General features: G+C 37.5%; 50 protein-coding genes and 1 other annotated feature (1 of these 51 running past the window's edge). Of the genes, 11 read left to right on the plus strand and 39 right to left on the minus strand.

Annotation, left to right across the window (positions count from 1 at the left end; all coding sequences use genetic code 11):
- Positions 1-382 precede the first annotated feature (382 nt).
- Positions 383-1519: a M20 family metallopeptidase gene (locus tag D569_RS0118700; protein ID WP_018933962.1), complete on the minus strand. Its 1137-nt coding sequence runs from the start codon at positions 1517-1519 to the stop codon at positions 383-385.
- A 106-nt stretch (positions 1520-1625) separates the two neighbouring features.
- On the opposite strand from D569_RS0118700, the gene D569_RS0118705 reads away from it, so the two are divergent.
- Entirely contained in the window at positions 1626-2069 is a 444-nt protein-coding gene (locus D569_RS0118705; protein ID WP_018933963.1) for a YaiI/YqxD family protein, read from the plus strand.
- On the opposite strand, the gene D569_RS24660 is transcribed toward D569_RS0118705, so the two are convergent.
- Positions 2066-2215, minus strand: coding sequence for a hypothetical protein (locus tag D569_RS24660; protein ID WP_018933964.1), 150 nt, complete (start codon positions 2213-2215; stop codon positions 2066-2068). The genes D569_RS0118705 and D569_RS24660 overlap by 4 nt on opposite strands.
- Positions 2215-2994, minus strand: a complete 780-nt coding sequence (locus tag D569_RS0118715) for an alpha/beta hydrolase (RefSeq protein WP_018933965.1) — start codon at positions 2992-2994, stop codon at positions 2215-2217. The genes D569_RS24660 and D569_RS0118715 overlap by 1 nt, the downstream gene beginning before the upstream one ends.
- A gap of 122 nt (positions 2995-3116) precedes the next feature.
- Here D569_RS0118715 and D569_RS0118720 point away from each other — a divergent pair, with 122 nt between their 5' ends.
- Positions 3117-3386: a hypothetical protein gene (locus D569_RS0118720; RefSeq protein WP_018933966.1), complete on the plus strand. Its 270-nt coding sequence runs from the start codon at positions 3117-3119 to the stop codon at positions 3384-3386.
- Positions 3387-3625: 239 nt separating this feature from the next.
- Here D569_RS0118720 and cysK read toward each other — a convergent pair whose 3' ends face one another.
- The 11 genes from cysK to D569_RS0118780 all read right to left on the minus strand — a co-directional run bounded on the left by cysK (position 3626) and on the right by D569_RS0118780 (position 18558).
- Positions 3626-4540, minus strand: coding sequence for a cysteine synthase A (gene cysK, locus D569_RS0118725; RefSeq protein WP_018933967.1), 915 nt, complete (start codon positions 4538-4540; stop codon positions 3626-3628).
- A gap of 177 nt (positions 4541-4717) precedes the next feature.
- On the minus strand, positions 4718-5422 hold the full coding sequence (locus D569_RS0118730; protein WP_018933968.1) for a LutC/YkgG family protein: 705 nt from the start codon (positions 5420-5422) through the stop codon (positions 4718-4720).
- Complete coding sequence (locus tag D569_RS0118735; RefSeq protein WP_018933969.1) at positions 5415-6848, minus strand: LutB/LldF family L-lactate oxidation iron-sulfur protein; 1434 nt, start codon at positions 6846-6848, stop codon at positions 5415-5417. Before D569_RS0118735 ends, D569_RS0118730 begins: the two co-directional genes overlap by 8 nt.
- Positions 6848-7573 (minus strand): (Fe-S)-binding protein, encoded by a 726-nt coding sequence (locus tag D569_RS0118740; RefSeq protein ID WP_018933970.1) that lies wholly within the window; start codon positions 7571-7573, stop codon positions 6848-6850. Before D569_RS0118740 ends, D569_RS0118735 begins: the two co-directional genes overlap by 1 nt.
- 115 nt (positions 7574-7688) lie before the next feature.
- Positions 7689-9755 (minus strand): bifunctional rhamnulose-1-phosphate aldolase/short-chain dehydrogenase, encoded by a 2067-nt coding sequence (locus D569_RS0118745; RefSeq protein ID WP_018933971.1) that lies wholly within the window; start codon positions 9753-9755, stop codon positions 7689-7691.
- A 97-nt stretch (positions 9756-9852) separates the two neighbouring features.
- Entirely contained in the window at positions 9853-11115 is a 1263-nt protein-coding gene (gene rhaA, locus D569_RS0118750) for an L-rhamnose isomerase (RefSeq protein ID WP_018933972.1), read from the minus strand.
- Entirely contained in the window at positions 11112-12524 is a 1413-nt protein-coding gene (gene rhaB, locus D569_RS0118755) for a rhamnulokinase (RefSeq protein WP_018933973.1), read from the minus strand. Before rhaB ends, rhaA begins: the two co-directional genes overlap by 4 nt.
- 195 nt (positions 12525-12719) lie before the next feature.
- The gene (locus tag D569_RS0118760) at positions 12720-13577 is read right to left on the minus strand and encodes an MBL fold metallo-hydrolase (protein WP_018933974.1); all 858 of its coding nucleotides are present in this window, start codon (positions 13575-13577) and stop codon (positions 12720-12722) included.
- 528 nt (positions 13578-14105) lie between these two features.
- Positions 14106-15086 carry an AraC family transcriptional regulator gene (locus D569_RS0118770; RefSeq protein WP_018933975.1) on the minus strand — a complete coding sequence of 327 codons (981 nt, stop codon included), beginning with the start codon at positions 15084-15086 and terminating at the stop codon, positions 14106-14108.
- Between the two features lie 112 nt (positions 15087-15198).
- The gene (gene ilvA, locus D569_RS0118775; RefSeq protein WP_018933976.1) at positions 15199-16458 is read right to left on the minus strand and encodes a threonine ammonia-lyase IlvA; all 1260 of its coding nucleotides are present in this window, start codon (positions 16456-16458) and stop codon (positions 15199-15201) included.
- 90 nt (positions 16459-16548) lie between these two features.
- Complete coding sequence (locus D569_RS0118780) at positions 16549-18558, minus strand: beta-galactosidase (RefSeq protein WP_018933977.1); 2010 nt, start codon at positions 18556-18558, stop codon at positions 16549-16551.
- 170 nt (positions 18559-18728) lie between these two features.
- Here D569_RS0118780 and D569_RS23170 point away from each other — a divergent pair, with 170 nt between their 5' ends.
- Complete coding sequence (locus D569_RS23170) at positions 18729-19253, plus strand: DUF6944 family repetitive protein (RefSeq protein ID WP_156823008.1); 525 nt, start codon at positions 18729-18731, stop codon at positions 19251-19253.
- A 67-nt stretch (positions 19254-19320) separates the two neighbouring features.
- Here D569_RS23170 and D569_RS0118790 read toward each other — a convergent pair whose 3' ends face one another.
- The 3 genes from D569_RS0118790 to D569_RS0118800 all read right to left on the minus strand — a co-directional run bounded on the left by D569_RS0118790 (position 19321) and on the right by D569_RS0118800 (position 20912).
- Positions 19321-19665 (minus strand): VOC family protein, encoded by a 345-nt coding sequence (locus D569_RS0118790; RefSeq protein WP_018933979.1) that lies wholly within the window; start codon positions 19663-19665, stop codon positions 19321-19323.
- A complete protein-coding gene (locus D569_RS0118795; RefSeq protein ID WP_018933980.1) occupies positions 19655-20056 on the minus strand; it encodes a VOC family protein in 402 nt (133 codons plus the stop codon). Before D569_RS0118795 ends, D569_RS0118790 begins: the two co-directional genes overlap by 11 nt.
- Positions 20057-20135: 79 nt before the next feature.
- A complete protein-coding gene (locus D569_RS0118800; RefSeq protein WP_018933981.1) occupies positions 20136-20912 on the minus strand; it encodes a class I SAM-dependent methyltransferase in 777 nt (258 codons plus the stop codon).
- Positions 20913-21109: 197 nt separating this feature from the next.
- Here D569_RS0118800 and xylE point away from each other — a divergent pair, with 197 nt between their 5' ends.
- Complete coding sequence (gene xylE / locus D569_RS0118805) at positions 21110-22489, plus strand: D-xylose transporter XylE (protein ID WP_018933982.1); 1380 nt, start codon at positions 21110-21112, stop codon at positions 22487-22489.
- Between the two features lie 162 nt (positions 22490-22651).
- Here the strand turns inward: xylE and D569_RS0118810 are convergent, their stop codons facing one another.
- From D569_RS0118810 to D569_RS0118830, 5 genes are all read right to left on the minus strand, one after another.
- Positions 22652-23047 carry a GyrI-like domain-containing protein gene (locus D569_RS0118810; protein ID WP_018933983.1) on the minus strand — a complete coding sequence of 132 codons (396 nt, stop codon included), beginning with the start codon at positions 23045-23047 and terminating at the stop codon, positions 22652-22654.
- 334 nt (positions 23048-23381) lie between these two features.
- Positions 23382-24305, minus strand: a complete 924-nt coding sequence (locus tag D569_RS0118815) for a manganese-dependent inorganic pyrophosphatase (RefSeq protein ID WP_018933984.1) — start codon at positions 24303-24305, stop codon at positions 23382-23384.
- Positions 24306-24380: 75 nt separating this feature from the next.
- Positions 24381-25625, minus strand: a complete 1245-nt coding sequence (locus D569_RS0118820) for a glutamate-5-semialdehyde dehydrogenase (RefSeq protein WP_018933985.1) — start codon at positions 25623-25625, stop codon at positions 24381-24383.
- Positions 25618-26745, minus strand: a complete 1128-nt coding sequence (proB, locus tag D569_RS0118825; protein WP_018933986.1) for a glutamate 5-kinase — start codon at positions 26743-26745, stop codon at positions 25618-25620. Before proB ends, D569_RS0118820 begins: the two co-directional genes overlap by 8 nt.
- 112 nt (positions 26746-26857) lie before the next feature.
- Positions 26858-27076 (minus strand) — a binding site (T-box leader).
- Positions 27077-27121: 45 nt separating this feature from the next.
- A complete protein-coding gene (locus D569_RS0118830) occupies positions 27122-28198 on the minus strand; it encodes a branched-chain amino acid aminotransferase (RefSeq protein WP_018933987.1) in 1077 nt (358 codons plus the stop codon).
- A 135-nt stretch (positions 28199-28333) separates the two neighbouring features.
- Here D569_RS0118830 and D569_RS0118835 point away from each other — a divergent pair, with 135 nt between their 5' ends.
- Complete coding sequence (locus D569_RS0118835; protein ID WP_018933988.1) at positions 28334-29065, plus strand: CBS domain-containing protein; 732 nt, start codon at positions 28334-28336, stop codon at positions 29063-29065.
- Positions 29066-29730: 665 nt separating this feature from the next.
- Here the strand turns inward: D569_RS0118835 and D569_RS0118840 are convergent.
- Both D569_RS0118840 and gltB read right to left on the minus strand, forming a co-directional pair.
- On the minus strand, positions 29731-31227 hold the full coding sequence (locus D569_RS0118840; RefSeq protein WP_018933989.1) for a glutamate synthase subunit beta: 1497 nt from the start codon (positions 31225-31227) through the stop codon (positions 29731-29733).
- A 16-nt stretch (positions 31228-31243) separates the two neighbouring features.
- Positions 31244-35797 carry a glutamate synthase large subunit gene (gene gltB, locus D569_RS0118845; RefSeq protein ID WP_018933990.1) on the minus strand — a complete coding sequence of 1518 codons (4554 nt, stop codon included), beginning with the start codon at positions 35795-35797 and terminating at the stop codon, positions 31244-31246.
- A gap of 127 nt (positions 35798-35924) precedes the next feature.
- Here gltB and gltC point away from each other — a divergent pair, with 127 nt between their 5' ends.
- A complete protein-coding gene (gene gltC / locus D569_RS0118850) occupies positions 35925-36827 on the plus strand; it encodes a glutamate biosynthesis transcriptional regulator GltC (RefSeq protein ID WP_018933991.1) in 903 nt (300 codons plus the stop codon).
- Between the two features lie 64 nt (positions 36828-36891).
- Here gltC and D569_RS0118855 read toward each other — a convergent pair whose 3' ends face one another.
- On the minus strand, positions 36892-37788 hold the full coding sequence (locus tag D569_RS0118855) for a 5'-3' exonuclease (RefSeq protein ID WP_018933992.1): 897 nt from the start codon (positions 37786-37788) through the stop codon (positions 36892-36894).
- 97 nt (positions 37789-37885) lie between these two features.
- On the opposite strand from D569_RS0118855, the gene msrA reads away from it, so the two are divergent.
- Positions 37886-38413, plus strand: a complete 528-nt coding sequence (gene msrA, locus D569_RS0118860) for a peptide-methionine (S)-S-oxide reductase MsrA (RefSeq protein WP_018933993.1) — start codon at positions 37886-37888, stop codon at positions 38411-38413.
- Positions 38414-38428: 15 nt separating this feature from the next.
- Here the strand turns inward: msrA and D569_RS0118865 are convergent, their stop codons facing one another.
- From D569_RS0118865 to D569_RS0118905, 9 genes are all read right to left on the minus strand, one after another.
- On the minus strand, positions 38429-38749 hold the full coding sequence (locus D569_RS0118865) for a hypothetical protein (protein WP_018933994.1): 321 nt from the start codon (positions 38747-38749) through the stop codon (positions 38429-38431).
- A gap of 82 nt (positions 38750-38831) precedes the next feature.
- On the minus strand, positions 38832-39044 hold the full coding sequence (locus D569_RS0118870; protein WP_018933995.1) for a hypothetical protein: 213 nt from the start codon (positions 39042-39044) through the stop codon (positions 38832-38834).
- A 245-nt stretch (positions 39045-39289) separates the two neighbouring features.
- Entirely contained in the window at positions 39290-39937 is a 648-nt protein-coding gene (gene hisIE, locus D569_RS0118875; RefSeq protein WP_018933996.1) for a bifunctional phosphoribosyl-AMP cyclohydrolase/phosphoribosyl-ATP diphosphatase HisIE, read from the minus strand.
- A complete protein-coding gene (gene hisF, locus D569_RS0118880) occupies positions 39927-40685 on the minus strand; it encodes an imidazole glycerol phosphate synthase subunit HisF (RefSeq protein WP_018933997.1) in 759 nt (252 codons plus the stop codon). Before hisF ends, hisIE begins: the two co-directional genes overlap by 11 nt.
- On the minus strand, positions 40682-41299 hold the full coding sequence (gene hisH / locus D569_RS0118885) for an imidazole glycerol phosphate synthase subunit HisH (protein ID WP_018933998.1): 618 nt from the start codon (positions 41297-41299) through the stop codon (positions 40682-40684). The genes hisF and hisH overlap by 4 nt, the downstream gene beginning before the upstream one ends.
- Positions 41296-41883, minus strand: a complete 588-nt coding sequence (hisB, locus tag D569_RS0118890) for an imidazoleglycerol-phosphate dehydratase HisB (RefSeq protein ID WP_018933999.1) — start codon at positions 41881-41883, stop codon at positions 41296-41298. The genes hisH and hisB overlap by 4 nt, the downstream gene beginning before the upstream one ends.
- Positions 41883-43166 (minus strand): histidinol dehydrogenase, encoded by a 1284-nt coding sequence (gene hisD, locus D569_RS0118895; protein WP_018934000.1) that lies wholly within the window; start codon positions 43164-43166, stop codon positions 41883-41885. The genes hisB and hisD overlap by 1 nt, the downstream gene beginning before the upstream one ends.
- Complete coding sequence (gene hisG / locus D569_RS0118900) at positions 43163-43783, minus strand: ATP phosphoribosyltransferase (RefSeq protein WP_018934001.1); 621 nt, start codon at positions 43781-43783, stop codon at positions 43163-43165. The genes hisD and hisG overlap by 4 nt, the downstream gene beginning before the upstream one ends.
- Positions 43780-44904, minus strand: coding sequence for an ATP phosphoribosyltransferase regulatory subunit (locus tag D569_RS0118905; RefSeq protein WP_018934002.1), 1125 nt, complete (start codon positions 44902-44904; stop codon positions 43780-43782). The genes hisG and D569_RS0118905 overlap by 4 nt, the downstream gene beginning before the upstream one ends.
- Positions 44905-45077: 173 nt before the next feature.
- Between D569_RS0118905 and hisJ the strand changes: the two genes are divergently transcribed.
- Positions 45078-45881 (plus strand): histidinol-phosphatase HisJ, encoded by an 804-nt coding sequence (gene hisJ / locus D569_RS0118910; protein WP_018934003.1) that lies wholly within the window; start codon positions 45078-45080, stop codon positions 45879-45881.
- A 62-nt stretch (positions 45882-45943) separates the two neighbouring features.
- Here the strand turns inward: hisJ and D569_RS0118915 are convergent, their stop codons facing one another.
- From D569_RS0118915 to D569_RS0118930, 4 genes are all read right to left on the minus strand, one after another.
- A complete protein-coding gene (locus D569_RS0118915; RefSeq protein WP_018934004.1) occupies positions 45944-49546 on the minus strand; it encodes a dynamin family protein in 3603 nt (1200 codons plus the stop codon).
- Between the two features lie 666 nt (positions 49547-50212).
- Positions 50213-52666, minus strand: coding sequence for a DNA topoisomerase IV subunit A (gene parC, locus D569_RS0118920; RefSeq protein ID WP_018934005.1), 2454 nt, complete (start codon positions 52664-52666; stop codon positions 50213-50215).
- 140 nt (positions 52667-52806) lie between these two features.
- Positions 52807-54759: a DNA topoisomerase IV subunit B gene (gene parE / locus D569_RS0118925; protein ID WP_018934006.1), complete on the minus strand. Its 1953-nt coding sequence runs from the start codon at positions 54757-54759 to the stop codon at positions 52807-52809.
- 71 nt (positions 54760-54830) lie between these two features.
- Positions 54831-55244: a CoA-binding protein gene (locus D569_RS0118930; protein WP_018934007.1), complete on the minus strand. Its 414-nt coding sequence runs from the start codon at positions 55242-55244 to the stop codon at positions 54831-54833.
- 220 nt (positions 55245-55464) lie between these two features.
- On the opposite strand from D569_RS0118930, the gene plsY reads away from it, so the two are divergent.
- The 3 genes from plsY (at position 55465) to yidD (ending at position 57317) form a co-directional block, all read left to right on the plus strand.
- Positions 55465-56049: a glycerol-3-phosphate 1-O-acyltransferase PlsY gene (plsY, locus tag D569_RS0118935; RefSeq protein WP_018934008.1), complete on the plus strand. Its 585-nt coding sequence runs from the start codon at positions 55465-55467 to the stop codon at positions 56047-56049.
- 106 nt (positions 56050-56155) lie between these two features.
- Complete coding sequence (gene folE2, locus D569_RS0118940; RefSeq protein WP_018934009.1) at positions 56156-57079, plus strand: GTP cyclohydrolase FolE2; 924 nt, start codon at positions 56156-56158, stop codon at positions 57077-57079.
- 10 nt (positions 57080-57089) lie between these two features.
- Positions 57090-57317 (plus strand): membrane protein insertion efficiency factor YidD, encoded by a 228-nt coding sequence (yidD, locus tag D569_RS24145; protein ID WP_083939080.1) that lies wholly within the window; start codon positions 57090-57092, stop codon positions 57315-57317.
- A 101-nt stretch (positions 57318-57418) separates the two neighbouring features.
- On the opposite strand, the gene D569_RS0118945 is transcribed toward yidD, so the two are convergent.
- Positions 57419-57671, minus strand: the 3' portion of a protein-coding gene (locus D569_RS0118945; protein ID WP_018934010.1) for a hypothetical protein. It continues 47 nt past the right edge of the window; only the last 253 of its 300 coding nucleotides appear in the window; its start codon lies off the right edge, out of view; it ends in the stop codon at positions 57419-57421.

A 57671-nucleotide genomic window follows, 5' to 3' on the forward strand; every position in this document is an offset into this window, starting at 1 on the left:
AATCCCTAAGTAGTACATGTAAACACCACCCGTGTGATAGATTAATCAGAAAAGAGGAATCCTCCGCATCTTTATAGCTATCCATCCTCGTTCGATATTCGACAACGTCTGTGTCATCCAGCTGATACGAATCATTCTATAAAGAAGGAGGCATCAGACTTTCCGACGAAGACTAAGCTTCAAGGGAAGTAACGATACCTCCATCTGATTACCCCCATTATACAATTTCATGGGGATACCTTAAAATTAAGGTTGCCTATATCATACGAGGGAAGTGGGCAGCCGGAGTGGCGGTTAATGCTGTTCAAGTATTTCATAATGGAAGCTAGAGAAATGGTAAATCTTTAGCTTTTAGGACTGAGCGTTTGTTACTCAGTTTTTCTTATGCTAATTCGGCAATTACGTGTGCTAAAAGTGTTGTTCTTGGAACAAATGATTCTAATTCTAAATATTCACTTTCTCGATGGGCTCGTCCCCCGATTGGTCCTAGTCCATCAACAGTTGGTATACCTAAAGCTGATGTGAACGAAGCATCAGATCCACCACCTGTTTCTGTATCTTTAATAAAAATATCTAGTTCGTCCCCGACTCGTTTAATAATCCGAAGTAGTTTTTCTGTTTGTTCCGTTTTTTCCATCGGGGGACGATTAATATCACCTTCGATTTTTACTTTTGTTCCATCTACTTCTGTATTAGCCATAATTGCAGCAATTTGTTCTTTAATTTCTTCAGCTTGTTCTTGTGTTCGAAAGCGCACATCTATCTGTGCTGTTGCATGATCGGAAACAGTATTTACAGAGGTTCCGCCTTCTATTAATCCGACATTGACATGAATCCCTTCTTCTTCATCGGTAATATCGTATAATTGAATTATTTTATACGCTAACTCTTCGATAGCGCTTCTCCCCTTTTCCGGTTCAATACCAGAATGAGCTGCTTTTCCGATCACTTCTAATTTATAAAGCCCTTTTCCTCTTCTTGCCGAGACGATTGCTCCGTTTTTTCGAGCAGGTTCCATTACTAAAGCAAATTTTTTATTTTGCGCATGTTTCTCGATTAATGCTCTGGAGGTTGGTGATCCGATTTCTTCATCACTAGTAAGTAATATTTCCACCTGTTCGACAGCCGCTTTCTTATGTTTTAGTAATGCCTTCATCGCATAATATACAGAAACAAGGCTTGCTTTCATATCGATTACTCCAGGTCCGTATGCTCGATTCCCATTGATATGAAATGGTCTTTCCCTAGCTGTTCCCTTTTCAAAAACGGTATCCATGTGTGTAAGGATTAATATTGTTGGTTTTGAAGGATCCACATTCTTTTTTCGAATAATTAAATGATTGCCTGCTTCTTCTTGTTTCACTTCTTCCACTTCAAAATCAATTTGTTGATATAATTGTTTCATGACTGCCCCTACTTTATCGACACCAGCTTTATCATAAGAGCCACTATCGATATTGACTAACTGTTCTAACATGTTCAGCATATGCTCTTGTTGGTCTTTTAAATAACTTTTCATCTCATTCCCTAACTTTCTATATATTGATTATGAAAATCATACTATAACTTTGTCGATTTTGCTATACTATTCATGGCTACTAATATTTTAGAATGGAGCGTATTTTATGAAAATATTTGTTGATGCAGATGCTTGTCCTGTTACTGAAATCATTATAGACGAGGCTAGGCGTTTTCTAATAGATGTGGTACTAGTAAAAAGTTACAGCCATTTTTCGTTACAAGATACACCTAAACATGTAACAGTAAAATATGTAGATGACGGAGCTGATGCAGTTGACTACCGCATTGTACAAATGGTTCAGCGTAATGATCTCGTCATTACACAGGACTATGGGCTTGCAGCACTTTGTTTAGAGAAAGGTTGCTATTGTTTGCATCATGTTGGTTTTACTTATTCAAAAGATAAAATAAACCAAATGTTACAAGAGCGACATGTAAATGCTAAAGCTAGAAAAGCTGGTATACGAACGAAAGGCCCAAAGAAATTTACTGATGAACAAAAAAATAGCTTCCGCATGAAGTTACGAAAGCTATTGGAGCTACATTAATCTTTTTCCTCTTCTTCAATGATTTCAGCAATTCGGCTAATTTGCCAACGTTTTGCTGTTTCATCATTGATTTCATATACTTTACCTGCTCGCAGTAATTCCTTGTTATAAGTGGATTGCACGAGCATTTTTACCTTTTTTGCCATTAGTCTTCCTCACCTTCTGTTATATAAGCACTTAGCCAACGAGTACAAGCTTGTTTCCAATCTACTGTATTAGGATGTTCATCAGCAAGACCCAAACCATGTCTGCCGTCTTGATAAATATGTAACTCATAAGGGATTTGATAGCGTTGCAATACCTCTGCATATTTTAAGCTATTTACTGATAACACCGATTGATCATTTGCGGTAGACCAGATAAATGCGGGCGGAGTATTTTCATGTACAATTTTCTCACATGAATACTGATCAATCAATTGTTGATCTGGATTTTCACCGAGTAAATTTGTTTTTCTACCTTCATGTGTAAATTCGTCCATGGTAATCACTGGATAACATAGGATTTGGAAATCAGGTCTTGATGTATAACCTTTTGATTCTAAGTAACGATTACTTATTATCGCTGCAAGGTGACCACCGGCAGAAAAACCTAATACCCCTACTTTATGTTGATCATTCAATCCCCAATCAGTTCTTTTGATTTTCATCGTTTGTATAGCCTGTTGTGCCTGTTCAATCGTTTCTTGTTGTGAAATCGGTGCAACTTGGTATCTTAATATACATGCATGAAATCCATTTTGATTTAACCACTTTGCGACAGGTTCCCCTTCATGATAAGCACGATGACCATATCCCCCTCCTGGTATAACTAAGATGATCGGTGCTGTCTGATCATCTTCGATTAAGTACGGTGTAATACTTGGAACATCTTGATGTAAAAATTCCTCTTCCCATTTTACGTTGTCTTTCTCGATTATTTGCAATGAACCAACCACCTTCCATAAATTATTTTTTCAAAAATAGGTGTATATCCCATCCCAAATTGTATTTCGTGCATAGGCTACTATCAAGTGATGAAAGTTTACAGAAGGAAGGGGAATGCTTAATGCATCATCACCACTATCAAATGGCACCTCAACATTTTCGCCATCCACAACAGCCACACGGGCAAGAAAGATTTTTCGGACCAATCGGACCATTAGGAGCAGGTTTACTAGGTTTTGGGTTAGGATATTTAGGAGGCGAACTTCTTGACGGTCCACCGGGGCCATATCCATACCCGCCACATCCACCTTACTACAATTATCCTCCATATGGAACTCCATTTCCACCAGGACCATATGGACCAGGCTCGCCGTATTTTGGACCTTTTTAAAAATTGACTTTCAACATTGTAAAACAGAGAACATGAATAACTAAATTTATAAGGCAGAGCAGGATGATCCAAGGAGCATGATGAATGCTTCCTTGGATATTCGTTTCTATTCCTTGGGTTCATACTTTTGCCAAGGTCAAGAGCTCTTCCATCTTATAACAAAGAGATCAGTTTCTGACTGATCTCTTAAAGTGTTTAGTGTATACCTTTAGGAATTGCATTGTTAATCGTTTATGCTTTTAGAACAAGTGCATACTTAAATAACGTTCACCTGTGTCTGGAGCAATGCAGACAACTTTTTTACCTGCTCCAAGTTTTTTTGCTACTTGGATAGCAGCAAAAACTGCTGCGCCTGCTGAAGGACCAACAAAAATTCCTTCTTCAGATGCTAGCCGTTTGAATGTGTTTACTGCGTCTTCATCTGCGATTTGAATAATTTCATCATAAATAGAAGTGTTTAAAATATCAGGAACAAAACCAGGGCTTGTGCCAACTAACTTGTGTTTACCAGGTTTACCACCAGATAGTACAGGCGATCCTTTAGGCTCGACAACAGCAATATGCAAATCGGGCAATTCTTCCCTTAATGCTTCACCAGTACCTGTAATAGTTCCACCAGTTCCGGCTGTTGCAACAAATCCATCTAAGTCATAGTTTGTTTGTTCTAGAATTTCAAGAGCTGTTGTTTTTCGATGAATATCTGGATTTGCCTTATTTTCAAACTGTTGTGGCATAAAGCTTTCGGGAATTTCTTCAACTAATTCTTTTGCCTTTTTAATGGCACCAGGCATTTTTTCTGCACTCGGTGTCAAAACCACTTTAGCACCATATGCTTTTAAAATATTGATACGTTCCTGCGTCATATTATCTGGCATCACCAAGATGGCTTGATAACCTTTAGCAGCGCAAGTCTGTGCCAATCCGATACCTGTATTTCCACTTGTTGGTTCAATAATAGTAGAACCTTCTTTCAACATTCCCGCCTTTTCCGCTTCGATAATCATGTTATAAGCAGCTCGGTCCTTCACGCTTTTTGAAGGATTAAACATTTCTAATTTCACATAAATATCTGCAGCACCTTCAGGTACAAGACGATTTAATTTAACTAAAGGAGTGTTTCCAATTACCTCCGTCATATTTTGATAAACATTCATCTGCCTACCCCTTCCTACAACATCTTCTCCTATCATAGCAAGGAATCCTCGACAAATACAAGCATCATACTTGAATCGTAACAATGGGGTTTGTTCTTTTTCCTCCCTTTTCTGAATTCAGATGCACCTTAAAGCACTTTATCATCAACAGCATCATGCGAAACAATCTGTATATATTTACAAATCATCTACAACAATATAAGCAGCTCGAATTGGTCCGTGGACACCAACTACTAAATTCATTTCAATGTCAGCACTGTTACTTGGACCGGTAATAAAATTAATACAGGAGGCAATATCTTCTCCTTTTTCGAGTTGAGCGTGAATATAGTCAGTTGCCTGGGTCATTCTTTTTACGATGGAAGTCTTCGGAATAATAGCTATATAATTGGCTGGTAACAAGCTAACAGATCGCCCTTGTCCTTTATCATTCAACAGAACTACTGTACCCGATTCTGCTAAAGTAATGTCACTAAACGTAATCCCAACCTCAGCTCTTTCTGCTATTTTAATGGAATTTTCTCGATCATTACGGTCCCACTTAAAAGCATTTAAACCTTGTAAGTATTCCTCCATGTTAGCATTATCAAATCTCGGATCATCTGAATAAACAATCGATTCAGATTCGTATTCCTCCATTACTTCTGTTATGGTTCCAGTTAATTCCGCTACTGTTGTTTGATAAAAATCTGTGTGAATCTCTTTACACTGTTCTCTTAACACACTAATTAATTGGTCTTGATCATATCCTTCTAACACTTTTTTTTGTGGTGACACAGACCAGCTAGGTTTTTTTACCGGTTTATCGGCAGCAATGCCACCTATCTTGTCGCGAACATTTGTTAAAAAGGAATCACGGTTGATAATATTACCTTTAGGCATTTTTTTCACCTCGTTTTTGGCGATCTTCAAACCAATCACGAAAACGTTCATTGGCAGGCTGAGGGAAATCTCTCGCGTGTGTCCAATGTTTTAATGGTCCAGGACCTTTCGTGATCAACTGATTTTTAGCAAATGGTGTCGTTAAAAATGGTGCCATTTTCGTTGCAGTCCGATAGAGATTTGCTGAATTGACTAGTTGTTCGAAACCTCGCATCACAACGCGTTCTGACAATGTTGTTTTTTTCTCATCTTCGACAATTTTTCTCCGATGCATAATTAATTGTTCGTGAAGTGGAATTTTCACCGGACAAACTTCTGTACACGCTCCACATAAGGACGAGGCATAAGGTAATTCTTTGTACTCATCATAGTCTGATAGTAAAGGAGAAAGCACCGCACCAATTGGTCCAGGATAAATCGATCCATATGCATGCCCTCCAACATGACGATATACAGGACAGACATTGATACATGCTGCACAACGAATACAATGCAATGCTTCCTGAAATTCCGTACCTAAGATTTTTGATCTTCCGTTATCCACAATAACTAAATGAAATTCTTCGGGACCATCAGCTTCTTCTAGTTGTTTAGGACCTGTTAATGCAGTAATATAACTGGTTAATTTCTGACCAACGGCTGCTCTCGTTAACAAGCTAACAACAATATCAAGCTCTTCCCAGCCTGGAACAATTCTTTCCATTCCCATAACGGTAATCTGTGTTTTCGGTAGTGCTGATACCATGCGAGCATTACCTTCATTCGTAACCAAAGCAAATGAACCAGATTCTGCAACGGCAAAATTACATCCGGTAATTCCTAAGTCAGCTGAAAGAAATTCTTCCCGTAATTTTTCACGGGCAAACAACGCTAGTTCTTCCGGTTTTTCTGATTTCAAGTAAGCTAATTTCTCTTGAAAGACATCACGGATCTGTTCTTTATTTTTATGAAGTGCTGGCGCCACAATATGAGATGGAGGATCATGGTCATCCAGTTGCAAAATATATTCACCCAAATCTGTTTCAATTACTTCACAACCGATATCCTCGAGAGCTTCATTCATGGAAATTTCTTCTGTTACCATCGATTTTGATTTAGCAATTTTCTTTGCTTTTTTTTCTGTCGCTACTTTTTGAATATATTCGTTCGCTTCTGCTCCCGTTTCGGCAAAAAAGACATGCCCGCCTAGCTCAGCGACTTTTTCACTTAATTGATGTAAATAATAATCTAAATGTTCAATCGTGTGACTGCGGATTTCTGAACCAAGTGTCCGCCATTCTTCCCAATCACCTAATTCATCTGCTGCAGTTGCTCGTTTGTCTTGCAACCTTCCTTGTGCAGACCGTACAGCTCCACGCATAAAGTCATCTTCTAATCCTTTTGTCACCCTTTTTTTAAAGTCTTTCTCTCCAATGTGCATCGGCATTACAGATCACCTCTGCTATTTAAAATTTCCGCGATATGCTTTACCTCAACAGAACTTCCATTCCTAGACAAACGACCACCGATGTTCATGAGACAGCTACCATCTGCTCCTAGTAAAAGGTTCGCTTTCGTTTCTTCTATATGTTCCACTTTCTCATCGACCATCTGTTCTGAAATATCACTCATCTTGACCGAAAATGTTCCACCGAATCCACAACAATCGTGGCGATTTGGTAAATCAATCAGCTGTAGTCCTTTTACATTCTCCAGTAATTTAAATGGTGCTTCTGTTACACCTAATAACCTTGTCATATGGCATGACGTATGATAAGTAGCAACTCCCTCATAGTTAGCTCCTACATCCTCTATACCCAGCACATCGACAATAAACTGTGTTAACTCATATGTTTTATCTTTCAGTTTTCTCGCTCGTTTCTGCCATTCGGAACCTTCTTCAAATAAATGTACATACTCATGGATCATATAAACACAAGAACCCGAAATACCTACTACATATTCGGCATCTTCAAAAGTTTCCACTAAATGCTTTGCCACCTCTAATGTTTCCTTATGATAACCACTGTTATAGGCAGGTTGGCCACAACATGTTTGCGCTTTCGGAAAATCGACTTTACAGCCGAGATGTTCCAACAATTCGACTGCTGCTTTCCCTGCATTCACATAAAACATATCTCCTAAACATGTAACAAAAAATGATACTTTCATGTTTTTACTCCCCTTTTAGGAATATCGCCATTGCTCTTTCTATCATTCTATCATGGTTTCTCCATATAGTAGAATGGATAAACCCTCAAAACGAGAGTTTATCCATGTTCTATCATTATCTAGTAAATGCTGCTGCTACCCCACCATCAACAGTTACCATACAACCTGTTGTTTTTGCTGCCTTGGATGAAGCAAGAAAAGCAACAGATTCAGCAATATCCTCTGGTAAAATATTAACGTTTAAGATCGTACGTTTACGGTAATGTTCTTCTAAATCGTCTGTACCGATACCATAAGAAGACGCACGTTCCTTCTTCCAAGAGGAATCCCAAATCTTAGATCCTCTAATAACAGCATCTGGTAAGACAGAGTTAACGCGAATACCTAATGCTCCACCATCAGCAGCAACTGTGCGAGCTAAATGCACTTCCGCCGCTTTTGCTGTACTGTATGCCGCAGCATTTTTGCCAGCATAAATCGAGTTTTTCGAGCCAATAAATACCATGTTACCACCAATTCCTTGGTCTTTCATTAATTTGAACACTTCACGTGCGACAAGGAAATACCCTGTTACTAAAACGTTAATATTTAAGTTCCATTGATCCATCGTTGTTTCTTCGAAAGGACTAGAGCTTGCTAAACCTGCATTATTAACTAAGATATCAATCCCGCCATACATACGTACAGATGCTGCTATCGCTGCTTGAACTTCTTCTTCTTTTGTAACGTCCATTTTCACCGCAAAAGCACGATTCCAACCATATTTATCGTTGATTTCTTTTGCTAGATTCTCAGCACCTTCTAAGTTGATATCTGCAATAACCACATGGGCGCCATCTTCAATTAAACGATATGTTGTTGCAGTACCAATACCACCAGCACCTCCTGTTACAAAGGCAACTTGACGTGAAAATTCTGTTTCTGGTGGTGCAAGGCTTAGTTTATAGAGCTCTAATGGCCAGTATTCAATTAAGTATGATTCTTCTTCATTAAGTGATACAAAGTTCCCAAGAACTGTTGCCCCACTCATAACTGCAATTGCACGGTGATAAAGTTGTTCACTAATGTTTGCCGCTTTCCAGTCTTTCCCTGTGTTGATCATACCCAGACCTGGAATTAAAATAATACGAGGTGCCGTTTCCATGATTTCGTCGCCTTCATTCTTATTCCGTTCAAAGTACGCGACATATTCCTCTTTATAGGCTTTAATGCCTTTTACAATTTTTTCTTTTAATAAATCGATATCACCTGATTGTGGATCCCAATCAATATATAATGGTACTCGTTTAGTATGAACAAGGTGATCTGGACAGGCTGCTCCCACCTGAGATAATTGTTCTGCATTTACACTATTCACAAATGCTAAGACATTGTCATCATCATTATAGGTTGCTAACATTTGCTTATCATTGCTAACTTGTCCGCGCACAAGAGGCATTACTTCTGCGAGAAGATTTTCACGTTCTTCTTTTACTACTGACTGATATTTTTCACCACCAAATAATGTCTGACCTTGTGCTTTTTGGTTAATATAACTTTCTGCTTCGTTTATGATTTCAATTGTTTTATTGTAACTTTCCTTAGACGTTTCTCCCCATGTTACCAGACCATGTTTCTCCATAATCACTAATTCTGCTTTCGGATTATCTTTGACACCTTCTGCAATCATTTTAGACAGCTTGAAACCGGGACGAATATACGGTACCCATACAAAACGGTCTCCATAAATTTCTTCTGCTATCTCTTTTCCATTATCTGCACAAGCAATACTAATGATTGCATCTGGATGTGTATGATCTACCTGTTTAAACGGTAGAAAAGCATGTAATAATGTTTCAATAGATGAACGTGGATGCTTGGAATCTATCATACAATGTGATAAATATTCTACCATTTCCTCATCAGACATATCATCACGTTCAAGGAGTGGGCGGATATCATCCATTTTGAGTCCGGTAAAATTATGAGCTTTCATCGTTGCCAGGTCAGAGCCGCTTCCTTTTACCCACATTACTTCAATGTCATCGCCTTTGAAATCTTTTTCCATCGTCTTAGATGATGTGTTTCCCCCACCGATGTTAACAACTGCACGATCTGAACCTAATAGATTGGAACGGTAAACTAATGATTCTAACCCGTCACCTTGTGCAACCTGACTGTCATTCCATTTGTTTTGTACCACTGCATTTCCTCCTCAACATTTTTGTTTTGTTTTATTTGTTTGGTTCTGCTTTGATTATACTACAAAACAAAAATAAATCAACACAAACAAAGATTAATTATCCGCTATTTCGTTTGGATAATACTTTATTCTCGTAATCTTTTACTTCCTCGAGCCATTTTTCTTGGGCGGGTACTTCCATCTGTTCACAATAATAATCCCAAATAGCACCGAATGGATATGTTTTAAATTCTTCTAATAGTGCTAATCGATCTGTGAAATTGCCTTCTTCTTGTAATTGTTTTAAATGATCGTTAGGTAATAGTAATGCGTATAGTAATGACTTGATCATATTTCTTGTACCAATTGTCCATGCAGCGACACGATTAATACTGGCATCAAAGAAGTCCAGTCCAATCATGACCTTATCTAGTGCGTCATTACGAACAATTTCAAGCCCGATTTCGCGGAGTTCATCATCCAATATAATGACATGGTCACTATCCCAACGAACTGGTCGTGAGACGTGCAGGGCTAACCTTTCACTAAATAAAAGCATGGCAGATATTTTATTAGAAACCACTTCTGTTGGGTGGTAGTGACCACTGTCTAGTAAACAAAGCTTGTTGTTTTTAAGGGCATATCCCATGTAAAATTCATGTGAGCCAACAACATATGCTTCAGATCCGATACCAAACAACTTACTTTCTACTGCATCAATATTTAGCGATTCATCAACATCCGCCGCAAATATTTCATCTAATGATTCTTTTAGACGCTTACGTGGTGTCAGTCGATCACTTGGAATATCTTTATACCCATCCGGGATCCAAATGTTCGTTAATGCTGGTTGACCTAATTCTTTACCAAAATATTCACCGATTTTACGTGATCTGATACAATGTTCGATCCAGAAATCTCGAATCTCTTTGTCAGGATGTGCAAGTGTTAAACCATCTGCTGCTTTTGGATGGGAAAACAGGGTAGGGTTAAAATCAAGTCCTAAATCGTTTTCTTTTGCCCATTTCACCCAATTTTCAAAATGCTTTGGTTCTAATTCGTTACGATCTACCTTTTGTCCATCTGTTTCTGCATAAATCGCATGTAAATTAATTTTATGTTTTCCTGGAATCAATGATAATGCTTTTTCCAAATCACTTCTCAATTCTTCTGGAGTGGTTGCTTTGCCAGGATAATCACCAGTTACATCAATTCCACCTGACAATTCTTGCTGTTCTACTTCAAATCCGCCAATGTCATCGCCTTGCCAGCAATGAATTGAAATCGGAACATTTTTTAACCTTTCAAAAGCTTCTTCTACTGATATTCCCCATTTTTCATACTGCTTTTTCGCTGTTTGAAAATTCTCTTTTACACTCATGCCTTTTCACCTCTTATTTGAAATTTTTTAATATTAAACGATTGATTAATGATTTGCTTTGACTGTTCCATGGAATCGATTTGACCAGTGGCCATCATTTGAGCTAATAAATTTCCAATCGCTGTAGCCTCGCCCGGTCCAGTGTAGATCGTTTTCTTACTCACTGCCGCTAGTTTTTCATTCATATAGTGATTCTTACTGCCACCACCTATGATATGGATGGAGTCATACGTTTTCCCTGTTAACGCTTCAATTTCTTTTGCTGTATGATGATAGCTTTCTACTAAGCTATCAAAAATACACTTTGCAAATTCACCCGCTGTTTCAGGGACTTGTTGATTAGTCTCCTGACAATACTGTTGAATCGCTTGTTTCATACTTGGTGGACTTAAAAAATGTTGATCATTGACATCTACTTTTGCTGTGAATGATGATGCCTGATAAGCGAGTTCTACAAACTCAGCAAAGCTATATTGATCATTCCATTCGCGCTTAACCTCTTGGATCATCCAAAGTCCCATGATATTTTTTAAGAAGCGGATATTTTTATGAACGCCACCTTCATTAGTGAAATTATAATCAAACGCTTGTGATGTACTGATTGGTTCATGATGTTCAACTCCCATTAAAGACCATGTGCCTGAGCTAATGTAAATCGTATCTTGAGCCGGTACTGCCATGACTGCAGAGGCTGTATCATGTGTGCCAGGTAAGACAACTTCTAGATTAAAGCCAATCTCTTCTTGTACGTCTTTTGTTAAGGAACCAATTGATTGTATAGGATGACTAGGTTCAGAAAATATATGTGCAGAGATGTTTAATTTTCTTAGGAAATCTTGATGCCATGTTTGATTCGTAGTTTTTAACAGTTGGGTTGTCGTAGCATTGGTGTATTCATTTGTTATTTTGCCGGTAAGTAGATAATGTAGATAGTCAGGAATCATCAAAAAGTATTCTGCTTTTGCTAATATGTCCGGTTTTTCTTTTTGTAAGGCGAATAGCTGGTAAATTGTATTAAATGGTTGAAATTGTATGCCGGTTTCGTGGTAGATGTCTTTTTGATCGATAAGTTGAAAAACCTCCTCCATTACCCCATCTGTCCGGTGATCACGATAAGCAACTGCGTCAGTGATTCTGTTTTTGTCCTGATCTAGTAACACAAAGTCGACTGCCCACGTGTCAATACCAATGGTTAAAGGATGATAATGTTGTTCGACACTCTTTTTTAAACCGGTCTTGATTTCTTGAAATAGTCCGTCAATATCCCAACACAAGTGGCCGTTTTTCTCTTCCATCTCATTTTCAAACCGATGGATTTCATCTAATACTAGTTTGTTATGTTGAAGATAGCCTGCAATCACACGTCCACTCGAAGCTCCAATGTCAACGGCTAAATTACATTTTTGCAAGTGAATCACCCCTTATTTGTAAGCGATTTATAAATCTATCATAAAGGAATTACTCTAAATAATATATATCGAAAATTACAAATTTATTGTCCTTTTTTGCGAATAAGAAAAAATTTAACTACGTAAAAAACCCTATGAGTTAGATGAATTCAAACATCTATCTCATAGGGGCTTTGTTGTTCTCATTTTATTATTTTAATGCATATGCTTGTTTACGTACTTGCCATAATCAGGGACGGCAATTTGGTCAAATTCTTTTACTAGTTTTGCTAAGCCATTCGTTAATACCTCACCGGTCATCGGTAATCCATGACCGGTTACCGCAATCTTAGGATTCAATTGATTTAATTTATCTACTGATCGTTTCGCAGCTTTCCAATCCGTTGTCAAATATCGTGGTGGTCCACTTATTTCCTGTTGTTGTGTAAGTACTTTATAAAGATCTTCCTGTTTAACGGTCACAAATGCATCTCCTACTAATAAAGTTCCGTCTTCTTCTCTAAACAGAGAAACATGTCCTGGGGTGTGTCCGGGAGTATGGATCCATTTAAAGCTGTCCATATGCGGAATAGTTCCTTCAACTGGCAGCATTTCAATATGGTCACCTAAATCAATCGGTTCATTGGGAAACATGGGCGACATTTTTGCTATCATCCCTCCTTCAACAGTAGCATCTGGTTCTGGGTATGCTTTTTTCCCTGTTAAGAAAGGTAATTCTTGCTCATGCGCATATACAGGGATATCCCAATGCTTAACTAGTTCCACAACAGCTCCAACATGGTCAAAGTGGCCATGCGTCAGTATGATAGCTTTCGGTCTGCTATCAGGCCCGAAACGTTCTTCTGTAACCGAAATAATCTCACTTGCAGAATCCGGCATCCCTGCATCTACTAAAACAAAGTCATTTGATTCTGGATTTCCAACCAACATAATATTGACAATTTGAATCGTGTGACAAAGTACATCTGGTAATACTTGTGTGCTTATCCCACTTCCTATGGACGTTGCAGGAATATGATGATAATCACTTCCGTAATTCATTTCTTGATCCATATTTCTATCCTCCTAAATGAATAGTTGATTTCATTTTATTGTTCCATTGATTCACAAACATATTTATACAACTATGAAAAGATCCATCTACTGTGTAAAAAATCAGGCATAAATCGACCAATTGTAAGTTTAAAATGATACATATTGCGAAGTAATGAAAGGTGAAAAGTGAGTTTCTCTCCCATTCTGATTAATAATGAGTGCCTACGCTACATTTAGTGTTCTGAATTAGGGATTGGAAATAATTTCCTAGAATATATACGCTTACTTCCCTCTCTTTTTTCCAGAACACTATTCGAAGCTGCGGAAAAATGCGACACTCCTGGGGGAACAGCACGAGCCGAAGATCCACTTTGCAAAGTGCTTTTCTTTGCAAAGTTAGCTCAAGATCGCCCCCGGAAAGGGAGTATTTTTCCGCAGCGACGATTATCCACTCATCAAAATTCTGTAGGGAAGAGAGCACTTGCTTATGTTATTTTGCAGTTTATAGATTCTGTCACTTTTATTGCTTGTTATGAAAAAATGCAGTTAATCTTCTTTGATTAACTGCATTTTATAAGCTTTAGGCGTCATTCCGTATTTCTTTTTAAATAGGCGATAGAAATAGCTAATATTCTCATAACCCACTTCTTCTGCAATGGATTGCATTGGTAAATCACTATACACTAATAAGTTCTTGGCTACTAACAGGCGTTTTTGCTGAACCAAATCTTTAAAATTTTGATTAGTTAATGATTTGATCTCTTTACTTACCCAGTAAACCGTTTGATTAAAACGATTTGCTAATGATTGTAAATTAGCTTCTTGATAGTGTTCTTCGATATAGCGAAATACTTCTGTTAAGAAGGCGTGCTGTTCGGATTGAATAGTACTTCGATTTGTTTGATTTTGTTGTTCAATCAACTCAATGATAAGTAATCCCATTAAAAATTTAATTTTCGACTTCGATAAGATTGATTCTTCCATCATTTCTTTTAATAATTGCTGCATAATATCTTGAATTCGACCTGAATTAGAGACTGGATAATATAAATACTCACCTTTTTGGCTAAAATCAAAAATACTATTCATGAGAAAGTAAAGCATTTGACTCTGGACAAATCCAGTAGATAAGTTAGATAGAATATAATCAAAAAAGGCTGGGTGAATAATAAAGTTGATTACAATATCATTTTCTTCACATGCAGCCAACTCATGTTCGATATGTTGATTTAGTAGCAGGATATCACCTTGCTTTAAAGTGATTGGCAGATCAGCTACCTTTTGATGAAATTGACCATGGAAGACATAATTCATTTCAATATAATCATGAGAGTGTCTGGGAAAATTAATATATCTGGGGTGTTTACGAATCATGATCAGGTCGTCTTTTAGAAACTTTTCACTTTGGATAACGAAATCCGATGTAAGATCTGTATATATTTTTTTATTAACTGCTTGATTTCCCTTTAATATCGCAAGCTCTTCTTCTGTTTCTTTCATGAGTTCCTCGTATAAGAACGTATCCAAGCGCTCCTGCCCCCTTTAAACCAAAATAGGGACAATCCAGTCCCCCATAACTCATAGTCATATATACATGGATTTAAGAAAAAAGGAAGCGCGGCTAAGTCGCTTCCTTTTGTCAAATTAATAATTGGAAAAGTTGTTCATCTTTGTTAATTTCGATGTAAGTAAAGCCTTTTTTCTCCATGCGAGAGATGATTTGATGATAATCTTCAGCATGTTGGAGTTCAATCCCTACTAGAACAGGTCCCTTGTCACGGTTGTTCTTTTTCGTATATTCAAAGCGGGTGATGTCATCATCCTTGCCTAAGACCTCATCCATGAATTCGCGTAATGCGCCGGCACGTTGAGGGAAATTCACAATAAAATAATGCTTAAATCCTTCATAGATTAAAGAACGTTCTTTAAATTCCTGCATGCGATCGATATCATTATTTCCACCACTTACGATACATACGACATTTTTTCCTTTAATCTCATCACGATAGTAATCAAGTGCAGATACAGGTAACGCCCCTGCTGGTTCAGCTACGATTGCATTTTCATTATATAAATCTAATAACGTTGTACATAGCTTACCCTCTGGAACAACTGCGATATCATCAATAAAATCTTTGGCAATGTCAAACGAAATATCTCCAACACGTTTTACACTGGCACCATCTACAAATTTATCGATTTTATCTAATTTGACCACTTCATCTTTTGCTAGTGCTGCTTTCATGGAGGCTGCGCCTTCTGGTTCAACACCGATAATTTTTGTATCTGGACTAATACTACTTATGTAAGACCCGACACCAGAAATTAGTCCACCACCACCTACAGCCATAAAGACGTGGGATATTGGCTCTTCCATGCTGTCCAATATTTCCAAACCGATGGTACCTTGTCCTGTAATGGTTCTCGTATCATTAAACGGATGGATAAATGATGCATTATGTTCGTTACAATATTCCATTGCTTGATCAAAAGAATCATCAAATGTGTCACCTATTAAACGGATTTCTACAAACGGACCACCGAAAAATTCAACACGGTTAACTTTTTGACGAGGTGTTGTACTAGGCATAAAAATCACACCTTTTACACCCAACGCTTTACAGGAATAAGCAACACCTTGTGCATGATTCCCAGCACTAGCACAAACCACTCCATTTTCTAATTCTTCTTTTGACAAACCTTGCATCAAATTGTATGCCCCGCGAATTTTAAATGAACGGACAACTTGTAAGTCTTCTCTCTTGAGATAAACATTACAATCATATTTATCAGATAAAATGGTGTCGCGTTGCAGCGGTGTTTTAACGACTACATCTTTTAGTACTTGATTTGCAATTATGATATCTCTCACTTGAATTGGATTGACTTTTGTACTCATGATTAGAACCCTTCCTACTTCGATTGTTAGATTTATACTAACATAAAGAAGCGGAATAGAAAATATTTTTATTCGTTTATTTTTCTTGTTTTAACAGACTAAAATGGCTACATCCGTGTTTTGTACTGTGATTGACTGAGTTACTTGCTTACCCTGTAAACAATCCTGATAGACTGTTCCCTCTTCTAAAGCAACCGTCACAGGGTCATTATTATGGTTAAGAATAAACAAGAATGTCTTATCATTTGCTACTCGCTCTACGATTTCTACATTTTTTGGTGCCTCTAACGGTGCCCTGACTTCTAATTGCTGTAAGATTCCGCTTATTAATTGATCAAGGTACTCATCTGATGGATTGGTGCCAACATAAATCGAGCTTCCTTGTCCATATCGATGAATCGTAACTGCAGGCTTGTCCTGATACCAATTTTCTTTATACGTAGCTATTGCTTTAGCTTCTTCCAGTTTAATGATATCGGCCCAAGTGTCGACAGTAAATTTCTCTCCATTCGCAACGATTGTATTTATTTCATCATCTGCCATTGGAGCAAATTCTTCCACTGTTAATCCTAACAGTGATCGTAATGGTGCAGGATAACCTCCTAAATGGATATGGTCTTGTTCATCTACAATACCACTGAAAAAGCTAACTATTAATGTTCCGCCGTTTTTCACAAATTGCTCGAAATTGTTTTCCTCACCGTCACGAATCATATATAACATTGGTGCCACTACGAATTGGTAATCCGCTAAGTTTCCATTTGGTTCTACAAAATCAACCGCAATATTCTTTTCATAGAATGAGCGGTAATATTGGTAGACTTGATCTAAATAAGATAAACGGTTATGTGGTTTTCCTTCATGCTCCACAGCCCACCAATTTTCCCAATCAAAAACAATCGCAACTTTTGCCGTACCTCGCGCTCCTGCCAGTCCATTCAATTGTTTTAATTCATTCCCTAATTGTTTTACCTCTTGATAAACACGGCTATTCGGATCATTGGAATGGGGAACCATGGCACCATGGAACTTTTCTGCTCCGGCTTTTCCTTGACGCCATTGGAAATACATGACACCATCTCCACCACGTGCTACAGTTGAATAACTCCACAACCTCATTTCCCCAGGTTTTTTGGTCAGATTTATATCACGCCAGTTTACATGAGATGTTACCTGCTCCATTAAGTAAAACGGTTGGCCATTTTTTAGACTGCGCATTAAATCATGGTGCATCGCATGTCGATAAGGTTTTCCTTCTCTCGGATCTGGATAAGAATCCCATGTCACTAAATCCATTTCTTTAGCCCACCCAAAATAATTTAACGGCTTGAATTCATACATAAAGTTAGTAAATACCGGTATATCCGGAGTAATCTCTCGTAATACCTCTTTCTCTATTTTATATAAATCAAAAATAGCATCATTCATAAAGCGTTTATAATCTAATTTTTGACTAGGGTTATAAAAAGTAGGCAAATTAACCGGAAATTGAATTTCATCCCACTCATTATAGCGCTGGCTCCAGAAATTCGTTCCCCATTTTTGATTTAAGTTCTCTATTGTCTGATAACGATTTTTTAACCATTCGCGAAATGCTGATAAGCTTTCATCACTATAACACTCTGCTAAGTGACAGCCATATTCATTGTTGATATGCCACATTTTTAATGCAGGATGGTTTTTATATCTGTTGGCCATTTCCTTAACCAATTGTTTAACTGCATAACGAAACCGCTTACTATTAGGTGAATAATGTTGGCGAGAACCAATTTGATAAGGTACTCCATTTTCTTGTACGGCTAACACCTCTGGATATTCTTTTGACAGCCAAGCTGGTGGTGAGGCTGTTGCTGTTGCTAAAGAGACACCAACTCCGTGCTCGTGTAAAATATCTAACACTCTATCTAACCAACTAAAATCAAACTTACCTTCTTCTCTTTCCAGCACGGACCAGCTAAATATGGCTACAGAAACAAGGTTTACCCCAGCCTCTTGCATTAACTTAGCATCTTCTAACCAAACATTTTCATCCCATTGCTCCGGATTGTAATCTCCACCAAATGCAATACTAGGCATCACTTCATCTATACGTTTAACCATATTCAACACTCCTTCAGTTATTCTCATTATGTATCAACTAATACGTACATCTTATAAGAAAACGTTATCATAATCAACCAATATTAATTGGCTACTTTTTCATATGCCAAAACAAAATGCTAATTTTTCCATAAACTATTTCTATCCTAAGAAGGAAGATGGTGAGTACTTTGATTAAACAACAAAACAGGCTATTTGCGTCTTGGGAACAAGCAATTGGAACAGTATTATCTGCAATAGGAAATACACCTTCCATTGCGCTTACTTCGGAAGTTAAAGAGAATCTGGATTTAATAGGAAATGTAATGCAAGCAACAGGCAATGCACTCCAGGTCAAACAATTTTCTTTAAAAGAGTTAAAAAGTTTAGGAAACGAGATTCAAGCGATAGGAAATGCAACAGAGGTTGCTTCATTGCATTTGCCAGTAGCCGTTAAAAGAAAACAGCTATTAAATATACAGGGAGATATCCTTCAGGCGCTAGGAGGCAGTATTAATTTTGCTGAGGAATCGCACAAAGAGCTTACAATGGAAGTGATATACAGTGCATTTGGTAATTTACTACAAGTAATTGGTAACAGTTTGCAAGCTCTTTCTACTCAAAATACAACAAAAGCAGAAGAATTAAATGCTATCGGGAATTGGATTCAAGCCACTGGTGCTATTATGACTAAGGTTGCGGAAACAATTCAATAGTTCAAGACTTTTATCATGTTCACAGGGAACCTAATGAAACGTATCAGGAATTTATCAGAGTGATATATTATTTAGGGTTTATCCTGAGAATCGTCCCCGCTGGATCTGATATCCAAAATCCCGCAGAATGTTCATGGATCTCTACTTCATCGCGTCTCGGTACCTTCTCCTTATTAAATAATTGTGAGGTGTCATCTAGCCGACTTGACTTAAGTTCCAACCATACATCATGTTGTGCATAATTTTTCATACAATCAAGCCATAGGGTGGAACCACCAAATTCAAAAGCAACTGAATTTGCTTCTGTACCTTTAAGCGGAAGACCCAGAATATCTTTGTAAAATGCTACCGTTTCTTCAAATTTATATTTTGGAATTTTAATAGCTATATTATTTCCCCCTTCAATTTTCATGATTAACCTCCTCAAATAAATCTAGTTTATTTCCGTACAGATCTTCAAAAACAACCCCTATACCTCCTGGTATTTTCACAGGCTCACCTTGAAATTTTACACCATTGGCTTTTAAATGTTGATAGGTGTTATGAATACCATTCACCTTAAACATAAGTAAAATTTGATCTGCAGCTTGTCTACCTACAAGTTGTTTTTCCTCGGCAGTAACCGCTTCTACCAACTCTATAACGATTTCACTATTTGCTCGTGGCGCAACTGTCAAATAACTCCAATCATCCGTGAATTGTGTTTCATTTCGAATGATGAAACCTAACTTTTCCGTGTAAAAAGTCTTTGCCTCTTCTTTATTTTGAACAAAAAGAGTGATTTGGCATGTACTATCAATCATAGAAAACTCCCTTTCTCATTCTAAGCTAATTCTATTTATAGCACAGAGTGATCCAGTCGATTTCTTATTTTTTGCTTACTTAATCTAATTCTATAACGCCATAATGAAATAATGCGTTTTTCCGTTTATATTGTGTAAAACCATGGTATCGAAAGCGTTCACTCTTCCAATGATCTTTCAAGACTACACGACTTCTAGCAACTCTTTTTGCTTCTTCCAACACTAAATTCGTAAGGTCGTCTTCCAAAGCCTTTGCCCTTATTAGATTTAATCCATTCGAAGCATCAATCGTTTCATGAAACATCGGGTCAAAATATACGACATCAAAAGCATTAGGTTTTTGCTGTTGTAAATATTCCAGATGTTGAACATGCTTCACCTCAATTCTCCTCATGGCTATATTAAACCTTTCATTAGTGCTGATAAAATGCTGTAACCCTTCATTTACCATGATATAAATGGCTTTACTTCCTTCTAATCCGGTTACTAAACCATCAGAACCTACCGCCAAACTAGCTATGATACTATCTGATGCCAACCCTAATGTACAATCTAATACAGACATACCCTTTTCCAATTTTGCTGTTTTCACAAATGGATCTTCATCTTTACGTAGCAGCCGTTTTGCTCGTACCATTGCCAAATTCGGATGAAAAAAAAGATTCATTTGCTCGTCTAAAGGAGAAAGAGACAATTTATCTTTTCCAACAACCATGACATCTTCTTTATAATCGTCTTTTAATCGTTGAATCGAACGTCCATTTCGTTCTATATAGGGAATTTGATATTTAGTAGATAATTGTTGTGCACTTTGAATTAGTTTAGGTGCTGCGCGCCCTGCAGTAGTTAAAATCATCTGATACTTCCTATTCTACTTGTGTTTTTTTTATTATACTATAACTAATTTTAAAGCATAATAAAACGGCGTTATTCCTATTTTAAAATTTTTAAACTTTGTTCATTCGATTGACAAAGTAAGTTTTGGTTGATACAATCAAGCTTGTTAAAAATTACATCAGGAGGTGCAAGAGAGCAGAACACTCTCAACATTTTATGAAAGCGAATTATGTTTATATAACTTTAATTACTTTAGTTGCTACATTAGGTGGTCTCTTATTTGGATATGACACGGCTGTTATATCTGGAGCAGAAGGAGCTTTGGAAGCGTTTTTTATTGATGAATTAAATTTGAGCTCTTTTATCCATGGCGCAACCGTATCCAGTGCATTAATCGGCTGTATCATTGGTGGTTTAATCTCTGGTTTATTAGCGACAAATATAGGACGTAAAAAGTCTCTGATTGTTGCTGCAATTCTATTTCTAGTTTCAGCACTAGGTTCAGCGTTTCCTGAGTTTATATTTTACGAGCAAGGAGAAGCTTCGATTGCACTTTTAGCAACATTCAACCTTTATAGAATCATTGGTGGTATTGGTGTAGGTCTTGCATCTGCTGTTTCGCCAATGTATATTGGTGAAATTGCACCACCATCTATTCGTGGACGTTTAGTTTCATTAAACCAATTTGCCATTATTTTTGGAATGTTAGTTGTGTATTTTGTGAATTGGGGAATAGCAAGAGGTCAATCACTAGAATGGATCAACGACATCGGTTGGCGTTATATGTTCTTATCTGAAGCGATTCCAGCCACTTTGTTCTTACTATCCTTATTTGCTGTTCCGGAAACACCACGTTACCTTGTTTCCCAAGGTAAAAATGAAAGCGCAATGGATATTCTGAACAAACTGTATGATCAGACAGCAGCAAAAGCTACGTTATTTGAAATCAAAAACTCCTTTGACGTGAAAAAAGCAAAACTTTTCACATATGGTAAGGCAATCATTGTAATCGGTGTCTTACTATCTGTTTTCCAACAGTTTGTTGGGATTAATGTAGCCCTTTACTACGCTCCAAGAATCTTTGAAAGCATGGGAGCAGCAAGAGATGCGGCGATGCTACAAACGATTACGATGGGATTAGTGAATGTAATCTTTACTGTCATTGCGATTTTAACAGTGGATAAATTCGGACGTAAACCTCTACTTATCATTGGTTCACTAGGTATGACTGTTGGTATGTTCGGTGTAGCTGGATTAGCCTTTTCTAATATAATTGGAATCGCTACACTTGTATTTATCATTATCTATACTGCTTCCTTCATGATGTCTTGGGGACCTGTTGTTTGGGTATTAATCTCTGAAATTTTCCCTAATAAAATCCGTGGACAAGCAGTAGCAATAGCGGTAGCTGCACAATGGGCTGCAAACTACTTCATCTCCTCTACTTATCCAGCAATGATGGAGTTTAGTGGCGGTATGACATATGGCTTTTACGGTTTGATGAGTTTAATTTCTGCTATTTTCATATGGAAGTTCGTACCTGAAACAAAGGGACGTACCTTGGAAGAGTTGGAAAGAGTTTTATTTAAGAAATAGTTCTATACGGTAGAGAGTTAGTTTCAATTGAATGGACCTCACCTAATACTTAATGAGTATCAGGTGAGGTCCATTTTTTTCAGTACTTTTTATAATGTGATACTATAATCAGTAGGGTTTTCTGGGCGTTATCGTGATAAAAACAAAGCGCTCAATATTCCCCTATTTAAGAGCGATATGTATTTCTATTTCACCACTGGGTAGATACTTTTCAAAATCAACAGTATAATCACGTTCAAGCTCACCTGATTCCTCTAATCCCCATATCTTTTGCCATGTTTTTAAGATCCCTTCTTCTTCTGATGAAGCTACTTTAAAAACTTTATAGTTCGATTGATCTGGTATCACTATGCTTCCATTTTCAGCATCTTCAATTCCTACACCTATCGAATAATCGCCTTTAAAGTCACTTTCATAGTCAAAATATACACCATACACGGTATCGCTTTTTCCTTCTAAACTTTGATAAGCTTCCTTCCACATACTTTGGATTTTTTCCATCATTTGATCATCATTGAAATTATTAGTTCGAATACTAGTAAGTAAATTAATTTTCATACCCTTTCACCCAGCCTTTAAAAAGTGTTTAATATTATAACGTTAGAAACCGTAAATAAGTTTCGACAAATCTTATTAGTATTATAAGAAAATACTGAGCAAAACCCGCTCGAAGCTACACAATTCCCACAGGAGTGGAAATTGGCAGCCTTTGCTAAGTACTGCTCTATACAATATAGGTTAGAGCTAAAAACTTGCATTATTGTCCCATAAAAGTGCTAAAATATAGCATTAAAATCTCTAAAAGATGTGATACCAATGTTTATATAGTTTCCTAGAAAATAAAAAGGTGCCAGTCATTATTTAATGTCTGACACCTCTGTATTTTTCTCTATTAAAATGCATTTTGTAGATTTGGAACAACTTGTTTCTTACGTGATACGACACCTTTTAATGTAGCTGTTTTGTTTTCAAGTGTTACACCAAATGCTTCTGCTACTTTTTCTTCTGCTTCACCTACTGCAAGTACTACAGAATCATTATTCAAGATGTCGGTGATGACGAAAACGAATAGCTTTAAATCTTTGTCCGCTACTGTTTTTTCAATTGCTGGTTCTATTTTATCGCGTAGCGCTAGTACATCATTTACTTCAACCGTATTTACTTGCGCAATTTCCACTTTGTTTCCATTCATATCGAATTCTTTTGCGTCCATGGAAATTAATTCTTCAGCAGATTTATCACTTAAATCAGCACCAGCTTTTAGCATTTCAAGACCATACTTTTCAGCATCTACACCAGCGATTTCAGCCAATTCTTTCGCTGCTTCTATATCTTGATCTGTACATGTTGGTGATTTGAATAAAAGTGAATCAGAAATAATTGCTGAAAGCATTAATCCAGCTGTTTCTTTTTTCAGTTCTACACCATGTTCTTTGTATAATTTGTTAAGAATAGTCGCTGTACACCCAACAGGTTCTGCACGGTAATATACAGGATCTTTTGTTTCAAAGTTTGCGATACGGTGATGATCAATAACTTCCAACACTTGTACGCGATCGATATCATCAGCACTTTGTTGACGTTCATTATGATCCACTAAAATCACCTGATCAACTTCATCTGATACATTTTCAACCATGCGTGGTGCAGTTTGTTTGAAATAATCCAATGCATATTGTGTTTCATTGTTCACTTCACCTAAACGAGCTGCTTCTACATCTTCCCCTAGCGCTTGTTTAAGCTCTGCATATGCAATTGCTGAACAGATCGTGTCTGTATCCGGGTTTTTGTGTCCAAATATTAATGTGTTTGCCATGATTCATACTCCTTTATTTACCAAATGTTTATCTCCAACTCTATTATACAGGAATTGTGACGAAAGAAAAATAGTTTACTTCATTTGTCCGTTACCATATAATAAATATTTCGTAGATGTTAATGCTTCTAAGCCCATAGGACCGCGAGCATGTAATTTCTGTGTACTAATACCAATTTCTGCACCAAATCCAAACTCAAATCCATCGGTAAACCTTGTTGATGCATTATGATAAACAGCTGCTGCGTCTACCTCATTCATAAACCTTACAACATGCTCATCGTTTTCAGTAATAATCGATTCGGAATGATTGGTGCCATATTGATTAATATGATCAATCGCTTCTTGCACCGAGTCTACAACCTTGATTGCGACGATATGATCTAAATATTCTGTTTCATAGTCTTCTTCTGTTGCCTTGATAATATGATTACCTTTAGACACTGTGATACTATCACCATGTATTTCGACATTGGCATCCTGTAACGCTTGAATTAGTGCCGCTAAATGACTTTCAGCCCAGTTACGCTCTACTAAAATAGTTTCGATCGCATTACATACGGAAGGTCGTTGTGTTTTCGCATTAATCGCAATCTCAATGGCCATGTCCTTGTTTGCTGATTCATCGATTAACAAATGACAATTACCTGCACCTGTTTCTAATACCGGCACTGATGCATTTGCAACAACCGTATCTATTAATTTTTTTCCTCCACGAGGAATTAAAACATCTAAATATTCATTCAGTTTGAACATTTGTGATGCTGTCTCACGACTCGTATCTTCGACAAGCTGTACAGCGTCTTCTGGTAGGTCAGATTGTTTCAATGCGTCATGAATCACTTTGACTAAAGCAGTGTTGGAATAAATCGCTGATGAGCTTCCTCTAAGTAATACAGCATTTCCAGTTTTTAAACAAAGACTTGCAGCATCAATGGTTACATTTGGTCTTGCTTCATAAATCATTCCGACAACACCAATTGGTACACGTGCCTTTTGGATTCTTAAGCCATTTGGTCGAGTCCATTCTTCCATAATCTCACCAATTGGATCCTTTAAATCGGTTAACTGGATTAAGGCATCTGCCATATCCTTAATTCGCTCTTCATTTAAAATAAGACGATCAATTAACGATTCATGTAAGCCATTATTACGACCAGCAACGATATCACGGTTATTTTCCGCCATGATATAATCCTTTTGTTTTTTTAGTTCATTAGCTAACAATTTTAGAGCCTGATTCTTTTGCTCAGTAGATTTAGTAGCTAAAGCAGTTGTTGTAGCATTTGTTAGTTTAGCTTTCTGAATTAAATCACTCATAATTATAAGCCTCCTCTATTGATAAAACGAGTCGATCACGATGAATGACTTCAGGACGATTACTTGCAGATTGTTCCATCGCAATTTGACTCGATTCCCCCTTGAATTTAATTAATTCATCAGATGAATAATTGACTTGCCCTTTTGCGATAACATGATCTTCAAAAACTAAATCGACAACAGCTCCAACCGGAAAATCTCCGTCTACCCATTTTATCCCTGCAGGAAGCAAACTTTTTCCTTGATAAAGAATGGCATCACTTGCCCCTTTATCAACGTGTAGCTTCCCTGAAACATTAGAATGAAAAGCAATCCATTGTTTCTGTTTGCGGTAATTATTCGTTAAATCTTCACCAATATACGTACCATCACCTTGGTTTTGCATAATGCGGATTAATTTATCTTCGCCATCACCGGTACCTACAAATACTTTGACACCAAGTGAAAGAGCGGTTTTGGCTGCTAGAAGTTTGGATTTCATCCCTCCAGTTCCGAATTTAGATCCCGATTCATGCTTCGTTTGCTGTAAAATTTCTGCTGATAATTTCTTAAGACGATGATATTTTTTAGCTGTTGGATCTGTTTTTGGATTTTTGTCATATAGACCATTAATATCAGTTAACATGACTAAGAAGTCTGCATGAACAAGTCCACTTACTAATGCGGATAACATGTCGTTATCACCAAACGTTAATTCATCAATTGCTACGGTGTCATTCTCATTAATAATCGGGATTACATCTCGTTTCAATAATTCCGTCAATGTCGAATAAACATTACTATATTGTCTCTCATTACTGAATACGTCTTTCGTTAGTAATAGCTGAGCAGTAACCATGTTATATGTTCGAAACTCATCAGTATAGGCTTGAACCAGCAAACCTTGACCAACTGCCGCTGCTGCTTGCTTTCCTGCTATAGTAACAGGTCTTGTCGGGTAACCTAAATCGAAGAAGCCAGCAGACACGGCACCAGACGATATTAATATTACTTCGTAGTTTTGCTTTTTTAGTTTTGCAATCGCTGCGGTATGTTCTTTTAATTTAATGAGATCAAGACCACCATTTTTGTTCGTTAATGAACTGCTCCCGATCTTCACTACAATACGCTGCTTTGCCATAAGTTTTCACGCCTTCACTTATTAAAGTGTTAGAATATCTTTTCACTTTACCTAACACCTTAAAATATTGTCTAAGTCTAGAACTAAAAAAGCCCTTTTCATCCTTCATATCGTAAAGGACGAAAAGAGCCATTTCCGCGGTACCACCTTTGGTTGAACAATTGAGTAATATGTTCCACTTAACTCTTTAACGCAGAGTAACGGTTAAGTTTATGCTTAACAGTTCATAGAGTAGGTTCATTAGTATAGCGGGTGATGGAATTTTTCAGCCTGTGAATTCCACTCTCTTGTCACCATATTCCTAACTACTGGCTCTAGTCATTACTTTTACTTATTCTAAAGCTATTATAGAAAATAGTTACACAAATCTCAAGTATTAATAGTTCACTTTTACAGTCCAATTAAATGGATCTTTTTCGGATCCATATTGAATACCTGTTAATGTATCATATAGACGTTTAGCAATTTCTCCCGTTTTTCCGTTATTGATTTCCATTTTCTTACCTTCCCATGCAAGCTCTCCTACTGGAGAAATAACAGCAGCAGTACCTGAACCAAACGCTTCTTCTAATTCTCCATTTTGATAGTGTTCATATAGCTCTTCCATGGAGATCTTGCGCTCCACGACCGGAATCTCCCAATACTTCAATAATTGAATAACAGAGTTTCTTGTAACCCCCTCTAAGATACTTCCGTTGAGCGCTGGTGTTACGACTTCACCATTTATTTTAAAGAATACGTTCATACTGCCAACTTCTTCAATATATTTCTTCTCAACACCATCCAACCATAATACTTGCGCATATCCTTCATCAGCTACCTGTTCCTGGGCCTTCAAGCTAGATGCATAGTTACCGGCAGTTTTTGCTTCACCTGTACCGCCTTTTACCGCACGAACAAATTGATTTTCTACTGCGATTTTCACAGGATTAATACCTTCTTCATAGTAAGCACCAACTGGTGATAAAATCACAATAAACTGGTATGTAGCAGATGGAGCTACACCTAAATACGGCTCGGTAGAAATAATGAATGGTCTAATGTAAAGAGATGTTCCAGGGGCATCTGGTACCCATTCTTGATCGATATGAACCAAATGTTTGATTGCATCGATAGCATATTCTTCATCAATTCTCGGGATACACAATCTATCATTGGATCGATTTAAGCGTTCCATATTCTTATCTGGGCGGAATAACTGAATTTTATCCCTTTTGGTACGATATGCTTTCAACCCTTCAAATACCGTTTGACCATAATGGAAAACAATAGCTGCCGGATCAAGTACAAGTGGTTGGTACGGTACTATACGCGGATTATGCCAGCCCTTGTCTGCATTATAGTCTTGAATAAACATATGATCGGTAAAATATTTTCCGAAAGATAGTTGATCTGATTTTGGCTTTTCTTTTGGCTTTTCGTTTTTGATATAAGTAATGGTATACTCTGACATAAAAAAAGACTCCTCGTTTGAATGAATTCAATAATATTTCGGTAAAATAACCTATAATCTATATTTTATTACTAAACGACTAGAAATGACAACCATTTATTTTGAAAATTTTCTAACAATTAAAGGAGTATTATCATGGGTTATGAACTTTCCGAACGGTTTGAAGCTGCTTTTAACCAAATACATGATAAATTATGTGATTATGCAAATGAACATAACAATCATGCATCATTTACAGAAGTATTGACAAAAGCGAGAGTCCAACATCATGTCATTGATCAATATTATGATTTATTAAAACAATGCAGTAAACTGCGAAATGCTATGGTACATCGGAAAATCAAGGAGGACTTCTATATTGCAGAACCACATGAAGATGTGGTCAAGGAATTGGAGCAATTGGCAGACTTACTAGCTGAACCACCAACTGCCTTGTCCATTGCTTCCAGACCAGTCGAGTATTTTGATTTTAGTTCACCAATAAAGAAATTAATGGCGAAAATGCAAGAAAAAGAATACTCACAGTATCCCATCTATCAAGAGGATAAATTAATTGGAATGTTGACAGATGGGGATATTGCAAATTGGTTTGCTGCAAATATTGATCAATTAAAAATTGAATTATATCAACCTATTGGAGAGATATTTCAAATTGAGAAGAAAGAACATACAAAGATTGTAGCAAAAAGTGCTACTGTAATGGATATTGAAGCAATATTCAGAGAATATTTAGAAAAAAATAAAAAAATAGAAGCAATCATAATCACGGAAACTGGTACAGCAGCAGAGCCACCAATAGGAATCATCTCCTCATGGGATCTAATCCGACTGAAAACATACTACTTCCCACTGCTTAAACACACCTAATACATCAGGCAGTGTCTGATCAAACCAAAGGATTACGGCTAAGTAAATGTTACTAAAATAGCAGATAAACTGTCGTAGTTTCCATAAACTGCGAAGTAACTGGACATAGATTTGCTCTCTTCCGTACTGAATTTAGATGAGTGGATGATCGTCGCTGCGGAAAAATACTCCCTTTCCGGGGGCACGGCCTCAGCTAACTTGGTGAAGAAAACCACTTCACCAAGTGGATCTTCGACTCGCGCTCTTCCCCCAGGAGTGTCGCATTTTTCCGCAGCTTAGAATCGTTTTCTGAATAAGTGACAGGAAATCCTAAGAATACCACCCCTAGTGTTCTATTCTTACAACAATCAGAAAAGTAAAATTAGCGTAGGCAGAATACGGAGACTCCTGCGGGACAGCGAGAGCTGAAGATCCACTTTGCAAAGTGGTTTTCTTTGCAAAGTTAGCTGAAGCCGAGCCCACGGAAAGCGCAGTATTCTGCCGGAGCGGTATCCCAGCACTCCTTATGGAAGGAATGGAAGAAAGCTTCACTCCACAAAATTTTTACTAATTCGCGGTATATATCTATTGTGTAAATTAAGAGTTTTTTCTTTGGTTAATATGCAGGCCTCTTTAGAAAAGGCATAAAGAAAAACCTACGACAATTCGTAGGTTTTTCGGTTCTCTTACATATTTGCAACAGATGGTAAGGCAGTTTCGCCCATTAAATATTGATCAACATGGTATGCTACTTCACGTCCTTCATTAATTGCCCATACGATAAGGCTTTGACCACGACGTGAATCTCCTGCAGCAAATACATGCTCTACATTTGTACGGAAATCACCATAAGCGGCATCTACACGGTTACGCTCTGTTTTTACATTAAACGCTTCTAGTACTGGGTGTTCTGCACCTTCAAAACCGATAGCAATTAATACTAATTGTGCAGGCCAAACTTTTTCTGTACCTGGAATTTCTTCATATACAAACATACCATTCTCATCACGAGTTTTCTTCATTTCTACTGTGTGTAATTCTTTCAATTTGCCATTCTCATCTGTCACAAATTTCTTCGTTTGAATAGAATATTGACGAATATCTTCACCATAGTATTCTTTTGCTTCTTTGTGTGCATATTCTAAGCTGAATACTTGTGGGTATGCTGGCCATTGGTTTTCTTCTGAACGTTTCATTGGCAATTGCGGGTGTTTACCGAATTGTGCAATACTATTTGCACCTTGACGAAGTGCTGTAGCGATACAGTCAGCACCCGTATCCCCACCACCAATAACAATAACGTCTTTACCTTTGGCATCTAGTTCTTCTTCCACTTCGACACTTTCATCTAATACTTTTTGAGTTGCTTTGGTTAAATAGTCCATAGCAAAACGTACACCTTTACCTTCACGACCTTCAATAGGAAGATCTCGATGTTTCTGTGCACCTGTACATAAAATCACAGAGTCATAATTTGCTTTCATTTCTTCAGCAGAAATATCTTTACCTACTTCTGTATTTAGCATAAATTCAATACCTTCATCACGAAGTAATTGAACTCGGCGTTCTACTACCCCTTTATCTAATTTCATGTTTGGAATTCCGTACGTTAAGAGACCCCCAGCGCGATCAGCGCGTTCATAAACTGTTACACTATGTCCCGCTTGATTCAATTGGTCTGCTGCAGCTAAACCAGCTGGTCCGGAACCGACAATGGCAACTTTCTTTCCAGTGCGATGCTCCGGAACACGCGGTTCTATCCATCCTTCTTCAAAACCTTTATCAATTATCTTTTGTTCAATATTTTTGATAGTTACGGCAGGATCATTGATAGCAACCGTACAAGACCCTTCACATGGAGCCGGACATACTCTTCCAGTAAATTCAGGAAAGTTATTTGTTTTCATTAAACGATCTAAAGCCTCTCTCCACTTTCCTTTATACACCAAATCATTCCACTCTGGGATCAGATTGTAGATAGGACAACCTGATGTTGCCCCATCAATATCCATCCCGATGTGACAGAATGGTGTACCACAATCCATACAGCGTGCTCCTTGAGTTTTTGCTACTTCATCAGAGAAAGGAGCAGAATATTCTTTCCAATCATGAATTCTTTCTAATGGATCTCGTTCATTTGCCGTTTGTCTTTCAAACTCCATAAAACCTGTTGCTTTCCCCATATCATCTGTCTCCTTTCTATTTAGTCAATACTTCTTCCGGATTTAAAGTCACTGTCATTTTATTGTCTTTTTTCGCTGTAAATGCTTCAAGTCTAGCTTCGTCCACTGATAAGCCTTGAGATTCAAACCAATCAATTTGCTTTAGCATTAGTTTATAGTCTGTTGGGATTACTTTCACGAATTTCTTCACTTCATCTTCCCAGTTTTGCAACGATACTGCTGCTTTATCACTATTTGTATATTCGTGATGGTTCATAATTAGTTCTTTTACTTCTTCGACCTCTTTAGCATCTGTTAATTCTTCAAATTGTACTAATTCCGTATTACATAGTCGTTTAAATTGGGCAATATTGTCTGGTTTCACATAGGCAATACCACCAGACATACCAGCAGCAAAGTTTTTACCTACATTTCCGAGAATCACTACGCGACCACCTGTCATATATTCACATCCATGGTCTCCCACACCTTCTACAACGATTTTCGCTCCACTATTTCTTACAGCAAAACGTTCTCCGGCGTAGCCCTGGATATAGGCTTCACCACTTGTCGCACCATAGAATGATACGTTACCTGCAATAACATTATTTCCTGGATCGATCGTTGTTTTCTCAGAAGCGCGAACAATTACTTTACCACCTGATAAGCCTTTACCAACATAATCATTGGCATCTCCTGTTACGGTTAATGTCATACCTGAAGGAATAAAGGCACCAAAACTTTGACCTGCTGATCCAGTAAAGTGTAGATTAATCGTATCTTCTGGTAGACCCCTTTCACCATATTTCTTAGAAATCTCACTTCCGACAATCGTACCTACAACACGATCGGTATTTTTTATCGGGAAGGATGCTTCTAATGCTTCCCCTGTATCAATTGCTTTTTGTACAGTCGGTAAAATCTGTTTCAAATCTAATGATTTATCTAATTCATGATCTTGTGTTGTTGTATTAATACGTGTTCCTTCAGGTTGGTAAAGGAGTGTAGATAGATCTAAGTGTTTAGCTTTCCAGTGTGCTTCTGCACGTTCGGAAACTTCTAATACATCTGTTCTTCCAACCATTTCATCAATAGTTCGGAAACCTAATTCAGCCATAATTTCACGAACTTCTTCTGCGATAAATGTCATATAATTAACGACATGATCAGGGTTACCAGTAAATTTCTTACGTAACTCTGGATTTTGTGTCGCAACCCCTACTGGACATGTATCATTATGGCATACACGCATCATCACACATCCGACAACAACTAATGGTGCTGTTGCGAATCCATACTCTTCTGCACCTAATAATGCAGCCATCACGACATCTTTACCTGTTAACAATTTCCCATCCGTTTCTAAAATAACTCTATCTCTCAGTCCGTTTAGCATTAAGGTTTGATGAGCTTCTGCAAGACCTAATTCCCATGGTAAGCCTGCATGTTTAATACTTGTTTTTGGTGAAGCACCTGTACCACCATCATAACCAACAACAGAAATAACATCTGCATTACCTTTGGCAACACCTGCAGCAATCGTTCCAACACCAGATTTTGCTACGAGCTTGACACTAACTCTTGCATCACGGTTAGCATTCTTTAAATCGTGAATTAATTGTGCTAAATCCTCGATGGAATAAATATCATGGTGTGGTGGAGGTGAAATTAAGTCTACACCTGGAGTTGAACCACGAACATCTGCTACCCATGGATAAACCTTCATACCAGGTAATTGTCCACCTTCACCAGGCTTTGCACCTTGTGCCATTTTAATCTGTAATTCTTTTGCGTTAACAAGATAATGACTTTTGGCTCCGAAACGTCCAGATGCTACCTGCTTAATCGCACTGGAACGCAAGTCTCCGTTTTCATCTCTACTAAAACGATCAGGGTCTTCCCCGCCTTCCCCACTATTACTTTTACCGCCTAAACGGTTCATGGCAATGGCAAGAGCTTCATGTGCTTCTTTACTGATGGAACCGAAGGACATTGCACCTGTTTTGAAACGTTTGACAATAGATTCAACTGGTTCCACTTCTTCGATCGGGATACTATTGTCTTTCTTAAAATCAAACAGGTTACGTAAAAAGCCGATACGCTCTTCGTTAGCAGCTTTAGAGAATTTCTTGAATAGATCATAATCACCACGACGGCAAGCCCACTGTAACGTATAAATAGTAGTTGGGTTAAAGGCATGGTGTTCGCCTACTTTACGCCATTGGAAATCACTTCCTGACTCAAGCGATTCTTGAACTGCAGCTTTATATGCTTCATTATGACGTTTTTCCGTCTCTTCTTGGATAACGTCTAAACCAATGCCATCAATCTGTGATGCTGTACCGGTAAAATGCTCTTCAATTACCTTTTTACTAATACCTACAGCTTCAAAGATTTGCGCACCACGATAACTTTGGACAGTAGAGATACCTATTTTCGACATAACTTTAATGATGCCTTCTGTTGCTACACTAATAAATTTATCTTGTACCTCTGCAAGCGTCATATTTAAACGATCATCCAAAATAGACGTGTAATACGTTTGATACACGAGGTATGGATGAATGGCATCTACACCGTATCCTAACATCGTAGCAAAGTGATGAACTTCTCGAGCTTCACCTGATTGAGCAATGATACTTGCTTGCGTACGAATACCTTCTCGCACTAGATACTGGTGCAAACCGCTAACTGCGAGAAGTGTTGGGATAGCCTTTTGGTTCGGATCCATATTCTTATCGCTTAAAATAATGATATTGCTTCCAGCTTCAATTGCTTTCTTCGCTTGTTCATACACATTGTGAAGGGCTTTTTCCATATCATCTGTAAATAATGTTTCGATAACTTCTGACTGGAATCCTTCTATTTCATTATTCGCTAACTTTTCAATTTGTGTATTAGATAAAATTGGTGAATCTAGACGAATTCTGCTTGATTTTGTTTTAGCTGGATGAAGGATATCTCCCTCAGCACCTAACCATGTCAACATTGATGTCACGAGTTGCTCACGATAAGCATCAATTGGTGGATTTGTTACTTGGGCAAACAATTGTTTGAAATAGTTAAACAAACTTTGTGGACGTTCAGATAATACCGCTAATGGCATATCGTTCCCCATTGCACCAATTGGATCTTTTCCGCCCTCTAGTAAAGGGAGGAGATATTTCTCGACATCTTCTGTTGTATAACCAAATGCTTTTTGTTTCTGAAGCAGTTGTGGATCGATATAATCATCGTTTTTCGCTTCTACTTCTAACGGTACAATCTGATCATCTAACCAGTCTTGGTATGGATGAGCACTTGCAACCTCTTCTTTAATTTCTTTATCAGATATGATACGCCCTTCTTCAATATCAATAAGCAACATTTTACCAGGGCTCAGACGTTCTTTTAATAACACATTTTCTTCTTCATAGTCGATAACACCAACTTCTGAAGAATAAATAATATAATCGTCTTTCGTTACATAATAACGTGCCGGACGAAGACCATTACGATCCAAGATTGCTCCAATTTGTTTCCCGTTTGTAAAAGTAATCGAAGTTGGACCATCCCATGGCTCCATCATCATACTGTGATATTGATAGAAAGCACGTTTCTTCTCATCCATGTGTGGGTTTTTCTCCCATGGTTCAGGAATTAGCATCATCGCAGCATGTGCTGGCTTACGACCTGCTAAAGTGAAGAATTCCAATGCATTATCTAATGTGGCAGAGTCACTTCCACCACCATTAATAATTGGTAATACTTTATCTAAATCATCACCAAATGCTTCTGATACAAATTGCTTCTCTCTTGCACGCATCCAGTTTACGTTACCTCGCATTGTATTAATCTCACCGTTATGAATGAGATAACGGTTCGGGTGAGCTCTTTCCCAGGATGGGAATGTATTAGTACTGAAACGAGAGTGTACAAGTGAGAAAGCAGAGACAAATTCTTCATCTTGTAAATCTAAATAAAATTTATCTACTTGATCAGGTGTTAATAAACCTTTATAAACAATTGTTCTATTTGACAAACTCGGAAAATAAAAACGAATTTCTTTTTGATTCGCCCAATTCTCAGCTTGTTTGCGAATAATATATAATTTTCTTTCGAAGGCTAAATCGTCTTCTATTTCATCTGCTGCTTCAATGAAAACCTGATGTACAGTTGGTAATGTTTCAACCGCCCCTTTACCAATGTGGGAAGGATCAGTTGGTACATCTCTCCAGCCGATTATTTTTTGTCCTTCTTGTTCGATTAATTGATTAATTTTTTCGATTGCTAGTTTTTGTTCATTTTCATCTTGAGATAAGAACAACATACCAACTCCGTAACGTCCAACAGTTGGTAGTTGAAAGTCTTTACATTCTCTTCTAAAATATTTATCAGGGATCTGTACCATTAAACCAGATCCGTCACCTGTCAGTGGATCGCTCCCTTGTCCACCTCGGTGCTCTAATTTGCATAACATGTCTAAACCTTTTTTTACGATCTCGTGTGTTTGTTTCCCTTTTATATGCGCATATAATCCAATACCACAAGCGTCATGTTCAAACTCCGGATTGTATAACCCTTGGGCACTAGGCAAGTCGCGATACGTCATATATGTCGCCCCCATTCAATATACTTTTAAGGTGTCTAATACTATTGTAGGTTTTCTTATTGATCGAAACAATATATAATAAACATAACATTGTTCTAATTCTGATATATATCATGAGGTGAATCGAGTGGAATTACGTCAATTACGCTATTTTGTTGAAGTCGCAGAGCGGGAACACGTCTCTGATGCGGCAGCAGAATTGCATGTAGCCCAGTCTGCAATTAGTAGACAAATAGCTAACCTAGAAGCAGAGCTTGGAGTCGAACTATTTGAAAGAGAAGGCAGAAATGTGCGTTTAACCCATATAGGAAGGATATTTCTGACCCATACCAAAACGGCATTAAAAGCGATTGATCACGCAAAGAAACAAATCGATGAATATATCGATCCAGAAAGAGGCTCGATTAAAATTGGTTTTCCAACCAGTCTAGCCAGTAACTTGTTACCTACTGTAGTTTCTGAATTCAAGAAAAAACACCCTAAAATCGGATTTCAATTGCGACAAGGTTCATATAATTTTTTAATTGAATCGGTGGAAAACCGCGAAATTGATGTCGCTTTTTTAGGTCCTGTTCCGACAGAGCATCCTGATATTTTAGGAGATATCTTATTTAGAGAAAATTTTTATGCATTAGTACCCAATTCACACCCTTTAGCTGAACAGAGCAGTGTGAATTTACGCGATTTACATGATGAAAGTTTTGTTTTATTCCCTGAAGGTTTTGTTTTACACCAACTCGTTATCGACGGATGTAAACAAGCAGGATTTACACCAAATGTATCATCTCAAGGGGAAGATTTAGATGCAATCAAGGGGTTGGTTGCAGCGGGTATAGGGATTACCTTATTACCGGAAAGTGCATTCAATGATTTAAATCCGTACTACAGCGCAAAAGTTGCCATCCAGAACCCTGAGTTAAAACGTACGGTTGGCATTATTATTCCCAAGAACAGAAAACTTGCTCCATCTGAACAAGTTTTCTATGAATTTATAAAGGAATTCTTCTCGATTTTACAGAGGTTTCAATAAGTAGATATCGAGTAAAAGAGCTAGCTTTATGGCTAGCTCTGCTAAATGTATATTATTGAGGTTTTTATCCGGTAGCTCTTTCCCATAATTTATCCAACCAACGTCCAGGGTTCTGGAATTCTAACTCATCGATTAGATAAGAGCGAATATTGGTTAAATCATCGCTCCATAATGCTGTTTCTATAGAAAAGGTCAGCGGTACTTCGGTATGAATAGCTGCTAATTTACGAGAAATTGCTAGGTCTTCTGCGTATTGCTCCAATTTCTTCTGTATGCCTTTAGTTAAATTCTCTTTATCTGCTAACAAGTTATCAATTGTTTCATATTGCATTAATAATTTTAAAGCAGTCTTCTCCCCTACACCTTTTACACCTGGATAGTTATCAGATGAATCGCCCATCAATCCTTTTAGATCGATAATTTGTTTAGGAGTCAATCCCTTCTTCTCATAGAAGTTATCGGCATGAAAGACATCATAATTGCCTTGTCCTTTTTTCATGATAGCAATATGAATGTTATGATCTACTAATTGTAACAGATCCTGATCACCCGTTACGACTGTCACTTGATGTTCTTTGTGCAGTTGTTTGGCAAGTGTACCAATACAGTCGTCCGCTTCAAATCCAGTAACTCCTACATTCGGAACTTGAAATGCTGTCACAATATCTTTTGCCAAGTCAAACTGCGGTACAAGCTCTTCTGGAGGTGCATCACGGTTTGATTTATATCCATCATACAATTCATTACGAAATGTTTGACTTCCCATGTCCCAACAGCAAACAACATGTGTTGGTTGGAAGGTTTCTATCGCATTGGTAAAATAATTCAAGAAACCAAACAATCCATTTCTTGGAACGCCTTTACTATTGACCATAAAATTACCGGTAAATGCTGTTGCAAAAAATCCTCTAAATAATAATGCCATTCCATCTACAATAAGGACGTGTGATCTATCTGTCATTTTATTCACCCTTTAAGTTTAATTGATTTACTTCTATTAATATAACTTGTATATTAAATGCTACAAGAGCATTTTGCAAGATAAAGGAGAAACAAACATGGAGAAAAAATTGGAAAAGGCCACGTTTGCTGGAGGCTGTTTCTGGTGTATGGTCAAGCCTTTTGATCAATGGGATGGTGTCGAAAGTGTCATTTCAGGTTACACTGGGGGCCACGTGGATCACCCATCATATGAAGAAGTGAAAACCGGTACATCAGGACATTATGAGGCTGTTCAAATCACCTATGAACCTGAGAAAATATCTTATCAACAAATCTTAGACTTATACTGGCCTCAGATCGATCCAACCGATGATGGTGGACAATTTCATGACAGAGGTCCACAGTATCGAACAGCGATTTTCTACCATAACGATGAACAGAAAGTATTAGCTGTCCATTCTTTAAAGGAATTAGAAAATTCAAACCGATTCCAAAAAGAGATCGTTACGAAAATTTTACCCGCCAGTACGTTTTACCCGGCGGAGGAATATCATCAAGACTTTTATAAGAAGAATGAAGAAGAATACCTAGAAGATCGTGATAAATCAGGTAGAGATGAGTTTATAGAGAAACATTGGGAATAAGCAAAAAGAGCAGCCTTACGATGACTTGTAAGACTGTTCTTTTATTATGCCATTTGAAATTTTAGTGAGTGTTTTTTCAAGTAAGAATATAGTAGCATATATGGTAATAGCCACAATGACGAAAAATATAATATGTTTCAATACATTAACAGAAATAAAACTAACTAACCAATTTCCTCCGTAATATATAATTGCTGTAGCAAGTCCAATATACATAATATAACTCAACCCTATTCCTATAATCTGTTTTACTGATAGTTTTTTTATAAAGCGATGATGATCCAGTAAACGATAAATCAAAATGAGAATTGCTACAGTGTAAAAGACATAATCCATTAGTCTGCCTCTCTCCTCCAAGTTACTTTCACGTCCTCATGTGTCTCTCTATCAAGTTACTACACATCCATTGAAGGAATTCTTACTTATTGTTTTTAACTAATTTCTTTTCCTTAAAGCTATAAGTAAAAGTACAACTTGTACCGATAAGTATTCCAAATAATGCAAAAATAGAAAATGAGCCTATTTCACCAAACCAACTTGCAGTTATTTGATCGGTAAATAACATTATGATTACAATGATATATCCAAAATATTGCATCATCTTAAAATCATTTACACGTTTATCTGACAAAAGACCTCACCACCAGATCCATTTTTATCCATGATATCATTTGAAAGTAGTTAGAACAAGAAAAGGTGAATCTTTTTAGACAAAAACATTGTTATAGTGGATTTCGAAGGTATTGTTTGAAATGGAATTGTTTCGTCTAATTAAAATATAAAACGTTATTCTTTAATGGATAATTCTAACTCGCAACTAATAGTAAACCTTAACTGACCATAAAAATCTCCACCAATTCTAGTGGAGATTTTATGTTACCATTTTTGTATTTCAGCTCGATCACCTTTACTATTTCCTTTTTTAGCAAAGCGATTAGATAATTCTTGTTTAACATCTTCTAATGTGACACCTTGATTCGCCATCATAACAAAAGTGTGATAAAGCAAATCACTAACCTCGTTCGTTAGTTCCTCTTTATTATTATTTTTCGCAGCGATTACTACTTCACCAGCTTCTTCGATTACTTTTTTACCAATCTTATCGACGCCTTTATCATATAAATAATTGGTGTAGGAATTCTCCACACGTTCTGTTTTACGCTGTTCTACTTCTTGCATAACATTTTCAATGATGGAAGTATCAAAGTTTGTTTCTTTTTCAGCTACTCGATTGAAAAAGCAAGACACTTCACCAGTATGGCATGCTGGTCCTGCTGGGATCACTTGAATCAACAATGTATCCTGATCACAATCTAAATCAATCGACTGTACCTCTTGTGTATTTCCAGACGTCGCACCTTTATTCCATAATTCATCACGAGACCTAGAATAAAACCAGGTCTGTTTCGTTTCTAACGTTTTTTCATATGCTTCTTCATTCATATATGCAAGCATTAACACGTCTTTTGAATAATAATCCGTTACGATTGCTGGTATAAGTCCTTTAGAAAAATCAGGCTTCACGAATATTCACTCCTTGTTCGGTGCAGACCTCTTTTACTTGTTTTACTGTAAAGGTACTTTCATGGAAAATGGATGCAGCTAAACCTGCGGAAACATCTGTTTGATTAAAAACTTCTGGGAAATGCTCTGGTTTGCCAACTCCACCTGAGGCAATGACAGGAATACGTACGGCTGAAACTACAGCTTCCGTTAAAGCTAAATCAAATCCATCTTTGACACCATCTGTATCAACACTTGTCAAAAGAATTTCACCCGCACCTCTACTTTCAGCTTCTTTTGCCCATTCAATAGCATCCATACCGGTGTCCTTAGAACCACCATGTGTCATCACATGCCATTTGTCACCAACTCGTTTTGCGTCAATTGCTACAACCGTACATTGCGCACCAAACCGATCAGAAGATTCTGTAATTAGTTGTGGGTTGTTAACAGCAGCTGAGTTCATCCCTACTTTGTCAGCACCGGCTTTTAACAAGCGATTTACATCTTCAATAGTTCGAACACCGCCGCCAACTGTAAAGGGGACATAAACTTGTTCAGCAGTTCGTCTTACAATATCAATCATTGTTTGTCGTCCTTCGTTTGTCGCTGAGATATCCAAAAAGATGATTTCGTCTGCTCCATCTTTCGAATAATTTGATGCCATTTCTACCGGATCACCTAATTCTCTTAAGCCAACAAAATTCGTTCCTTTCACTACTTTTCCTTCTTTCACATCTAAACATGGAATAATCCGTTTGGCAATCATGCTAGTTGCCCCCTATCACTATTGGTTTCCTCCATAAATACTTTTAACAAATCAACCCCAACTTCCCCACTTTTCTCCGGATGAAATTGCATCCCATAGACAGGACCATTTTGCACAATGCCGGGAACCTTTGTGCCATAATCTGCTGTTGCGACAAGATATTGTTGATCGGTTCTCGCTTGAAAGGAATGTACAAAATAAACATGTTTATCTTGGAACGGTGCAAAAGCTTGATTATTATTTTCAATTTGTAATTGGTTCCAGCCAATGTGTGGCAGAATATACTCCGTTTCTATTCTAGTAACCTCACCAGGTATCAGTCCAAGTCCGTTAGAACTACCATTTTCATAACCTTTATCGAACAGTAATTGCATACCAAGACAAATCCCTAAAAAAGGCTTTTCTTTCGCAAGTCTGCGTAGTGGTTCTGCTAAATTTCGTTGATTAATCTCTTGAACTGCTGCTTGAAAAGAACCGACACCAGGTAAAATAATGTGGGTTGAAGCTTCTAACCGCTCAATAGAGTCGGTAATCTCCACCTCATACCCTAACCGTTGAAAAGCTGTTCTGACACTTGCTACATTGCCCATACCATAATCTACAATTGCAATCATTCGATTAACCCCTTTGTAGAATTAACCCCTTTAATATCCGGATTAATTCGAATTGCTTCTCCCAATGCACGTCCTAACGCTTTGAAAATCGCCTCAATTTTATGGTGTGTGTTATGTCCATATATTACTTTTGCGTGCAACGTAATGGCAGATTGGAAGGCGAAAGCCTGTAAAAATTCCTGGACTAATTCTGTATCGAAATTTCCAAGCTTTTCATTAGAAAACTCCGCGTCAAATACAAGGAAAGGTCGACCACTAATGTCCAGCGCAACAAAACCTAATGATTCATCCATTGGTACATAGGCACTTCCAAAACGATTAATTGATTTCTTATCACCAAGTGCTTCCTTGATCAATTGACCCAATACAATTCCGACATCTTCTACAGTATGATGGCTGTCAATATGCAAATCCCCATCTGCTTTCACTACAAGTCCGATTCGACCATGTCGAGCAAAAGCTTCTAACATATGATCAAAAAAGCCGACACCTGTTTCAATAGTCACTTCACTTGGACCATCTAAGTTCACCGATACATCAATTTGGGTTTCTAATGTTTCTCTTTTTTTACTAGCTGTTCTCATCATTTCTCCTCCAAACGTTTCGTTACCGCAAGCCCGTGTCCTTCTAACTGCTCTTGATTCGCTATTTTCACCACATCATCTCCAGCTTCTCGTAAAGCATCCTCTGTATAGTAAAGATAAGTAGTCTTTTTAACAAAGTCGTCAACGGACAATCCAGACGAGAACCTTGCTGTACCTGAAGTCGGTAATACGTGATTAGGTCCTGCAAAATAATCACCCAATGCTTCAGGTGTGTAATGACCTAAAAATACAGAGCCTGCATGTTTTATTTTGCTTAAATAGCTTAATGGATCCTGTGTTTGAATTTCTAAATGTTCTGGCGCAATCTTGTTGGCTACATCAAACGCCTTTGCTAAAGTGTCTACCACAACACTGGCTCCTTTTTCCTGTAAAGCAGTAGTGGCAATATCTTTACGAGGTAACACTTCACATTGTCTGACTAATTCTCGATCGACCTCTTCTACGAGTGAGCGAGATGTAGTGATAAGAAATGCTCGAGCAATGGTATCATGTTCGGCTTGAGCGATCAGGTCAGCTGCGACAAAGATAGGATTTGCTGATTCGTCGGCGATAATCGCAACCTCACTTGGACCAGCAATCATATCGATTCCAACATCACCATATACTAGCTTTTTCGCTGCTGCCACATATGCATTACCTGGACCAACAATTTTATCGACTTTTGGTATCGATTCTGTGCCGTAAGCAAATGCTGCAATAGCTTGCACGCCACCAACTCGGTAAATATTTGAAACACCAGCGATGTCAGCTGCAACAGCTAAAATCGGAGACAATGCTTCACCATCTTTGACAGGTGTTGCCATATTCACTTCTCCAACTCCGGCAAGGACTGCTGGAATAGCATTCATAAGTACAGATGATGGATATACAGCTGTACCACCAGGTACATAAATACCTACACGATCAATCGGACGGTAAAGTTGACCTGAGATAATATCTTCATCAGCTTGCATCATTCGCGAATTATTTAATTGCTTACGATGAAAATCCCGAATGTTATCGGCTGCACGCTGTAATGCTCGAATCACCTCGTCATCTACTTGATCCCATGCTGCTTTCCGTTCTTCTTCTGATACTAACAATGTTTCCGGTGCTTGACCATCGAATTTCTCAATATAAAACCTTACCGCTTGATCGCCGTCCTTTTGTACATCTGCAATAATGTTGCTTGCTGCTTGTAAGAATTGTTGCTGTTCTTGACTATTGGTTTTTTCGGGTGCCGCTTTTGCTAAAAATTGATTGATAGATAATAAAGGAATCATTCGTTTCTCGCTCCTTCCCTAAACCGTTCAATAACAGGAACTAATTGATCTCGTTTAATTTTCAATGAAGAACGGTTGGCAATTAACCTTGCACTAAACGACAAAAATTCGTCTTCTATTACAAGACCATTCTCTTTTAATGTCGTTCCTGTCTCGACAATATCAACAATAGCATCCGCAAGGCCCAAGATTGGTGCCAACTCGACAGATCCTTCCAGTTTGATAATGTCTACGGATTCACCTTTTTCCTTAAAATATGTTTTGGTAATATTCGTGAATGTACTTGCAATTCGTTTCTTCTGTTCTGGCCATTGGTAATCTCTTTTCGTTGCCAGTGCCATTCGACAATGCCCAAATGGTAATGGGAATAAATTAAAAACATCAGGCTGGTGTTCAATTAAGATGTCCCCACCGACAACTCCAATATCAGCTATACCGTTTTCTACATAAGTAGTTACGTCTACCCCTTTGGCAAAAAAGAAAGAAAATTCCTCTGTTTCAATTTGCAGCTTTCTGCCTTTTTCCAATAGAGGTTCCACTTCATAACCTAAGCCTTCAAAAAATTTCAAAAATTGTTTTTCCAGTCTCCCTTTTGTTAGTGCAATTACTGGTTTCATTTTTCAACCACCTTATACTGACTGTTCTCCATTACCACTTGATAAATGGTATGATAGCTTGTTTGATTTTTTAATTCGTATTGGATATCGACTACTTGTTCTTCCATTTCCATGCGAAACTCCTCAGCAATCGCATGTGTTTCGGGTGAAGCAATGATACATATTTTTTCTGGTTCTTTTTCAGCTGCCATATGTGTAGCTAATACATCGACATCAAAGGCAAGACCTACTGCAGAGGTTGTTAACTCAAATTGCTTGTAAAGACGATCATATCTACCACCAGAAAAACAAGTCGATCCATCATTAGTTAAAAAACCTCTAAACATAATGCCATCATAATACGGAAGATTCTTAACACGCCCTAGATCTACGATAACTTCTGTTACACCAGAAGCTTCGAGTAAATCAATCAATTTGTTAATATGTGTTAATATTTCCGTTAAGTCATCCCGATCCGACCAACGCCTGCGGTATTGCTCAATGATATCACGCGAACCATATGCATCAATTAGTGCCATTAAAGGCTTCGCAAGCTCTGCATTCCCTGCTTTCACAACAATTTCCTCAACAAGATCAGACCTTTTATCATGCATAGCTTTCAATAATTCCGCTTCTTCCTGTTTGCTAAAGGTAAAAGGTGCAATCAATGCATCAAAAATTCCTGTATGACCAAGTTCAATGACATAATCCTCAATATTTAAATGTTTTAAATAAGCTACAGCGGTTAACAGACTCTCTGCCTCCCCGAAAAAACGATCAGCATGAACGATTTCTATACCGGCCTGTCTGCTTTCTGTATCTTCTTTGTCAAAGCGAAACACACTTCCCTGATAGGACCATTTTTGTTTAGATGGGTGCTGCCCTGCAATCGCTCGAGCAATTGCTGCAGTCCAGTCCGGTCTTAATACTTCAATCTCACCTTCCCCATTAAACCATTTCAACATGGAATGTAAGTCCATACCTGCTACCTCATTAGTAAATGTTTGGGCATATTCCACTACAGGAGTAGAAATTTGTTGAAAATTGCGCTTTTTTGTTACCTGTCTAAAAATCTCTGACGCTCGTAGGCGATTGGAGATTTGTACACCTGTTTCATCTTGACTTCCTGCTGGTAAAAACATATCGCTCACATCCTATATACACTTTATTAATTTACCACTCTACCGTGATAAAGCGCTTGTTTCTAAACACTACATTAGCATACTTTTTTAAATTTTGTCAATCATCACTTTTCATTTTAAAGAATTCTGTTTACAATAAGAAGCAAATCTATTTACATAAGGAGATGTCTTATATGAACATGAAAGGAGACTTTCACGTACATACCCCATTCTGTCCACATGGTTCGAATGACAGTATCGAAATGTACATAGAACAAGCTATAAACAAAGGTATTACCGAGTTAACCTTTACTGAGCATGCGCCATTACCCATTAATTTCATTGATCCTACACCAGATCAAGACAGTGCTATGTCATGGGAAGACCTTGATGCTTATATTCAAGTTATAGAGAATGCCAAAAAGCAATTTCAATCAAAAATAAAAATTAATCTAGGCTTTGAAGTTGATTATATTGAAGGCTATGAAGATGCCACTACTTCATTTCTAAATCAATATGGCCGTTATATCGATGATGCGATTTTGTCTGTACATATGCTAAGAACACCTGACTCTAACTATGTATGTATTGATTTCAGCAGTGAAGAATTTGCTCGAATCATTCAGATATTTGGCAGTGTGGAAGCCGTATACGATAAATATTACCGAACAATGGAAAAAGCGATTATATCTGATCTTGGCGCTTATAAACCAAATCGAATCGGTCATTTAACTTTAATTCACAAATATCAACGGAAATATGCTGTCGATCAAAGATATCATGTAACAATCGAACGGTTACTTGATTTGATACAAGAACAGCAGCTAGAATTAGATGTTAACACAGCTGGTCTTTACAAAGAAGAATGTCTTGAACTATATCCTCCACTTCCAATCATCGAAAAAGCAATACAAAAAGGTATCCAATGGAAACCTGGTTCAGATAGTCACGTCTCCAAGACGATCGCACGTGGATTTGATCAATTAAAAATTAAATAATAGTAAAAATGAAGGACAAAAGTTGTCTTTCTCAGGATTTGTCCTTCATTTGTATATGAACTTCAAGCTGGTAGTTTTGAATCTAATACTTGATCTAAATGCTCTTTAATGACAAGCAATTGCTCTTTATTTTCTTCCTGATCTTCGATACCTGCTATAATTTGATGATAATACGCTTGTGTTTCTTCTTGATAGTGATCCCAAATCTCTTGATCATAGTACTCCCATTGTTTTTGATAAAAGCTAACCAAGTCTTGTTCCATTTTGGTTACAGCTTCACCCCAACACTTGTCGAAATATTCACCAGTATATTCCTCGAGATCCTTTCTTCCATTTTCAGCAAAAAAGCTTTTTGAGTCTTTGTAGGTATTACTCCACTTGGATAACAAACCTTTATCTACTTTTGTTTCTTCCAACTGTAAATTTGGCTGTGGTAAATGAATATCCTCTAGCTCCGATAACGAAAATTGTGGGTCTGCTTGTTTTACTTTCGTTTGGATTTCCTGACGCATTTGTTGTAACGCTTGATTAAAACTTTTCTCCAAACGAATGGAAATAGCTTCATATTCATGTTGTAATCGTGTGTCTATTGCTTTTGATAGTGCAGACAATGCTGTTTCGACTTCTTTCTTCCCTTTTCGACCATTCGATTGAATAGCACCTGGGTTAACATGATCCTTGAAGACATCGGCATATTGAATCGAAAACCGCTGTTTTGCATAAAAAGTTTGTTTGGTTAATTTTTGCTTGACTTGATCGAAATAGGAGCGATCATCTCGTTGTTTGATTTCCTTCACTATTTCTCGTTGATTGGTTTTACCTTGTTCTACTAGATGTTCTTTTTCCGCCTGATCTCCATTGATAATCGATAGCCATTTCGATACCAGAGCATTTGCTCTATGCAGATCCGTGTAGATAGAACGCATACTCATCTGAGTTAATTCTTCTTTCACAAAGCGATAAAACGATTGTTCAAATTGTGGTAATCCAGTCGTTTCACTTTTTTCTTCTATTGCCTTTTTACTGGAGACAGGAAACATTCTTGGATCTTTAATATCAAATTGAGATAATTCATTTCGGACATAATCCACAACTAGTTGAGCTTCTTGTTCATCTTTTGCCAAGTCAATCGCATTAATAATAAAGAACATTTTATCTAATTCAAACGCATCCTTCACCTTTCCGAGTCGTTCTAAAAATTGCTGATCAGGTTTGGAAAAGGGATGATTGTAATACGTGACGAACAAAATTGCATCAGCATCTTTGATATAGGAAAATGCTAAATCTGTATGTCGTGCATTAACGGAATCAGCTCCTGGTGTATCAACTAACGTAATTTGCTTTTCTGTTAGCGGACAGTCATAAAAAAGCTCCATTTCCTTAACAAAACATGCAATCTCTTCTTCACGAATATATGAATGAAAGTCATCAAAACCAATAACATATTCGGAGCCAATTTTATTTTGCATCTCATTAAATCCATTGTAAAATGCGGTTAGAAATGACTTATGTTGATCGGCAATATCTAATTTGTCCATTTTGGTTTTTTGCATCCATTTATAAGCTTTAGTAAGACTTGAGAAGTCCTCTTCCACCATTTCCTTTATATCTGCTAAAAGTTCTTGTTCTTGTTTCATCACGACATATACATCTTTATGCTGATAATATCCATTTACCGGACTAATCTTATTTATGGCTGCCGTTGTCGGATTTGGTGAAACAGGCAATACTTTCTCTCCAATTAATGCATTAGCAAAGGAAGATTTCCCGGCACTAAATGCACCAAATAGTGCAATCGTAAACGATCGGTTATGCAGTCGATCTTTTTTACTGTGTATTTCTTGTCGAATCGAATCTAAGCCATTAATTCCTTCAAACATTTGGTCTACTTCTTCGACATCTTTAACCGTTTCGTTAAAAGAAAACAAGGTTGTGTCTTTAACGTTATCAGTCTGTAGGTGTTGCTGTTTTGTCGCTTCCGCTTTTTTATGGTCTGGTAATTCTGCTATATCGATCACCTTATCGATAATTCTGGCATCTGATTCCTTCTCCAACGCCTGTAATACATCTTCACCAAAAGTAAGCTCTTTTCTTAAAATAGATTCAACATTATTTTTATAGAGATGAAAATCGTGCTTCATTTGATCTATTTCTTCCTGAATGACTCCATACTTTTCGATTGTTTCTAACTCTGTTTTCTTTTCGGTTAATTGCGCTTCAATTGGCTTAAGAATTTTTTCTTTTAATTCATGCCACTTGTTTTTATAAAACTGACGATACATTTTCTTTATTGCTGCTGCGACCTGGTCTGTATAAACAAGTATATAATCACCATTTACTGTCGCACCATCATTCATTAGTTTCACTAGTTCATTTGTTTGGAAGCGCTCTTCAAAGATAGCCTCTGAAAAGTGAACTGATAGATAAGGTTTTAAAAATTCCGACATTTTATCTCGTAATTTCCACTCTAGACTTACTTCTGCTTTTTCTTTTATCGCTTGATAGAAAGCAGTTAACCGGTCATTACGTTCGGCTTCTATCTTCTTGCGATTGCGGAACAGCCCAACTTTAAATTTGGGATCAAAGGCTTGAAGTACATACTTTGCTTTTTCACGAATTTCAAATGGAATCAGTTGTGCATTTCTCGTAGTTTGTTCAACCTCATGTATATAATCCTTTTCCAAATGGTGTTTCTTTTCTTGTAAGGCTTGAAATTGCTCTTGAGCATCTTGATAAGACACTGCTGGCAATTCTATCACTTCTACTTCTTCCTCTAAATCACTGAGTCTGTCATCCATTTGCTTTTGTCTTTGCTGGATACTTTGATAAACCGTGTATGCTGTACCATGCCATAAAGTATCCTGTAAAACCTGCTGATGATTAGTCGTTATTAAACGATTGATCGTTGCTCTTAATTCATTAAATTGATTGATTGTCTTGTCTGTACCATTCATGGACGTATAATAGACTTGCTCAGGGGTAATAGCCCATTGCTGAAAAACTTGCTCTAAACTAGTTTGGAAATCAGTAAACGTTATTTCTGTTTCATCATGTTTATCCATCTGATTAATAATCACGTAGTATGGCTTATTCATTTCATCTATTTTTTTCAAAAATCGTGCATTTACCTCTGATTGAACATGGTTATAATCCATCACATAAAACAACACATCGACTTGGTGGAGTGCGGATTCGGTCATTAAGCGATCGGCATCATTGGCTGCATCAATACCTGGTGTATCCATAAAGGTTACCCCTTGGGGTAATGTCTCCATGTTTTTAAATATCTCCACTTTTTTGACTTCATCACCATCGCGACACAATTGATGCAGTTGATCCATCGGCGGAAGAGCTTTCATTTTAATTGCTGGCTGATCAGCAAAATGAACAATAACCCCGTCTTCTCCCTTTTTTATCTCGACGATATTAGCACTGGTTGGGATCGGGCTTTGAGGTAATAATGCTTCGCTCATTAAATGGTTAATTAACGTCGATTTTCCTGCTGAAAAATGCCCACTAAAACAAATATGTACCATTTGTTGCTGTAATTTAGCATAGTAATCAAGTATTTGCTCTTGTTGTGTTAGTTCCTTATTTTGTTCATAAAAATGATATAAGTCTGCTAATTGTTGCTTATCTACCCTTTGGCTACTTGTTGTCAACATAATCTAAACTCCTTGATTGATCATTCTATTTTCCCATTATACTGATTTTTTACAATTATGGCTAATAGTTTTCTTCCTTTTCCAACGATAAACCATATACTGCGAAGTAATAAAAAGTGATAAAGTGAGGCTTTCTCCTATTCTGATTAATGATGTGTACTCACAACCGCTCCGGCAGAATACTGCGCTTTCCGTGGCTCGGCTTCAGCTAACTTTGCAAAGAAGACCATTTTGCAAAGTGGATCTTCAGCTCTCGTGAGTCCCACAGGAGTCTCCGTATTCTGCCTCCGCTAAGCGTAGTGTTCTGATTATTAGAAGAAGAGAACTTTTAGGTATATATTCTATGAATTTCTCTTACATGATAAGAAATACACACTAAGCTGCGGAAAAATGCGACACTCCTGGGGGAACAGCGCAAGCCGAAGATCCAATTGGTGAAGTGATTTTCTTCACCAATTTAGCTGAGGCCGTACCCCCGGAAAGGGAGTGTTTTTCCGCAGCGACGAATTAGCATTTAACTTCAGAAGAATGGAAAGAAGCCACTAAAGTACGGGAAGAGAACAAATCCATGTCTAAGTTACTTCGCAATTTATGGATTATTCGAAGTTTATAATTCATGTTTTATGTAAAAAAGATACCCAACGAGAGGCTGGGTATCTGGTTATTTTATTCTTTTTCTTCGTCAAAGGCTTTAGTTAGTTCCACTTTGGATTTGATGGTTGTTACTTCACCGTTAAGGTCGGTGTCGATTACGTATGAACCATTACTGTATCGATCACTTATTGGAAGCTCCATCGGTTTTACTTCATGGATTTCATCCTTCGCAGTTACTAAAGTGATAACATCCTCACTATCAACTATATCAAAGCCAACAATGCGGTGTGGTTTTGATTTTAATTCCCTTAGCATAACCAATCCTTTTTTAGCACGAGAAGATTTCTCAAAGCGACCTATCGTCATTCGTTTACAAGCACCACGCTGCGTAGTCACAAACAAATGTCTATTTTCTTGCAGTTCATCCATTAGAACCGCATTAACAACAAATTCATCCGCTTTTAACTGAATTGCTTTCACACCTGCAGCACGTTGGCCTATCACTGACACTTCTGATTCATGATACCAAAGTCCGTAACCTTTATTAGTAGCTACGAAAATGTCCTGATTACCGTCTGTTTCATATACATTGACTAACTCGTCTCCTTTTTTCAAATTCAAAGCTATCAATGGACGGGAATAACGCTGTGAATAGTATAAATCTAACGTACTTTTCTTTACCATACCATTTTTCGTAAAGAAAATGAGATATTTATCTTTGGCAAATTCGCGAATTGGTATGGCTTTAACAATCGTCTCATCTTTATCAATAGAAGCTATATTAGACAAATGCTGACCCAGTTCTTTCCAGCGAATATCAGGTAGCTGGTGAACTGGTATCGGTACATAACGACCTTTATTGGTAAACAGCAACAAATGATCTGTCGTGTTAAGTTCCAATAAAGAGATTAAATGGTCATTTTCTTTGATCGTAAAATCTTCATTGCTTGAAGCAGTATATGACCTGATACTAGTTCGTTTTACATAGCCCTGTTCCGTCACAGTCGTAATGACATCTTCGCTAGCTACTGTTACCTCTACATTAATCTTTAATTCTTCAATCTTTTCTTCGATTCTTGTACGACGCGCTTCTGCATATTGCTTTTTCATACTTCTTAAGTCTTTTTTAATAACAGATAGCAATTTCTTTTCATCTGCAAGAATCGCCTGATATTCAGCTATCGCTTTTTGAAGTTCATCCGCTTCTTTTTCTAAAGCTGTTATATCTGTATTGGTTAATCGGTATAACTGCAATGTCACAATTGCTTCTGCTTGTGGTTCCGTAAAACCATATGCTTCCATAATACGCTTTTTGGCATCTTGTTTATCCTTAGATGAACGTATCGTTTGTATTAATTCATCTAAAATGGAAACAGCTTTGATTAGACCTTCGACAATATGTGCTCTTTTTTCCGCTTTATTTAAATCAAATTTTGTTTGCCTAGTAACGACTTCTTTTTGATGCTCGATGTACGCATCAATCATTTGTAATAAATTTAATAATTGCGGTGTTTTATCCTTGATTGCCACCATATTAAAGTGATAGGTAATTTGTAAGTCGGTATTTTTATATAAATAGTTAAGTACACCTTGACTGTCTGCGTTTCTTTTTAACTCAACAACGATTCGTAAACCTGTTCGGTCTGTTTCATCGCGAACCTCTGCAATTCCTTCAACTTTGCGATCAATTCGTAGCTCATCCATTCGTTTAACTAGAACAGCCTTATTCACTTCATAAGGAATTTCGTCAATGACAATTTGTTCACGGTTTCCTTTCACCGATTCTATATTAGCCTTTCCACGTACGACAACTTTTCCTTTTCCGGTCTGATAAGCTTTCTTTAATCCTTCATAACCTTGGATAATCCCACCAGTAGGAAAATCTGGTCCTTTAACAATCTCCAGTAATTCTTCTACGGTTACAGAAGGTTTATCCAGACGTTTAATAATGGCATCGATGACTTCACCTAAATTATGAGGTGGTATTTCAGTCGCATAACCGGCAGAAATACCAGTAGATCCATTCACTAATAAATTTGGTATTCTTGCTGGTAGTACAACTGGTTCATCAATCGTATCGTCGAAGTTCGGGATATAATCAACTGTCCCTTTATCAATGTCACGAATTAATTCTGATGCGATAGCGGATAATCTCGCTTCGGTATAACGCATCGCTGCAGGTGGGTCACCATCAACACTACCATTGTTACCATGCATTTCTACTAACACATTACGAAGTTTCCATGTTTGACTTAATCGTACCATGGCTTCATATACAGATGAATCACCATGTGGGTGATAATTACCGATTACGGTACCTACTGTTTTGGCTGATTTTCGGAAAGGTTTATCATGGGTGTTCTTTTCTTCGTGCATTGCAAACAGAATTCTGCGTTGTACTGGTTTTAGTCCATCACGTGCATCGGGTAGTGCACGATCTTGGATAATGTACTTACTGTAACGTCCAAAACGATCTCCCATTACATCTTCTAGAGGGAGATCTAAATACTTTTCTTCTACTGCCAACGAAATTCCTCCTATAAAGTAAGACTTCCAACAATGGAGGTTCCCCACTGTTGGTTAGCAACAAGTATCATAGTGTTCTCGCCCGTTTCCCCCGCTATGCTTCCTTTGGATATTACGGACAATTAGCACCGTTATAAGTCCTACATTTGAATATTCTCATTATCAATAATATTTTCATCTTCTTCTAAACTGAACTGAACATGCGATTCTATCCATTTACGACGTGGCTCAACTTTATCCCCCATCAATGTAGTTACTCTTCGTTCCGCTCTAGCTAAATCATCAATGGTTACACGAATTAATGTTCGAGTTTCAGGATTCATCGTCGTTTCCCATAACTGGTCAGCGTTCATTTCTCCCAGACCTTTATATCGCTGCAGGTGATAACCATTTTTAAAATTTTTGGTTACCTCTGTTAGTTCATCTTCGGTCCAGCAATACTCTATCTGTGCTTTGGCACCTTTTCCTTTAGATACTTGATATAAAGGTGGTAAAGCAATAAATACTTTTCCAGCTTCAATTAACGGCCTCATATAACGATAGAAAAAAGTAAGCAATAATATTTGAATATGAGCACCATCTGTATCGGCATCGGTCATAATGACGATCTTATCGTACTGGACATCATCAAGAGAAAATTCACTGCCAACACCCGCACCAATGGTGTGAATAATCGTGGAAATCTCTTCATTCTTGAGAATATCTACTAGTTTTGCTTTTTCCGTATTGACCACTTTACCTCTTAAAGGTAAAACAGCTTGGAACTTTCGATCTCTTCCTTGTTTTGCCGATCCGCCAGCAGAATCACCCTCGACAAGGTACAGTTCGTTCTTGTCTGGATTACGGGACTGTGCTGGTGTTAATTTACCACTTAACAAGGCATCTTTACGGCGTTTTTTCTTACCGCTTCTTGCTTCTTCCCTTGCTTTTCGGGCAGCTAATCGAGCATCTTTAGCACGAATTGCCTTTTTAATCAGCATTGAAGCAATGTCAGGGTTTTCCTCTAGGAAGTATAGCAAATGCTCAGCTACGACCGTATCGACAGCAGACCGCGCTTCAGCCGTACCTAGCTTCCCTTTAGTCTGCCCTTCAAATTGCAGCTTTTCTTCTGGGATTTTCACGGAAATAACCGCTGTAAACCCTTCACGGATATCGTTACCTTCAAGGTTTTTGTCTTTTTCTTTTAACAAATTGACTTTTCTTGCATAATCGTTGACAACTCTTGTAATGGCGGTTTTCGCACCAGACTCATGTGTCCCGCCATCTTTTGTTCGAACATTATTAACAAAAGACAATATATTCTCAGCAAAACCATCGTTAAACTGAAAAGCAAAATCCAACTCCATTTCTTGCTGCTCACCTTCAAAAGCAACTACCTCATGAAGCGCATCCTTTTCCTCGTTTAAGTAAGTGACAAACTCTTTTAATCCATCTGGATAATGGAAAGACTCCTCTACACCATCATTTCTTTCATCAATCAGATCGATGGTAATTCCTTTTAATAAGAAAGCTGCTTCTCTTAATCTCTCTGCCAATATATCAAACTGAAACATATCCGTAGAAAAAATCGACCGATCCGGCTTAAACGTGATCGTCGTTCCTGTTTTTTTCGTTTTGCCTTTTTTCTCTAGTGTTGTAACTGGCTTACCACCGTTCTCAAATCGCTGATAAAAAACGGCGCCGTCTCTTTCAATCGTAACTTCTAACCATTCTGATAGAGCATTTACAACTGATGCACCTACACCATGTAGACCACCACTTGTTTTATATCCGCCTTGGCCAAATTTCCCACCTGCATGTAATACAGTTAATATTACTTCTGGAGTCGGTCTACCTGTTTGATGCATACCTGTTGGCATACCACGGCCATTATCAGATACGGTAATGCTTTGATCTGGATGAATGGTTACTTTAATGTGTTCGCCATAACCGGATAATGCCTCGTCAACTGAATTATCTACTATTTCAAAGACAAGGTGATGTAAACCTCTTGCATCAGTACTGCCTATATACATCCCTGGTCTTTTTCTTACGGCCTCGAGCCCTTCTAAAACTTGAATCGAATCATCACTATACGTTGTATTATTGCTCATTACTTTCTCGATACTCCTTCCCTACACTACCTCTATACTAGAATATAGAACATACATTCCTGATTGTAAAGCTATTTCATTAAAACGGCATGTGCGACTTTTATACATTGGTCCATAATAACCTGTTTGTTATGTTTGGTTAAATAATCGTATGCTTCACGATCCATAACACCTTGTTGCATCCAAACATAGTCAGCATCCGTTTTTACGATTTCCTTCGCTAATTCTTTTAAGTAAATAGATCGTCTGAAAATATTGATCAACTCAAAAGGTTCTTGCACGTCTTCTATGGAGTCATATGCCTTTTCACCTAACACTTCTTCCACATTCGGATTCACCGGAATGATTCGATATCCCTCATTTTGCATCGCTTTTGCAATTTGATACGAGGTTCGATATGATTTATCTGATAGCCCGATCACCGCAATAGTTTTCGTTTTTTCTAACATTTCGCGCATTAATGGTTGTTCATTTTCATTACTCATCTTGTTACACCTCATTTTTATTGATTAAACCATTTAATAGGATTTGACGCAAGTAAACACGTAAAAAATGTTCCTGATTTCATCCATTTCTTGCTAGTTATTCTTCTGTTTTATCATAGTTGGACAAAAATTTAAATATTGCATGTATCTCTTTTACAAACATCGTGCTAAAATAAAGTCAACAATATCAATCATAACATTATATTTAAGGAGTTTGATGATGGAGTATATTATTTTTATCATTCTTGCCTATTTACTTGGTTCAATACCTACTGGGCTAATCGTAGGTAAGGTCGGCTTTCAGAAAGATATCAGAGAACACGGTAGTGGCAACTTAGGTGCTACGAATACTTTTCGGGTACTCGGTGTTAAAGCTGGTATTACGGTAACCATAGTCGATATCTTAAAGGGTACTTTAGCTGCTGTATTACCGGTTCTTTTTCAAGCAGAAACAGTTTATCCACTGGTAGTCGGAATTTTTGCCGTTATAGGGCACATGTTCCCAATATTTGCGAAATTTAAAGGCGGGAAAGCAGTAGCAACCTCCTCAGGGGTAATCTTAGGTGTTAATCCCTTATTATTTCTCATTATGGTCTGCAGCTTTTTAGTTATCCTTTATTTAACAAAATATGTATCACTAGCTTCTATGTTAACTGGTATTATTACCATTATCGTTACCATTGTCCAGCAAGATATTGGTTTAACGATTGTCATTTCTATTTTAACAGCATTTGTGATATATCGACACCAAGCAAATATAAAAAGAATTATCAACAAAACCGAGCCTAAAATTAAATGGATGTAAAAGGGTCTAACAGTACCGTTAGATCCTTTTTTCAAGCTTTTTAAATTGAATATTGAACGCAGATTAAGTATACTTTGAAATAGTTGAAGACGAAAGGGGTCTAATCATGAAAGATTTTAGCACCAAACAACTTCCAAACAAAACAGAAAGACACAAATTGTTTGGCTCAGTTGAACCAGGTGAAAAAACAAAACCAACTGAAAAAGAAAAAATGCCTGATTTACAAAATACACAGAAAGACTTTTTATTTGATATAGATCAAGTGGGAATTTCCAATGTCAAACATCCCATACAAGTGCAAAGTAAAGTGAAGCCAGAAACGCAAACAACTATCGGAACTTTTAAAATGACTTCTTCCATTAAAAAAAGTCATAAAGGGACAAATATGAGCCGCTTTACAGAAATGATGCAGCACTATAGTGATGGTAATCCATTCGAGTTGTCTGTCTCAACATTAAAACAATTTACTAAAGAAATGGCAGATCGACTAGAACAGGATGATAATCAAATCACAGTTTCATTTCCTTGGTTCTTTGAGCGCAGTGGACCAGCTTCAGACATGGCTGGCATGAATCATGCCAATGCAGAAATCACCATGATTTATGATAAAAATGCTGGTTATAACATGACAGTATCACTGGAAGGTACGATTACTACATTGTGCCCTTGTTCAAAAGAAATTAGTGAATATAGTGCACATAACCAACGTGGTAATGTGAAAATGACTGCAGAATTATCACACGACTACAATGAAGATGATGTAGACTGGAAACAAGCGTTATTAGAAGCAGCCGAAAGCAATGCAAGCGCACGAATCCATCCCGTTTTAAAACGACCAGATGAAAAAATGGTCACGGAACAAGCGTATGAAAATCCTCGCTTTGTGGAAGACATGGTTCGATTAGTCGCAGCGGATTTATATGAATTACCGTATATTGAGAAGTTTACCGTAACATGTGAAAATGAAGAATCCATCCATTTACATGATGCCATTGCATCGATAACGTATGATAAGGCACTTCATCGATGAGGTGAGTAATTTGAAAACATTGATTATATCATTTATTCGTTTTTATCAACGTTTTATCAGTCCAATGTTTCCACCAAGTTGCCGGTTTCAACCAACTTGTTCTCATTATAGTTTAGAGTGTTTTCGCCAATTTAACATATGTAAAGCTACCTATTTATCTGTGAAAAGAATACTAAAATGTCATCCATTTCACCCAGGTGGTTTCGATCCCGTCCCTACCAAAAAGACCGAGCATTAACGCTTGGTCTTCTTTGTTGTGTAGAAAAATCCATAGGCTGGGCAGTTCTCATCTATCTTAATTAATGAGCAAAGATACGCTATGCTGTTTAAGCGTTACTTTTACAAATGGAATTTCTTTATCTGTTCCCATTGTTGTTCATTGGTTAAGATTTCTTTTTGTCTGTCTCCAAATAAATCAAAATGTGGATAATTCGGATCTTGGTGAATCCATTCCTTCCTCAGCCCGTATTTTTTACCCCATTCTATTAATTTCTGATAATCAGCACAACCTACTTTGGTAACAGTTGTACATCCCGGAAATCGATCATCAATCCAGTAATGTGTTAGGAAAGCTATTTTCCCATTACGGACA

Origin of the sequence: Gracilibacillus lacisalsi DSM 19029 (genome assembly GCF_000377765.1) — a bacterium.
In the GTDB taxonomy this organism is placed as follows: Bacteria; Bacillota; Bacilli; order Bacillales; family Amphibacillaceae; genus Gracilibacillus; species Gracilibacillus lacisalsi.

Coding starts and splice junctions, on each gene's coding strand:
- D569_RS0118700 (WP_018933962.1), bottom strand. CDS start 1,519: ATGAAAAGTTATTTAAAAGACCAACAAGAGCATATGCTGAACATGTTA.
- D569_RS0118705 (WP_018933963.1), top strand. CDS start 1,626: ATGAAAATATTTGTTGATGCAGATGCTTGTCCTGTTACTGAAATCATT.
- D569_RS24660 (WP_018933964.1), bottom strand. CDS start 2,215: ATGGCAAAAAAGGTAAAAATGCTCGTGCAATCCACTTATAACAAGGAA.
- D569_RS0118720 (WP_018933966.1), top strand. CDS start 3,117: ATGCATCATCACCACTATCAAATGGCACCTCAACATTTTCGCCATCCA.
- cysK (WP_018933967.1), bottom strand. CDS start 4,540: ATGAATGTTTATCAAAATATGACGGAGGTAATTGGAAACACTCCTTTA.
- D569_RS0118730 (WP_018933968.1), bottom strand. CDS start 5,422: ATGCCTAAAGGTAATATTATCAACCGTGATTCCTTTTTAACAAATGTT.
- D569_RS0118735 (WP_018933969.1), bottom strand. CDS start 6,848: ATGCCGATGCACATTGGAGAGAAAGACTTTAAAAAAAGGGTGACAAAA.
- D569_RS0118740 (WP_018933970.1), bottom strand. CDS start 7,573: ATGAAAGTATCATTTTTTGTTACATGTTTAGGAGATATGTTTTATGTG.
- rhaA (WP_018933972.1), bottom strand. CDS start 11,115: ATGAGTGTAAAAGAGAATTTTCAAACAGCGAAAAAGCAGTATGAAAAA.
- D569_RS0118760 (WP_018933974.1), bottom strand. CDS start 13,577: ATGGATCAAGAAATGAATTACGGAAGTGATTATCATCATATTCCTGCA.
- ilvA (WP_018933976.1), bottom strand. CDS start 16,458: ATGAGTACAAAAGTCAATCCAATTCAAGTGAGAGATATCATAATTGCA.
- D569_RS0118780 (WP_018933977.1), bottom strand. CDS start 18,558: ATGGTTAAACGTATAGATGAAGTGATGCCTAGTATTGCATTTGGTGGA.
- D569_RS0118790 (WP_018933979.1), bottom strand. CDS start 19,665: ATGAAAATTGAAGGGGGAAATAATATAGCTATTAAAATTCCAAAATAT.
- D569_RS0118795 (WP_018933980.1), bottom strand. CDS start 20,056: ATGATTGATAGTACATGCCAAATCACTCTTTTTGTTCAAAATAAAGAA.
- D569_RS0118800 (WP_018933981.1), bottom strand. CDS start 20,912: ATGATTTTAACTACTGCAGGGCGCGCAGCACCTAAACTAATTCAAAGT.
- xylE (WP_018933982.1), top strand. CDS start 21,110: ATGAAAGCGAATTATGTTTATATAACTTTAATTACTTTAGTTGCTACA.
- D569_RS0118810 (WP_018933983.1), bottom strand. CDS start 23,047: ATGAAAATTAATTTACTTACTAGTATTCGAACTAATAATTTCAATGAT.
- D569_RS0118815 (WP_018933984.1), bottom strand. CDS start 24,305: ATGGCAAACACATTAATATTTGGACACAAAAACCCGGATACAGACACG.
- D569_RS0118820 (WP_018933985.1), bottom strand. CDS start 25,625: ATGAGTGATTTAATTCAGAAAGCTAAACTAACAAATGCTACAACAACT.
- proB (WP_018933986.1), bottom strand. CDS start 26,745: ATGGCAAAGCAGCGTATTGTAGTGAAGATCGGGAGCAGTTCATTAACG.
- D569_RS0118830 (WP_018933987.1), bottom strand. CDS start 28,198: ATGTCAGAGTATACCATTACTTATATCAAAAACGAAAAGCCAAAAGAA.
- D569_RS0118835 (WP_018933988.1), top strand. CDS start 28,334: ATGGGTTATGAACTTTCCGAACGGTTTGAAGCTGCTTTTAACCAAATA.
- D569_RS0118840 (WP_018933989.1), bottom strand. CDS start 31,227: ATGGGGAAAGCAACAGGTTTTATGGAGTTTGAAAGACAAACGGCAAAT.
- gltB (WP_018933990.1), bottom strand. CDS start 35,797: ATGACGTATCGCGACTTGCCTAGTGCCCAAGGGTTATACAATCCGGAG.
- D569_RS0118855 (WP_018933992.1), bottom strand. CDS start 37,788: ATGACAGATAGATCACACGTCCTTATTGTAGATGGAATGGCATTATTA.
- msrA (WP_018933993.1), top strand. CDS start 37,886: ATGGAGAAAAAATTGGAAAAGGCCACGTTTGCTGGAGGCTGTTTCTGG.
- D569_RS0118865 (WP_018933994.1), bottom strand. CDS start 38,749: ATGGATTATGTCTTTTACACTGTAGCAATTCTCATTTTGATTTATCGT.
- hisF (WP_018933997.1), bottom strand. CDS start 40,685: ATGATTGCCAAACGGATTATTCCATGTTTAGATGTGAAAGAAGGAAAA.
- hisH (WP_018933998.1), bottom strand. CDS start 41,299: ATGATTGCAATTGTAGATTATGGTATGGGCAATGTAGCAAGTGTCAGA.
- hisB (WP_018933999.1), bottom strand. CDS start 41,883: ATGAGAACAGCTAGTAAAAAAAGAGAAACATTAGAAACCCAAATTGAT.
- hisD (WP_018934000.1), bottom strand. CDS start 43,166: ATGATTCCTTTATTATCTATCAATCAATTTTTAGCAAAAGCGGCACCC.
- hisG (WP_018934001.1), bottom strand. CDS start 43,783: ATGAAACCAGTAATTGCACTAACAAAAGGGAGACTGGAAAAACAATTT.
- D569_RS0118905 (WP_018934002.1), bottom strand. CDS start 44,904: ATGTTTTTACCAGCAGGAAGTCAAGATGAAACAGGTGTACAAATCTCC.
- hisJ (WP_018934003.1), top strand. CDS start 45,078: ATGAACATGAAAGGAGACTTTCACGTACATACCCCATTCTGTCCACAT.
- D569_RS0118915 (WP_018934004.1), bottom strand. CDS start 49,546: ATGTTGACAACAAGTAGCCAAAGGGTAGATAAGCAACAATTAGCAGAC.
- parE (WP_018934006.1), bottom strand. CDS start 54,759: ATGAGCAATAATACAACGTATAGTGATGATTCGATTCAAGTTTTAGAA.
- D569_RS0118930 (WP_018934007.1), bottom strand. CDS start 55,244: ATGAGTAATGAAAATGAACAACCATTAATGCGCGAAATGTTAGAAAAA.
- plsY (WP_018934008.1), top strand. CDS start 55,465: ATGGAGTATATTATTTTTATCATTCTTGCCTATTTACTTGGTTCAATA.
- folE2 (WP_018934009.1), top strand. CDS start 56,156: ATGAAAGATTTTAGCACCAAACAACTTCCAAACAAAACAGAAAGACAC.